This is a genomic window from Streptomyces sp. NPDC055189 (assembly GCF_053606765.1).
In genome coordinates this window covers 1-56,240 of record NZ_JBSGSG010000043.1, presented here as the reverse complement: position 1 = coordinate 56,240, position 56,240 = coordinate 1, and the positions used below count along the sequence as shown (strand labels likewise).

The 56,240-nt window shown below is 70.1% G+C and carries 53 protein-coding genes and 1 riboswitch (1 of these 54 running past the window's edge); of the genes, 20 read left to right on the top strand and 33 right to left on the bottom strand.

Annotated elements, in window-relative coordinates; all coding sequences use genetic code 11:
• The 4 genes from ACWFR3_RS27135 to ACWFR3_RS27120 form a co-directional block, all read right to left on the bottom strand.
• A protein-coding gene (locus ACWFR3_RS27135; protein ID WP_453737241.1) for a 6-phosphofructokinase crosses the window boundary here: on the bottom strand, positions 1-66 show its 5' portion. Its footprint begins 963 nt before the window's first position; only the first 66 of its 1,029 coding nucleotides appear in the window; the start codon lies at positions 64-66; its stop codon lies beyond the left edge, outside the window.
• Positions 67-212: 146 nt separating this feature from the next.
• Complete coding sequence (locus tag ACWFR3_RS27130) at positions 213-911, bottom strand: response regulator (protein ID WP_453737240.1); 699 nt, start codon at positions 909-911, stop codon at positions 213-215.
• On the bottom strand, positions 908-2,170 hold the full coding sequence (gene macS / locus ACWFR3_RS27125; RefSeq protein WP_453737239.1) for a MacS family sensor histidine kinase: 1,263 nt from the start codon (positions 2,168-2,170) through the stop codon (positions 908-910). Before macS ends, ACWFR3_RS27130 begins: the two co-directional genes overlap by 4 nt.
• Positions 2,171-2,250: 80 nt before the next feature.
• Positions 2,251-3,018 (bottom strand): lysophospholipid acyltransferase family protein, encoded by a 768-nt coding sequence (locus ACWFR3_RS27120; protein WP_453737260.1) that lies wholly within the window; start codon positions 3,016-3,018, stop codon positions 2,251-2,253.
• Positions 3,019-3,179: 161 nt separating this feature from the next.
• Here ACWFR3_RS27120 and ACWFR3_RS27115 point away from each other — a divergent pair, with 161 nt between their 5' ends.
• Complete coding sequence (locus ACWFR3_RS27115) at positions 3,180-3,959, top strand: alpha/beta hydrolase (RefSeq protein ID WP_453737238.1); 780 nt, start codon at positions 3,180-3,182, stop codon at positions 3,957-3,959.
• Positions 3,952-4,581 (top strand): hypothetical protein, encoded by a 630-nt coding sequence (locus ACWFR3_RS27110; protein WP_453737237.1) that lies wholly within the window; start codon positions 3,952-3,954, stop codon positions 4,579-4,581. Before ACWFR3_RS27115 ends, ACWFR3_RS27110 begins: the two co-directional genes overlap by 8 nt.
• Here the strand turns inward: ACWFR3_RS27110 and ACWFR3_RS27105 are convergent.
• From ACWFR3_RS27105 to ACWFR3_RS27080, 6 genes are all read right to left on the bottom strand, one after another.
• A complete protein-coding gene (locus tag ACWFR3_RS27105) occupies positions 4,578-5,342 on the bottom strand; it encodes an endonuclease/exonuclease/phosphatase family protein (protein ID WP_453737236.1) in 765 nt (254 codons plus the stop codon). The genes ACWFR3_RS27110 and ACWFR3_RS27105 overlap by 4 nt on opposite strands.
• 91 nt (positions 5,343-5,433) lie before the next feature.
• Entirely contained in the window at positions 5,434-6,375 is a 942-nt protein-coding gene (locus ACWFR3_RS27100) for an ROK family glucokinase (protein ID WP_453737235.1), read from the bottom strand.
• Between the two features lie 54 nt (positions 6,376-6,429).
• Complete coding sequence (locus tag ACWFR3_RS27095; protein WP_453737234.1) at positions 6,430-6,900, bottom strand: DUF5304 domain-containing protein; 471 nt, start codon at positions 6,898-6,900, stop codon at positions 6,430-6,432.
• Between the two features lie 75 nt (positions 6,901-6,975).
• Complete coding sequence (locus ACWFR3_RS27090; protein WP_453737233.1) at positions 6,976-8,112, bottom strand: ArsA family ATPase; 1,137 nt, start codon at positions 8,110-8,112, stop codon at positions 6,976-6,978.
• Between the two features lie 106 nt (positions 8,113-8,218).
• Positions 8,219-8,665, bottom strand: coding sequence for an SRPBCC family protein (locus ACWFR3_RS27085; protein WP_453737232.1), 447 nt, complete (start codon positions 8,663-8,665; stop codon positions 8,219-8,221).
• Positions 8,666-8,755: 90 nt separating this feature from the next.
• The gene (locus tag ACWFR3_RS27080) at positions 8,756-9,505 is read right to left on the bottom strand and encodes a metallophosphoesterase family protein (protein WP_453737259.1); all 750 of its coding nucleotides are present in this window, start codon (positions 9,503-9,505) and stop codon (positions 8,756-8,758) included.
• Between the two features lie 329 nt (positions 9,506-9,834).
• On the opposite strand from ACWFR3_RS27080, the gene ACWFR3_RS27075 reads away from it, so the two are divergent.
• Positions 9,835-11,631, top strand: coding sequence for an AMP-dependent synthetase/ligase (locus tag ACWFR3_RS27075; RefSeq protein ID WP_453737231.1), 1,797 nt, complete (start codon positions 9,835-9,837; stop codon positions 11,629-11,631).
• A 195-nt stretch (positions 11,632-11,826) separates the two neighbouring features.
• Here ACWFR3_RS27075 and ACWFR3_RS27070 read toward each other — a convergent pair whose 3' ends face one another.
• Positions 11,827-12,969, bottom strand: coding sequence for a glycosyltransferase family 4 protein (locus ACWFR3_RS27070; protein WP_453737230.1), 1,143 nt, complete (start codon positions 12,967-12,969; stop codon positions 11,827-11,829).
• 115 nt (positions 12,970-13,084) lie between these two features.
• On the opposite strand from ACWFR3_RS27070, the gene ACWFR3_RS27065 reads away from it, so the two are divergent.
• Positions 13,085-14,353, top strand: a complete 1,269-nt coding sequence (locus ACWFR3_RS27065) for a glycosyltransferase 87 family protein (RefSeq protein WP_453737229.1) — start codon at positions 13,085-13,087, stop codon at positions 14,351-14,353.
• On the opposite strand, the gene ACWFR3_RS27060 is transcribed toward ACWFR3_RS27065, so the two are convergent.
• The 5 genes from ACWFR3_RS27060 to ACWFR3_RS27040 all read right to left on the bottom strand — a co-directional run bounded on the left by ACWFR3_RS27060 (position 14,310) and on the right by ACWFR3_RS27040 (position 19,814).
• The gene (locus ACWFR3_RS27060; protein WP_453737228.1) at positions 14,310-15,506 is read right to left on the bottom strand and encodes a hypothetical protein; all 1,197 of its coding nucleotides are present in this window, start codon (positions 15,504-15,506) and stop codon (positions 14,310-14,312) included. The two genes, ACWFR3_RS27065 and ACWFR3_RS27060, sit on opposite strands and share 44 nt — an antisense overlap.
• A gap of 39 nt (positions 15,507-15,545) precedes the next feature.
• Positions 15,546-16,574 (bottom strand): NlpC/P60 family protein, encoded by a 1,029-nt coding sequence (locus tag ACWFR3_RS27055; RefSeq protein WP_453737227.1) that lies wholly within the window; start codon positions 16,572-16,574, stop codon positions 15,546-15,548.
• A gap of 256 nt (positions 16,575-16,830) precedes the next feature.
• Positions 16,831-17,862 carry a C40 family peptidase gene (locus ACWFR3_RS27050; protein ID WP_453737226.1) on the bottom strand — a complete coding sequence of 344 codons (1,032 nt, stop codon included), beginning with the start codon at positions 17,860-17,862 and terminating at the stop codon, positions 16,831-16,833.
• A gap of 328 nt (positions 17,863-18,190) precedes the next feature.
• Positions 18,191-19,540: an NYN domain-containing protein gene (locus tag ACWFR3_RS27045; protein ID WP_453737225.1), complete on the bottom strand. Its 1,350-nt coding sequence runs from the start codon at positions 19,538-19,540 to the stop codon at positions 18,191-18,193.
• A 34-nt stretch (positions 19,541-19,574) separates the two neighbouring features.
• Positions 19,575-19,814 carry a hypothetical protein gene (locus ACWFR3_RS27040; RefSeq protein ID WP_361199083.1) on the bottom strand — a complete coding sequence of 80 codons (240 nt, stop codon included), beginning with the start codon at positions 19,812-19,814 and terminating at the stop codon, positions 19,575-19,577.
• 138 nt (positions 19,815-19,952) lie between these two features.
• On the opposite strand from ACWFR3_RS27040, the gene ACWFR3_RS27035 reads away from it, so the two are divergent.
• From ACWFR3_RS27035 to ACWFR3_RS27005, 7 genes are all read left to right on the top strand, one after another.
• Entirely contained in the window at positions 19,953-20,684 is a 732-nt protein-coding gene (locus tag ACWFR3_RS27035; protein ID WP_453737224.1) for a rhomboid family intramembrane serine protease, read from the top strand.
• Positions 20,681-20,962, top strand: a complete 282-nt coding sequence (locus ACWFR3_RS27030) for an Lrp/AsnC family transcriptional regulator (protein WP_361199078.1) — start codon at positions 20,681-20,683, stop codon at positions 20,960-20,962. Before ACWFR3_RS27035 ends, ACWFR3_RS27030 begins: the two co-directional genes overlap by 4 nt.
• 95 nt (positions 20,963-21,057) lie before the next feature.
• Positions 21,058-21,363 (top strand): small secreted hydrophilic protein, encoded by a 306-nt coding sequence (locus tag ACWFR3_RS27025; RefSeq protein WP_453737223.1) that lies wholly within the window; start codon positions 21,058-21,060, stop codon positions 21,361-21,363.
• Positions 21,326-22,807, top strand: a complete 1,482-nt coding sequence (locus ACWFR3_RS27020; RefSeq protein WP_453737222.1) for an ATP-binding protein — start codon at positions 21,326-21,328, stop codon at positions 22,805-22,807. The genes ACWFR3_RS27025 and ACWFR3_RS27020 overlap by 38 nt, the downstream gene beginning before the upstream one ends.
• Positions 22,804-23,466: a response regulator transcription factor gene (locus ACWFR3_RS27015; RefSeq protein ID WP_361199069.1), complete on the top strand. Its 663-nt coding sequence runs from the start codon at positions 22,804-22,806 to the stop codon at positions 23,464-23,466. Before ACWFR3_RS27020 ends, ACWFR3_RS27015 begins: the two co-directional genes overlap by 4 nt.
• 82 nt (positions 23,467-23,548) lie before the next feature.
• Positions 23,549-24,961 (top strand): SLC13 family permease, encoded by a 1,413-nt coding sequence (locus ACWFR3_RS27010; RefSeq protein ID WP_453737221.1) that lies wholly within the window; start codon positions 23,549-23,551, stop codon positions 24,959-24,961.
• 23 nt (positions 24,962-24,984) lie between these two features.
• Complete coding sequence (locus ACWFR3_RS27005; protein WP_453737220.1) at positions 24,985-26,193, top strand: glycerate kinase family protein; 1,209 nt, start codon at positions 24,985-24,987, stop codon at positions 26,191-26,193.
• Here ACWFR3_RS27005 and ACWFR3_RS27000 read toward each other — a convergent pair.
• The 6 genes from ACWFR3_RS27000 to ctaE all read right to left on the bottom strand — a co-directional run bounded on the left by ACWFR3_RS27000 (position 26,145) and on the right by ctaE (position 33,258).
• Positions 26,145-27,518 carry an aminotransferase class V-fold PLP-dependent enzyme gene (locus ACWFR3_RS27000; protein WP_453737219.1) on the bottom strand — a complete coding sequence of 458 codons (1,374 nt, stop codon included), beginning with the start codon at positions 27,516-27,518 and terminating at the stop codon, positions 26,145-26,147. The two genes, ACWFR3_RS27005 and ACWFR3_RS27000, sit on opposite strands and share 49 nt — an antisense overlap.
• 166 nt (positions 27,519-27,684) lie before the next feature.
• A riboswitch (SAM riboswitch) is annotated at positions 27,685-27,801 on the bottom strand.
• Between the two features lie 74 nt (positions 27,802-27,875).
• A complete protein-coding gene (trpD, locus tag ACWFR3_RS26995; protein ID WP_453737218.1) occupies positions 27,876-28,940 on the bottom strand; it encodes an anthranilate phosphoribosyltransferase in 1,065 nt (354 codons plus the stop codon).
• Between the two features lie 125 nt (positions 28,941-29,065).
• A complete protein-coding gene (gene qcrB / locus ACWFR3_RS26990; RefSeq protein ID WP_453737217.1) occupies positions 29,066-30,697 on the bottom strand; it encodes a cytochrome bc1 complex cytochrome b subunit in 1,632 nt (543 codons plus the stop codon).
• Positions 30,694-31,749, bottom strand: coding sequence for a cytochrome bc1 complex Rieske iron-sulfur subunit (gene qcrA, locus ACWFR3_RS26985; RefSeq protein ID WP_453737216.1), 1,056 nt, complete (start codon positions 31,747-31,749; stop codon positions 30,694-30,696). Before qcrA ends, qcrB begins: the two co-directional genes overlap by 4 nt.
• Positions 31,746-32,555 carry a cytochrome bc1 complex diheme cytochrome c subunit gene (gene qcrC, locus ACWFR3_RS26980; RefSeq protein ID WP_453737215.1) on the bottom strand — a complete coding sequence of 270 codons (810 nt, stop codon included), beginning with the start codon at positions 32,553-32,555 and terminating at the stop codon, positions 31,746-31,748. Before qcrC ends, qcrA begins: the two co-directional genes overlap by 4 nt.
• Positions 32,556-32,637: 82 nt before the next feature.
• Positions 32,638-33,258 (bottom strand): aa3-type cytochrome oxidase subunit III, encoded by a 621-nt coding sequence (gene ctaE, locus ACWFR3_RS26975; protein ID WP_453737214.1) that lies wholly within the window; start codon positions 33,256-33,258, stop codon positions 32,638-32,640.
• A gap of 179 nt (positions 33,259-33,437) precedes the next feature.
• Between ctaE and ACWFR3_RS26970 the strand changes: the two genes are divergently transcribed.
• Complete coding sequence (locus ACWFR3_RS26970; RefSeq protein WP_453737213.1) at positions 33,438-33,839, top strand: hypothetical protein; 402 nt, start codon at positions 33,438-33,440, stop codon at positions 33,837-33,839.
• Positions 33,840-33,899: 60 nt separating this feature from the next.
• Here the strand turns inward: ACWFR3_RS26970 and ACWFR3_RS26965 are convergent, their stop codons facing one another.
• The 4 genes from ACWFR3_RS26965 to ctaC all read right to left on the bottom strand — a co-directional run bounded on the left by ACWFR3_RS26965 (position 33,900) and on the right by ctaC (position 38,392).
• On the bottom strand, positions 33,900-35,147 hold the full coding sequence (locus ACWFR3_RS26965) for an Ig-like domain-containing protein (protein WP_453737212.1): 1,248 nt from the start codon (positions 35,145-35,147) through the stop codon (positions 33,900-33,902).
• 154 nt (positions 35,148-35,301) lie between these two features.
• A complete protein-coding gene (locus ACWFR3_RS26960) occupies positions 35,302-35,700 on the bottom strand; it encodes a cytochrome c oxidase subunit 4 (protein WP_190081326.1) in 399 nt (132 codons plus the stop codon).
• On the bottom strand, positions 35,697-37,433 hold the full coding sequence (gene ctaD, locus ACWFR3_RS26955; protein WP_361199036.1) for an aa3-type cytochrome oxidase subunit I: 1,737 nt from the start codon (positions 37,431-37,433) through the stop codon (positions 35,697-35,699). Before ctaD ends, ACWFR3_RS26960 begins: the two co-directional genes overlap by 4 nt.
• Positions 37,430-38,392, bottom strand: a complete 963-nt coding sequence (ctaC, locus tag ACWFR3_RS26950; protein ID WP_453737211.1) for an aa3-type cytochrome oxidase subunit II — start codon at positions 38,390-38,392, stop codon at positions 37,430-37,432. The genes ctaD and ctaC overlap by 4 nt, the downstream gene beginning before the upstream one ends.
• Positions 38,393-38,737: 345 nt before the next feature.
• Here ctaC and ACWFR3_RS26945 point away from each other — a divergent pair, with 345 nt between their 5' ends.
• Positions 38,738-40,117, top strand: a complete 1,380-nt coding sequence (locus ACWFR3_RS26945) for an aminotransferase class V-fold PLP-dependent enzyme (RefSeq protein ID WP_453737210.1) — start codon at positions 38,738-38,740, stop codon at positions 40,115-40,117.
• 51 nt (positions 40,118-40,168) lie between these two features.
• On the opposite strand, the gene ACWFR3_RS26940 is transcribed toward ACWFR3_RS26945, so the two are convergent.
• Positions 40,169-41,143 carry a carbohydrate kinase family protein gene (locus ACWFR3_RS26940; protein ID WP_453737209.1) on the bottom strand — a complete coding sequence of 325 codons (975 nt, stop codon included), beginning with the start codon at positions 41,141-41,143 and terminating at the stop codon, positions 40,169-40,171.
• A gap of 135 nt (positions 41,144-41,278) precedes the next feature.
• On the opposite strand from ACWFR3_RS26940, the gene ACWFR3_RS26935 reads away from it, so the two are divergent.
• Both ACWFR3_RS26935 and ACWFR3_RS26930 read left to right on the top strand, forming a co-directional pair.
• A complete protein-coding gene (locus ACWFR3_RS26935; RefSeq protein ID WP_453737263.1) occupies positions 41,279-41,506 on the top strand; it encodes a hypothetical protein in 228 nt (75 codons plus the stop codon).
• Positions 41,507-41,720: 214 nt separating this feature from the next.
• Positions 41,721-43,244: a hypothetical protein gene (locus ACWFR3_RS26930; protein ID WP_453737208.1), complete on the top strand. Its 1,524-nt coding sequence runs from the start codon at positions 41,721-41,723 to the stop codon at positions 43,242-43,244.
• A 72-nt stretch (positions 43,245-43,316) separates the two neighbouring features.
• Here the strand turns inward: ACWFR3_RS26930 and ACWFR3_RS26925 are convergent, their stop codons facing one another.
• A complete protein-coding gene (locus ACWFR3_RS26925; protein WP_030933606.1) occupies positions 43,317-43,673 on the bottom strand; it encodes a HesB/IscA family protein in 357 nt (118 codons plus the stop codon).
• A gap of 265 nt (positions 43,674-43,938) precedes the next feature.
• Here ACWFR3_RS26925 and nadA point away from each other — a divergent pair, with 265 nt between their 5' ends.
• Entirely contained in the window at positions 43,939-45,144 is a 1,206-nt protein-coding gene (gene nadA, locus ACWFR3_RS26920; RefSeq protein WP_453737207.1) for a quinolinate synthase NadA, read from the top strand.
• Between the two features lie 264 nt (positions 45,145-45,408).
• Positions 45,409-46,629, top strand: coding sequence for a multidrug effflux MFS transporter (locus ACWFR3_RS26915; RefSeq protein ID WP_453737206.1), 1,221 nt, complete (start codon positions 45,409-45,411; stop codon positions 46,627-46,629).
• A 167-nt stretch (positions 46,630-46,796) separates the two neighbouring features.
• Here ACWFR3_RS26915 and ACWFR3_RS26910 read toward each other — a convergent pair whose 3' ends face one another.
• The 5 genes from ACWFR3_RS26910 to ACWFR3_RS26890 form a co-directional block, all read right to left on the bottom strand.
• Positions 46,797-49,943: an efflux RND transporter permease subunit gene (locus ACWFR3_RS26910; RefSeq protein ID WP_453737205.1), complete on the bottom strand. Its 3,147-nt coding sequence runs from the start codon at positions 49,941-49,943 to the stop codon at positions 46,797-46,799.
• A 151-nt stretch (positions 49,944-50,094) separates the two neighbouring features.
• A complete protein-coding gene (locus tag ACWFR3_RS26905; RefSeq protein WP_453737204.1) occupies positions 50,095-50,775 on the bottom strand; it encodes a response regulator in 681 nt (226 codons plus the stop codon).
• Entirely contained in the window at positions 50,772-52,010 is a 1,239-nt protein-coding gene (locus tag ACWFR3_RS26900) for a sensor histidine kinase (RefSeq protein ID WP_453737203.1), read from the bottom strand. Before ACWFR3_RS26900 ends, ACWFR3_RS26905 begins: the two co-directional genes overlap by 4 nt.
• Positions 52,011-52,198: 188 nt before the next feature.
• Positions 52,199-52,477: a PspA-associated protein PspAA gene (gene pspAA / locus ACWFR3_RS26895; protein WP_453737202.1), complete on the bottom strand. Its 279-nt coding sequence runs from the start codon at positions 52,475-52,477 to the stop codon at positions 52,199-52,201.
• Between the two features lie 28 nt (positions 52,478-52,505).
• On the bottom strand, positions 52,506-53,297 hold the full coding sequence (locus ACWFR3_RS26890) for a PspA/IM30 family protein (protein ID WP_351159509.1): 792 nt from the start codon (positions 53,295-53,297) through the stop codon (positions 52,506-52,508).
• Between the two features lie 267 nt (positions 53,298-53,564).
• On the opposite strand from ACWFR3_RS26890, the gene ACWFR3_RS26885 reads away from it, so the two are divergent.
• The 3 genes from ACWFR3_RS26885 to ACWFR3_RS26875 all read left to right on the top strand — a co-directional run bounded on the left by ACWFR3_RS26885 (position 53,565) and on the right by ACWFR3_RS26875 (position 56,198).
• Positions 53,565-54,191 carry a DUF3043 domain-containing protein gene (locus tag ACWFR3_RS26885; protein WP_453737201.1) on the top strand — a complete coding sequence of 209 codons (627 nt, stop codon included), beginning with the start codon at positions 53,565-53,567 and terminating at the stop codon, positions 54,189-54,191.
• A gap of 74 nt (positions 54,192-54,265) precedes the next feature.
• A complete protein-coding gene (locus ACWFR3_RS26880; protein WP_453737200.1) occupies positions 54,266-54,973 on the top strand; it encodes a class I SAM-dependent methyltransferase in 708 nt (235 codons plus the stop codon).
• Between the two features lie 172 nt (positions 54,974-55,145).
• Entirely contained in the window at positions 55,146-56,198 is a 1,053-nt protein-coding gene (locus tag ACWFR3_RS26875; protein WP_453737199.1) for a S1C family serine protease, read from the top strand.
• Positions 56,199-56,240: the final 42 nt, after the last annotated feature.

The window sequence follows — 56,240 nt, the reverse complement described above, 5'->3', positions numbered from 1 at the left end:
GACGCCCCGGATGACGGCGTTGAGCCCGGGGCAGTCGCCGCCTCCGGTCAGTACTCCGACCCGCATGGAAAAGTCCCTTCCGTCAGTGGCCTTGATGCGAGTCACGCTAATGGTGATCCAGGTCACTCAGGGACGGTGCGGATGGTCAATTCCTGGCCGGAACACGGGAGTTGATCACGCGAGTTCACCCGTATGAGGGGTTTCCCGAGGGGTCACGCGTCGTCGAGGCCCCGCTCGATCGCGTACCGCACGAGCTCCACGCGGTTGTGCAGCTGGAGCTTGCCCAGGGTGTTCTGCACGTGGTTCTGCACGGTGCGGTGCGAGATGACCAGGCGCTCGGCGATCTGCTTGTAGCTCAGTCCCTTGGCGACGAGGCGGAGCACCTCGGTCTCGCGGTCGGTCAGCTGCGGGGCCTTCGGCTCGTCCGGGGCGCCTGGCGCCGGATCGGACGCCAGGCGGCGGTACTCGCCGAGGACGAGGCCCGCGAGGCCCGGTGTGAAGACCGTGTCGCCGACGGCCGTGCGGCGCACCGCGTCGGTCAGCTCGGCGGTGGACGCCGACTTCAGGAGATAGCCGGTGGCGCCGGACTTGACCGCCTCCAGGACGTCGGCGTGCTCGCCGCTCGCCGAGAGGACCAGGACGCGCAGGGCGGGGTTGGCGCCGACGAGTTCCTTGCAGACCTGGACACCCGGCTTCAGGGGCAGGTTCAGATCGAGGACGAGGACGTCGGGCGCGGCGGCCTGTGCGCGGCGCACCGCCTGCTCGCCGTCGCCCGCCGTGGCGACCACGTCGAAACCGGCTTCCGCGAGGTCGCGGGCGACCGCGTCCCGCCACATCGGGTGGTCGTCGACGACCATGACCCTGACCGGGTCCTTGCCGACCTCGCCGTTGTGCTGATGCTGCTCGCTCATCGTTCCTTTCCTGCCTTCCCCCGTGTGCTGCCCGCGTCCGGCACACCCTGTGCGGCCCGCGGGACCCTGAGTTCGACTTCCGTCCCCTGGCCCGGCACCGAGATCAGCTCGGCCGTGCCTCCGATGTCCCGGAGGCGCCCCCGGATCGACAGGGCGACACCGAGCCGCCCCTCCCCCTCGGCCTCCGCGAGACGGCCCTCGGGGATGCCCGGGCCGTCGTCCCGCACCGTCACGATCACGGCGTCCGGCTCGTCCTCGACCAGGATCCAGGCACCGGCGTCCGGGCCCGCGTGCCGGTGGACGTTGTCCAGGGCGGCGCCCACCGCGGCGGCCAGTTCCCGCGCGGCCCGCGGCGGCAGGGCGACCGGAGCGCCCGGCTCCGAGACGGTCACCTTGGCGCCCGCGTAGGGGAAGAGCAGCGTCCGCAGATCGCAGGGCTCGCCGTCATCGGCGGACGCCTGGTCGTCGGGTTCCTCCACCGCGCGGACGACGGCACCGAGCGAGGCGTCCTCCGACTCGTGCGACGTACGGACCAGGCCGCCCGCCACCAGCGTGCGCAGCGCGACCTCCTGCTCCCCCGCCATCCTGCCGAGCTCCGCCGCCTCGCCGCCGAGCGCGCTGCCGCGCCGCTGCACCATCGCAAGGACCTGGAGCACGCTGTCGTGGATGTCGCGGGCCAGGCGCTCCCGTTCGCGGGTCGCGGCCTCGATCTCCAGGGCGCGGGCGAGGGTGCGCTCGGAGGCGCGGGCCACCTCGACGACGTATCCGATGGCGATGGAGGCGATGCAGACGAGCAGGACGTTGTGGAGCGTGTCCTGGGTGGGCCTGCCGCGCTGCGCGATGTTGGCGACGCCGACGAGAGCCGACGCGAAGGCCGCCCACCGCCAGCCGCCCTTGATCGCGAAGGCGAGCACCGCGCCCGCCGTCCATATGGAGGGCAGCGTCGGGCCGTCGTGCACGATCCGCTGGTGCGAGTCGGCGACCGGCGTGAGCAGGATGCCGACGAGCGCGATGGTCAGGTCGATGACCAGGAACCGCTTGGTGCAGCTCGCCGCGTTCGCGACCTTCGGCAGCGTGCCGAGGGTCCAGCCCGCGAGCACCGCGTAGAAGGCGACGGCCACCCAGGGGCGGTCGAACTTGTCGTGCGCGGCCACGAACAGGCCGATCGCGTACAGCATGGTCAGTACGCGATAGCCGGTCAGCGCACGCCACAGCGGCTGCTCGACCGACATCCTCATGACGCGCACGCGCTTGGTCATGTCCCCCACCCCTTGGGGCGCCGGCCGCTCCCGCTCGCGCCGGCCCCCCTGTGCACTCGCTCCCCTACGCACTGACGCGATTAGGCGCCCGAGCGTTCCTTCTCCGCAGCGGCGGCTTCCTTCTCTGCCGCGGCGGCCGCCTTCTCCGCCTTCTTCTCGGCTTCCTTCTCGGCCTTCGCCGCATCCGAGATCCGGCGCTTGGCCGCCGTCGCGTACTCGTCGACGTACTCCTGGCCGGACAGCTTCATGATTTCGTACATGACCTCGTCGGTCACCGCCCGCAGGACGAACCGGTCGTGGTCCATGCCGTGGTACCGGCTGAAGTCGAGCGGCTTGCCGATCTTGATTCCGGGCCGCATCAGCTTCGGGAGCACCTTGCCGGGCGGCTGGATCTTCTCGGTGTCGATCATCGCCACGGGGAGCACGGGCGCCCCGGTGGCCAGGGCCACGCGCGCGAGGCCGCCGGGCTTGCCACGGTAGAGCCTGCCGTCGGGCGACCGCGTGCCTTCCGGGTAGATGCCGAAGAGCTCACCGCGCTCCAGGACCTCGATGCCGCTCTTGATGGCCGCCTCGCCCGCGCCGCGGCCGCCGGAGCGGTCCACGGGCAGCTGGCCCACGCCCTTGAAGAAGGCCGCGGTGAGCTTGCCCTTCACGCCCGGGGACGTGAAGTACTCCGCCTTCGCGATGAAGGTGACCTTGCGGTCGAGGACCGCGGGCAGGAAAAAGGAGTCCGAGAAGGACAGATGATTGCTTGCCAGGACGGCCGGCCCCTCGGCGGGTACGTTCTCAAGGCCCTCCACCCAGGGCCTGAAGCCGAGCTTCAGCGGCCCGCCGATGGCGACCTTCATTGCGCCGTAGATCAAACCGAGTGCCTCCTGTTAAGTGTGGATCAGACCTTAACCCGCAGTAAGCCCAAAGAGCCCGACGGCCCTGGTCGGTGTCAGTCCGGTCGCGTACCGTTAAGTACTCCTCGAATCCCCCGCTGCCACACCTCACGAAGGAGACCGAAGTGCCGGTCCTCCCCGGAGCCGAGCCGTACCGCCACGAAGGCGGCGAGGTCGGCGTCCTGCTCTGCCACGGCTTCACCGGATCACCGCAGTCCCTGCGCCCCTGGGCCGAGTACCTCGCGGGCCGCGGCCTGACCGTCTCGCTCCCGCTGCTTCCAGGTCACGGCACGCGCTGGGAGGACATGCAGGTCACCGGCTGGCAGGACTGGTACGCAGAGGTGGAGCGCGAGCTGCGCGCGCTCCAGGAGCGGTGCACGGACGTCTTCGTCTTCGGTCTTTCCATGGGCGGCGCCCTCACGCTGCGTCTGGCCGCCAAGCACGGCGACGAGGTGCGGGGCATCGTCCTGGTGAACCCGGCGAACAAGGTGCACGGCCTGGCCGCGCACGCGCTGCCGCTCGCCCGGCATCTGGTGCCCTCGACGAAGGGCATCGCGAGCGACATCGCCCTGGAGGGCTCGGTCGAGATCGGTTACGACCGGGTTCCGCTGCACGCGGCACACTCGATGCGGCGGTTCTTCCAGCGGCTCGACCGTGAACTGCCGCAGGTGACCCAGCCGTTGCTGCTGCTGCACAGCCCGCAGGACCATGTGGTGCCGCCGGCGGACTCGGCCAGGATCCTCAGCCGGGTGTCGTCCACGGACGTCACGGAAACCATCCTGGAACAGAGCTACCACGTCGCGACGTTGGACCATGATGCGGACCGGATCTTCGAGGAGAGCTACGCGTTCATCGGCCGGCTCGCCCCCAGTGTCGGTAAGGAAGGGACGGCCACCGGTGGCTGAGCAGGACAGAATCGAACCCGACGGCGAGAGCCGCGAGCCCGAGAAGAGGCAGGAGCCCTCCGAGGGCCTGCCCCTGGACGAGGACGCGGCCTGGCAGGCGATCGTCGCGGGGTACGGCCAGGAGCCGGCTGACCCGCCGGGCGCCAAGCCGTTCAAGTCCATCGAGGACCTGGCACTGCTCGAACCGGAGACGAACGACACCCCGGAAAGCTCCGAGCGGACCAAGGACCCCACTGCCCCGGACAATCCCGACGACTCCGGCTCCAAGAAGACGCTCGGCGGCTCCGTCTCCTTCGCCCCCGGCGTGGGCGGCGGCCCGCGTGACTACGACGCCCCGGAGGCGTCGGACGACGACCTCGGCGAGGACGACGAGGGCCACTTCGTCCCGCCGGAGCCGCCGCCGCTGCCCGCAGCGGACGTCACCGCGAAGTTCGCCTGGCTCGCCGTCCTCGGCGGCCCCCTCCTCATGCTGCTCGCGGTGCTGCTCGGCTGGCAGATGACGTGGTGGCTCGCGACGCTCAGCATCGGCGGCTTCCTCGGCGGCTTCGCCACACTGGTGGCGCGGATGAAGGGCGACGACGAAGAGGGCGACGAGGATCCGGGCCGCGGCGCGGTCGTCTAGGCGCGCGCACTCTCCTGAGCCGCGGGAATCCTGAGGGCGGCGAGCACCGGCAGATGGTCGGTGGCCGCCCGCAGATCCGCCTCGCTCACGCCGTCCAGCTCCAACGGCACGCCGCAGCCGAGCACTTCGACCCCCGGGGTGGCGAAAATCGCGTCGATGCGCTGATGCGGGTCCCCCGGCGTCGAGGTGTTCTCGCCGCCCCAGGGCGCGGTCTCCCAGCAGTCCCGGAGCGTCGAGGCCAGCCTGCGGAACGTACGGCCCTTGGGCCGGTCGTTCAGGTCGCCGCCCGCGACCGCGTGCTCCACGCCCATCCCCGCGAGCCGGTCGAGCAGCATCCCGCCCTGTGCGTACCGCTCGTCGGTCTGCAGGCTCAGATGGCAGCTCAGGACCCCGAGCCGGGCACCCCCGAACCGCACGACTGCGGTCGCGAAGCCGCGCCGGTGAAGACCCGGCGTGAGCGGCAGGAGCACGTCCTCGGTCCGCTCGACGGTGGCCCGCAGCGAGCAGAGCAGCGCGGGCCCCGACGCGGTGGCACCCCCCGAGAGCACCACCAGATCGGCGGCGCGGGCGAGCCGCGCCAGCTTCTTGCGCCACCGGAAGAACCGGGGCGCCTCCTGGACGAGTACGAGATCGGGCGCGCAGGCGGCGATGACCCGGGCCAGCGCGTCGGTGTCGTCCCGCATGGACCGGATGTTGTAGCTGAGCACCCGGACGACGGCCGAACCGTCGTCCTCGGTCCTGGAGTTGGGAAGCGTCACCATGGAGATCAAGATACGCGCTGCGGGGTGCCGCCACGACGAGGCCCGCCGCCCCGGAAGGGACGGCGGGCCTCGTACGAAATGCGGCGTGGAGCTAGCCCTGGCGCGCCAGGTCGGCGGCGCCCACGAGCCCCGCCTTGTTGCCGAGCTGGGCTGCGAGCACCTGCGCGTGCGGGCGCCATTGCCCGCCGATGAGCCAGCGGCGGAACGACTTGCGGATCGGGTCGAGCACGAGCTCGCCCTCGTCCGAGAGGCCGCCGCCCACGATGAACGCGGAGGGGTCGAAGAGCGAGGCCAGGTCGGCCAGGCCCGCGCCGACCCAGCGGGCCAGCTCGCGGTACGAGTCGACCGCGACCGGGTCGCCCTGCCGGGCCGCCTCGCTGATGTGCTTGCCCTCGATGCCTTCCACCGTGCCGTCGCCGAGGCCGAGCAGAATGTCCGCGGCCTCCGGCGTCGCGTTGGCGCGCTGCTGTCCGTACCGCAGCAGGGCGCGCCCGGATGCGTACTGCTCCCAGCAGCCCTGGCTGCCGCAGCCGCAGAGCAGCCCGTCCGGCACGACCCGGATGTGGCCGAACTCGGCGGCCACGCCGAAGCGTCCGCGCCGCAGCTTGTTGCCGATGATGATGCCGCCGCCCAGGCCCGTGCCCAGGGTGATGACGATGACGTCCTCGTGGCCCTGGCCCGCGCCGAAGCGGTACTCGCCCCAGGCGGCGGCGTTCGCGTCGTTCTCGACGACGACCGGCATGCCGACCCGCTGCTCGACCTTGTCCTTGAGCGGCTCGTGACGCCAGTCGATGTTCGGTGCGAAGAGGACGGTGGCACGCTTGTCGTCCACGTAACCGGCGGCGCCGATGCCGACGGCCTCCACGTCGTTCCCCTTGCCGGCGCCGGAGACGGCGGCACAGATCGCGTCCACGATGCCTTCGGCGGTCGGCGGAGTGGGCACCGTGTGGGTGTCGAGAATGGTGCCCTCTTCGTCGACCACTCCGGCCGCGATCTTCGTGCCGCCGATATCGACGCCGATGGTGAGTCCCATGTGTCCCTCAGTTTCGGTCGAGCCCCGCTATGGGCAACCGTACCCGAGGGGTAGTCAGTCCAGGTCGATGTGTTCGCCGGGACCGGGGCCCTCGTCGCGCGGGTCGGGGCCCTTGGCGGCGTCGCTGCCGCGGGTCCAGCGGCCCTCCTGGCCCTCGACCGCAGAGCGGTAGGCGGCGAGCAGTTCGCTGCCTGCGGCGGCGAGATGGTCGAAGACGTCGGGGTTGCGCTCGATGACCGGCTCGACGGCGGCCTTCGCCTGCTGGACGACCTGCTTCACGGTCTGCTCGACGGCGCCCTGCGCGACCGCGCCGAGCAGCGGCGTCTGGAGCCCCGACAGCTTCTCGGACACGGCGTCGACGAGCTTGCGCAGCTCCTCGCCCGCGGAGCCGGGCGGCGGCCCGTACTGGGCACGGCGCCGGGCCTTCTCCGCCGCGAGGTCCTCGGCGCACGCCTTCTCCCACGCGTCGGCGTCGGTGTCGGCCGCTTCGGGTTCGGGCACTTCGCGCTCGGTGGCATCGCTCATGACGGAAGACTCCTGCAAAGGGCGGTCCATGGATTGATTCGTACTCTCGACGTTACCCGAACGGCGGTTGCGCGTTCACCGTGCCGGCGGCCACAGATCCGGGTCGGGCGCGAACCTCACCCGCAGCTCGCCCTCGCGCAGCCCGGCGCCCGCGACGGTGCAGCGGCGCAGGGCCGACGGCAGGGGGACGATGCGCCGGAAGGCTCCCGCGGTCACGACCAGTTCGTCGCCGCGCCGGATCAGTCCGAGCTCTTCGCGTACGACGCCGGGGAGCGGGATGTGCCAGACCAGTACGCCGTCCTCGGCGAGGGCGTCCAGGACGGGCCACCGGACGGGCTCGGGGGCAGCGGCGGGGGCGGGCACGCCGAGGGCGGCCAGGTCGTCGGCGCCGCGCGGATCGTGCCCCAGGTGCGGCAGGGGCACGAGGCTCTCGCCGTACGTCTCCTGCCACTCGGCCAGCGTCTTGCGCTGCTGGGAGATGAGCCCCGCGAACCACGTGTCGGCGGTGTCGTCGGGCAGTACGCGGTTGGCGTGCAGCGCGTCGGTGCGCAGGCCCTGCAGGGCGAGCCCTGTGGCGGCGGCGCGCACGGCGTCGGCGCCCGCGGGTCCCGGCTCGGCGACCAGGCGGACCGTCGTGTCCGGTGCCTCGATCACGGCCTGCGCGGCGGCGAGTTCGGTGTCCCAGCGGGCGGCGGTCTCGTAGAGCCAGGCGGCGGGCATCGGGACGCCCGCTATGCGGCCGAGCATGGGCCGCAGGGCGCGGGCCGCCTGCCGCTCGGGCGGAAGGAGCCTGCGGAGGTAGCGGCGCAGCTGCTCGGGCAGGGCGAGGACCGCGAGGGCGCGGGGCGCCGGGGGCAGGTCCACCACCACGGTGTCGTACGTGCCCTGTCCGGCGTCGCGCAGGGCGCGGAGCAGGGCCAGTTCGTCGCTGCCGGGCAGCGGGGTGAGCTCCTCGCCCTCCAGGCGTCCGGCGCCGAGCAGGTCGAGCGCGGAGGACGCGCGGTTCTGCAGGGCGAGGAGGTCGTCCCGGAACTCGTCGCCGGGGGTCAGCGTCCGCAGGGTGAGGTTCGCGTGTTCCGCGCCGGGGGTGTCGGCGCGGTCGGCTGAGATCAGCAGGGTCCGGTGCCCCTCGCGGGCTGCGGAAAGCGCGGTGGCCGCGGCGACAGTGGTTCGGCCTGAGCCGCCGGGGCCGGTGAGCAAAAGGGTGCGCATAAGGGTGAACGGTACGTGAGCCGGCGGGGGCGCCTTTGACCGCGGGCCCGTGAGCTGTAGACCCTTCCGCCCGCTTCGCGGCGGATGTTTCCCGCCCGCCCGTCCGTTACCCGGCCTTCGGGCCCGCTTCCACTCGCTTCTTCAAGCCCGCGAGCGCCCGGTCGATGATGACCTTCTCCGCCTTGCGCTTGATCATGCCGAGCATGGGGATCTTGACGTCGACGGTCAGCTTGTACGTGACCTCCGTGCCGGTTCCCGCGGGCCGCAGCAGGTACGAACCGTCGAGCGAGCGCAGCATCTGCGACTTGACGAGGGTCCAGCTGACCTCGTTCTCGCCGGTCCACGTGTACCCGAGGGTCTGGTCGTCCTTGATCGCGCCCGCGTCCATGACGAGGCGGACCTGCTTGGCGCGGCCCTGCTCGTCGGTGTCGAGCACCTCCGCCTCCTTCACCTCACCCGTCCAGTCCGGGTAGCGCGCGAAGTCGGCGATCACCCCCATCACCTCGGCCGGTGCCGCCTCGATCGTGATGCTCGAGCTGGTGTGTTCCGCCATCTCTGTGGCTCCTCCAGATGCGGTCCGGTACGGGGGATGGTGTCTATATGTGTGACGCGTGAAGGCTACCGCGCACCGAGTGGCCCGCTGTCACCACTCCAGGGCCCACGGCCTGCCCGAGCTCGCGAAGTGCCCCACGTTCACACACTCCGTCGCCCCGATCCGCATCCGCCGTGTCAGCGGTTGATGGACGTGGCCGAAAAGTGAGTACCTCGGGCGGGTCTTGTGAATGGCCGCGAGCAGCGCTCGGCTGCCCCGCTCGAAGCGGCGCGCGACGGTGTCGTACACCAGCTCCGGGACCTCCGGCGGGATGTGCGTGCAGAGCACGTCGACCTCGCCGACGGCCTCGATCTTGGCGGCGTACTCCTCGTCGCTGATCTCGTAGGGCGTGCGCATGGGGGTGCGCAGGCCGCCGCCGACGAACCCGAAGACCCGGCCGCCGATCTCGGCCCTGCCGCCGTCCAGGACGGTGGTGCCGGGGCCCGCGTACTCCGACCAGAGGGCCGGCATGTCGACGTTGCCGTACGTCGCGTACGTCGGTACGGGGAAGGCGGCGAACAGCTCGGCGTACTGCTTGCGCACCGCCTTCTCGATGGCGGGAGCCCGGTCTATCCCGGCCCACAGCCGGGATCCGAGCTCTCTGGCCTCGTCGAATCGGCGTGCGGTGCGCAGCTCGACGAGGCGGTCCGCGTTCTCCTCGCCGAAGAGGTCGGGGAAGATACCGCGCGAGTGGTCCGCGTAGTCGAGAAACAGGACCAGATCACCGAGACAGATGAGTGCGTCGGCCCCCTCGCCCGCGCGGGCGAGATCCTTTGCGTTGCCGTGCACGTCACTGACCACATTGACCTTGAAACCTGGCATGCCGATCACCCTAGAACGAGCGGGCAAACGTGGGTAGAGGCATGGAGAAGGGGGCGGACCTGCGGTTACTTCCGAGTCGGGAATGGCGTGGCGTACTGTGCGGTTCAGACCACAAAGACGTGTGACGCACCGAACATCTGGCCCGGACCCCCTACCGAACAAGCCATACCCATGGGTAACGTCCGGGCAGTCCAGTAGTGCTCCAGCCTTCTTTCCCCCCATTTCCACGGAGCACCTGCCCGATCTTGGACCGCACCGTCGCATCGCACAATGTCGTGGCGCCGGCGCCCTATGTAGGAGCAGCAGTCTTGCGCGAGTTCAGCCTTCCGGCCCTGTACGAGGTCCCTGCGGACGGCAATCTGACCGACATCGTCCGCAGAAATGCCGCGCAGCATCCGGATGTCGCCGTCATCGGCCGCAAGGTGAACGGCACCTGGCAGGACGTCAACGCCAAGACCTTCCTCACCGAGGTGCGCGCCGCCGCGAAGGGGCTCATCGCCTCCGGAGTGCGCCCCGGCGACCGCGTCGCCCTGATGTCCCGCACCCGTTACGAGTGGACGCTCCTCGACTTCGCGATCTGGAGCGCGGGCGCGGTCACCGTGCCGGTGTACGAGACGAGCTCGGCCGAACAGATCCAGTGGATCCTCGGCGACTCCGGCGCCGTCGGCATCATCGTCGAGCTCGACGCGCACTCCGCCGCCGTCGACTCCGTGCGCGACCGGCTTCCGGACCTGGTCAACGTCTGGCAGATCGACGCCGGCGGCGTCGCCGAGCTGAACCGCGCGGGCGCCGACGTCTCCGAGGAGACCGTCGACGAGCGCAGCGCGGTCGCGGGCGCCGACGACCCGGCCACCATCGTCTACACCTCGGGCACCACGGGCCGCCCCAAGGGCTGTGTCCTCACGCACCGCAGCTTCTTCGCGGAGTGCGGCAACGTGGTGGAGCGCCTGAAACCGCTGTTCCGCACCGGTGAGTGCTCCGTCCTCCTCTTCCTTCCGGTGGCGCACGTCTTCGGCCGTCTGGTCGAGGTCGCAGCCCTGATGGCGCCGATCAAGCTGGGCCACGCGCCGGACGTCAAGAACCTCACGGACGAGCTGGCCTCGTTCCGGCCGACCATGATCCTGGGCGTCCCGCGCGTCTTCGAGAAGGTCTACAACTCGGCGCGCGCCAAGGCGCAGGCCGACGGCAAGGGCAAGATCTTCGACAAGGCCGCGGACACGGCGATCGCGTACAGCCGCGCTCTCGACACCCCGAGCGGCCCTTCGCTCGGCCTGAAGATCAAGTACAAGACGTTCGACAAGCTGGTCTACAGCAAGCTGCGGGCCGTCCTCGGCGGACGCGGCGAGTACGCGATCTCGGGCGGCGCGCCGCTCGGCGAGCGCCTGGGCCACTTCTTCCGCGGCATCGGCTTCACGGTCCTTGAGGGCTACGGCCTGACCGAGTCGTGTGCGGCCACCGCCTTCAACCCCTGGGACCGCCAGAAGATCGGCACGGTCGGCCAGCCGCTGCCCGGCTCGGTCGTCCGGATCGCCGACGACGGCGAGGTGCTGCTGCACGGCGAGCACCTGTTCACGCAGTACTGGAACAACGAGGGCGCGACTGAAGAGGCGCTCGCCGACGGCTGGTTCCACACGGGCGACATAGGCACGCTCGACGAGGACGGCTACCTCCGGATCACCGGCCGCAAGAAGGAGATCATCGTCACGGCGGGCGGCAAGAACGTCGCTCCCGCGGTGATCGAGGACCGTATCCGCGCGCACGCGCTCGTCGCGGAGTGCATGGTCGTGGGCGATGGGCGCCCCTTCGTGGGGGCGCTTGTCACGGTGGACGACGAGTTCATCGGCCGGTGGGCCCTGGACCACGGGAAGCCTGCCGATTCCACGGCGACGTCGCTGCGGGACGACGCGGACTTCCTCGCGGAGATCCAGAGCGCGGTGGACGACGGCAACGCGGCGGTCTCCAAGGCGGAGTCCGTGCGCAAGTTCCGTGTCCTTTCTTCGCAGTTCACGGAGGAGTCCGGGCATCTGACTCCGTCGTTGAAGCTGAAGAGGAATGTTGTCGCCAAGGACTACGCGGACGAGATCGAAGCGATTTACCGCGGGTAGCGTTTGCGGGGCCGCCCACTCGCCGTGGGGGGCCTTGTCTCTATGCGGCTCTCGGTCTGTTGTGGTTGCTCGCGCAGTTCCCCGCGCCCCTAAAGGGGCGCTCAGCTGGGCCCCGTCAGGGGCGCGGGGAACTGCGCGCTCAGCCCACGACGGCAGTCAGTCGCGCACGGACCCGCGGCAGCAGCCCAGTAGGCGCTACAGAAGCTCCTTAAGACGCTCGGCCAAGAGATCCCAGCGCCACTTCTCCTCCACCCACTCCCGGCCCCGCTCCCCCATGCGCTGACGCAACTCCGCGTCGCCCAGCAAGGTGACGATCCGGTCCGCGGCGGCCTCCGGGGACCCACCCCGGACGACCCACCCCGTCTCCCCGTCAAGCACCGCGTCCGGCGCTCCGCCGGAGTCCCCGGCGACGACCGGGAGGCCGGTCGCGGAGGCCTCCAGGTAGACGATGCCGAGCCCCTCCACGTCCAACCCGCCCCGCCGGGTCCTGCACGGCATCGCGAAGACGTCCCCCGCCCCGTAATGCGCGGGAAGCTCCTCCCACGGCACCGCCCCGGTGAAGCGAACGGAGTCCGAGACCCCGGTCTCGGCGGCCAGCTTCCGCAGGTCCTTCTCGTACGGGCCGCCACCGACGACCAGCAGCACCGCTTCGGGCTCCCGGGCCAGAATCCGGGGCATGGCGAGGATCAGCGTGTCCTGCCCCTTGCGCGGCACGAGCCGCGAGACGCAGACCACGACCGGGCGGTCCGTCAGGCCGAGGCGGGCCCGCACGGCGTCCCCGCCCGATTCCGGGTGGAACGTCTTCTCGTCGACGCCCGGCGGCAGTTGGACCATCCGCCCGGCCGCCGCGGGTGTCAGCGCGGCGGCGATGCGCGAGCGCGTGTACTCGCCCAGATAGGTGATCGTGTCCGTCGACTCGCCGATGCGGCGGAGCAGTTGGCGTGAGGCCGGCAGCTGCGCCCACCCCGCCTCGTGTCCGTGTGTCGTGGCGACGAGCCGCCGCGCGCCCACCTTGCGCAGCGCGGGCGACATGAGCCCCAGCGGGGCTGCGGCCCCGAACCACACCGACTCGCAACCGTGTTCGCGCAGGAGGGAGACCGCGCGCCGCGTGACGCGCGGGGTCGGGAGCAGCATCGTCGTGGGGTCGCGTACGACCTTGAAGGGCTGCTCCGCGTCGAAGGCGGCCGTCGCTTCGGTGCCCTCGCGGCCCCGCTTCCACGTGGAGGCGTAGACGACGAGCTGTTCGGGGTCCAGGCGCAGCGCCATGTTGTGCAGGAACGCCTGGATGCCACCGGGCCTGGGCGGGAAGTCGTTCGTGACGATCAGGGTCTTGTGCATCGTCGCCCGACAGTACCGAAAGCCCGCCGGAGCGCCGAACGGCCTCGCCTCCCCGACGGCCCCGCCTCATGGCCCATTCACAGCCGCGCCCGGCATCATGGCTCCTCGAACCACAATGAAGTATCCGAAAAGGGGCGTGGTGCGCGTGGCGCGGATCCTGACCGTCTGGGTCCTGACCAGGACAGTGCTGCTGCTCTGCGTCTTCAAGGTCCTCACCGCCCCCGGCCCCGACGTGACCAGCGACGTCTCCGTCATCTACGAGGGCTGGTACGAGGTCCTGCGCACCGGCACCTTCCCCCTCGACGACGTCACCTGGCAGTACCCGCCCGCCGCGGCCCTCGCGATCCTCTCCCCCGCCCTGCTGCCCTTCGCCGGGTACACGTCGGCGTTCTTCGTGCTCGCCCTCCTCGCCGACGCGCTGGTCTGCGGGCTGCTCCTGTACGCGGGCGGGCGGCCCGGCAAGTCACTCCGGGGAGCCTGGACGTGGGTCGTGGGCGCGGCGCTGCTCGGGCCGACCGTGTACGCCCGTTACGACGTGATGGTCACGGCCGTGGCGGTCGCCGCGCTGCTCGCCGGGGCCCGGCATCCCCGCACGATGGGGGCGCTCGCGGCATTCGGCGCACTGCTCAAGGTGTGGCCCGCCCTGCTGCTCGTCGGCATGCCACGCGCGCGTGCCACCCGCAGTTCCTGGGGCGCGGCCCTCGCCACCGCCGTCGGCCTGACCCTCGCCTTCCTCGTGACGATGCCGGGCGCGCTCGCCTTCCTGACCTTCCAGCGCGACCGCGGCACCGAGGTCGAGTCGCTGGGCGCGCTGGTCTTCCATGTCGCACGGCACCTCGGCTGGCAGGGCGACGTGCAGCTCAACTACGGCTCGGTGGAGTTCCTGGGCCCGTACGTATCGCTGGTCAGCACGGTGGCGCAGGGGTTGTCCGCGGCGGCCTTCTGCTGGCTGCTGGCGTGGCGGCTGCGCGCGCGTGCGTGGTCGGCGAGCACGGTCGCGGACGCGGCCTTCGTCGCCGTCCTGCTGTTCACGGCGACGAGCCGGGTGATCAGCCCGCAGTACCTGCTGTGGCTGGTCGGGGTCGCCGCGGTGTGCCTGGCGTTCCGAGCGAGCCGCATGGTGCTGCCCGCACGCCTGGTGCTCGCGGCCACGTTCGTCACGTTCCTCGAGTTCCCCGTCTGGTTCTCGCACGTGGTGGCGAGCGATCCGCTGGGCATCGCCCTGCTCCTGGTGCGCAACGGTCTGCTCGTCGCGGCGGCGCTGCTCGCCTGCCGGAACCTGTGGCGGCAGACGGTGTCCGAACCGCGGGCCCGTGAGCGCGCGTCGGCGCCCGCAGAGGTCAGTCGAGCTCCTCGCGCAGATACGTACGCCACTGCGCCGTGAAGTCCTCCTCAGTGGTGTCCAGGACGTCCTTCAGCGCGTCCTCGACCGCACCGGGCCTCTTCTTGTGCGCGCCGACCGCTTCGTAGAAGTCCGTCAGCGCCGCCTCGCCCCACTGGTCCGCGATCATCCGGCAGGCCAGCCAGGACCCTTCGTAAGCGGCGGCCAGCTTCCCCGCGTCCCCGCTGAAGCCGAAGTCGTCGTCCTCGGGGAGCGCGGCGGGCACTTGCTCATCCTCGACGGCGCGGCGCAGCTCGGGAGCGGCCTGCTCGGCGGTGCGGCCCGTGCCGCGGTAGCCCACCCAGTCGGCGAGGCCTTCGGAGAGCCACAGCGGGGTCGCCGGCGAGGTGTGCGCGCGGGTCGCGACGTGGGTCGCCTCGTGGGTGAGCACGACCTGCTTGCCGAAGTCGCCGAGCACGCCGTACGCCTCGGGGTTGACGATGATCCGGTCGGCGGGCGCGGCCCCGGAGCCGCCCGCCTCCCCCGTGGTCACCGCCGCGATCCCCTTGTACCCGGAAGCGGGCGCCCCGAGCAGCCCGGCCATGCCCTCCAGGGACTCGGGCACCAGGACGACGACCTGCTGCGGCCACTTGTCCGTCCAGGCGTCCCGCACCAGGGGCACCGCCCGGTCGGCGAGGTCCGCGTACCCGCGCAGCGTCGTCTCCTCCCGCTCGCCGCGCCCGACGCCGAGCACGAGGCTGTGAGCGCCCCGTACGGACGTCACGGGCCCCTGGTCCCAGAGTTGCTCCGAGGCCTTCTCGGCGGGGCGCTCAGCGGCGACGTACCAGCGTCCGTCGCGCTCCCGCAGCGTGAGCGCGCGCGAGGTGGTGAGCGGCTCGCTGTCGTAGCCCTTGATCCGGTAGCGCAGGTCCGCGGTCGCGGTGGCCCGCGTGCCGGTCCGCTCGAAGGAGGTCAGGCGGTACTGCCAGGACTTCAGCGGCACGTCGCGGAGGTTGTCGTAGAAGTCGGCGGCCCCGGTGTCCGGGCCCGTCGCGCGGTACGCCTTCGCGTCCCGGTCGAGCACCGCGTCCGCACGCCGGTCGAGCAGTCTGCGCACGTCTCCGGGCGCCGCGTCGGGCGCCGAAGGACCGCCGCACCCGACGAGCAGCGCGACACAGATCCCCAGCACCCACGAACCACGCCCGCGACCAGCCACGTTTCAGATCGTACGGGCAGCAGGGCCGCGGGGTGCCGGTCAGACCCGGGTCACCGACGACACCGGCATCATGCCGACCGGGTCGTAGCGCACGGCGGCTCCGGGGTAAGGCGCGTGCACGACCTGGCCGTTGCCCATGTACATCCCGATGTGGCTCGCGTCGTCGCGGTAGGCGACGAGGTCACCCGGCTGCGCCTGCGAGAGGGGCACCTGCTGCCCCGCGTACCGCTGGGCCTGCGAGGTGCGCGGCAGCCCGACGCCCGCTTGCGCGTACGACCACTGCGTGAGCCCCGAACAGTCGAAGCCGGTCGGGCCGTTGGCACCCCACACGTAGGGCTTGCCGACCGCGGAGCGTGCCGCCGCGATGGCGGCGGCGGCACGCGACGAGGACGGGGCCGCGCTCCCGGGGTCCGGCATGTCGCCGCGCCCCGAGCGCGACGACCTGTCGTACTCCTCGCGGTCCCGCGAGGACAGCGAGTTGAGCAGCTTGCGCGCCTTGGCGAGCTTGTGCTCGACGCCGCGCTTGTGGCGGGCCACGGCGGTGCGGCTCTTCTCCAGCTCGGAGAGTTTGTGTCCGGCCTCCGTGCGCTCCTGGTCGAGGCTGCGCTGGGCCTTCTGCAGATCGGTCAGTTCACCGGCCTGCCGGACGCTGATGCGGTCGAGCGCCGTCGCCTTGTCCAGATAGCTGTCCGGGTCGGAGGAGAGCAGCAGGGCGAGGGAGGGGTCGATGCCGCCCGAGCGGTACTGCGCCCCGGCGAGCGAACCGAGCGCGCCGCGCATCGTGTTGATGCGCTCCTGGCCGCGGGCGACGCTGTCCTTGGCCCGCTCGACCTGCTCGCGCAGGGTGTCGGCGCGCTCATCGGCCTTGTTGTACGCCTCGGTGGCCTTCTCGGCCTGTTCGAAGAGGCGGTCCACCTTGGCCTTGGTGGTCGCCGGGGTGTCCTGCGGTACGGCGCCCGCCGGCGTCGCGGCGAGGGCCGCCGCGGCAGTGGCCGCAGCGGCCGAAAGGATGGTGACGCGCGTGCTCCGGTCCGGACCGGACAGCGCGAGACGACGATGGGACCCCACGGGAAGCCGCTCTCCCTCCGCATGACGGACCCCCGGGCGAAACCGGGGGAAAGTCCCCCGATCCGTCGGGGGAATGCGCGCGACAGTAGCGGTGAGATCACGTAACGGCCAAAGACCTCGCCGTGCACACAACGTGACACCCCGCCGGAGACGCAGGTCACCGACGGGGCGTGAGGTCAGCGGGAGTCACCCGAATTCGCCCGTTCGGGCGGACCGCCGGTCGTTTCAGATGCGGACGACCGGCGGACGGAGGAACTCAGATGCGGACGCCGAACTGGAAGGAGCCGATGGTGGACATCGACTCGTAGCGCACCACGGCGCCCGGCTTCGGCGCGTGAAGCACCTGGCCGTTGCCCGCGTAGAAGCCGACGTGCGCGAGGCTGTTGAAGAACACCAGGTCGCCGGGCTTCAGCTCGCCGCGGCCGATCTTCGTGCCGTCGTTCTGCTGGGTGTACGTGGTCCGGGTGATCTGGACACCGGCCTGGTTGTACGCCCACTGCGTGAGGCCCGAGCAGTCGTAGGAGTTGGGGCCGCTGCCGCCGGAGACGTAGGGCTTGCCGATCTGCGTCGCGGCGGCGCTCAGGGCGGCCTGCCCGCGATTCGAGGCCGGGGCCTCCTTGCCGAGGTCCACGCGGTCGCCGGCGCTGCGGCTCGCGCGCTGCTCCTTGGCGGCGAGGTCCGCCTTCTCCTTGGCCGTCAGGGTGTTGAGCAGCTTCTGGGCGGCGCCGAGCTTGCTCTGGACTTCCTTCTTCTTCTTGCCCAGTTCCTTGCGCGTGTCGGCGAGGTCCTTGAGCTTGTCGGAAGCCTCCTTGCGCTCCTGCGCGAGGGTCCGCTGCTTCTCCTGGACCTTCTTGAGCGCCTCGACCTGCTGACCGCTCAGCTGGTCCATGGTCGACGCCTTGTCCAGGTAGTCGTCCGGGTCGGCGGAGAGGAAGAGCTGGACGGAGGGGTCGAGGCCGCCGGAGCGGTACTGCGCGCTGGCCATCGAACCGAGGCCGTCGCGCAGGTCGTTGAGGCCCTCCTGGCCGCGGGCGACCTTGTCCTGAAGCTCGCCGATCTCCTTCTCGAGCTTCTCCTGCTTCTCCTTGGCGCCGTTGTACCGGTCGGTGGCCCGGCCCGCGTCCTCGTAGAGCTTGTCGACCTTGGACTTGACCTCGTCCTTGCTCGGCTTCTCGCTCGGCGTCGCGTTGGCCGCCTGGGAGGTGAGTGCGACGGCAGCGGCGGCGGTCGCGGTGAGCACGGTCACGCGGGCGCGGCTCGGCTGCTTGGGTCGACGGTGGGACGCCACGAAGGCGGCTCCTTCTTCCTCCAGCCGCCTACCGAGACCCGGTCGGCGGGTACCACCGCTGTCACCCCGGATGGGTGATCAACCGAGCGGAGGTTCGAGGCGAGACCTTAGTGACCCTCTTGTGATCAGTTCAAATCCTGACCGGTAAAAAGTGGGGTGCCGGGCGCATATTTTACCGATAACGCACAGGCAGTAATTACTACTTGACGCTGCGTCGCGCACCGTGAGCGTCAATTCGGGCATAGGGAACAGGAGTTACTTGCACTCCCTTAGGGGCGCGAAAGCGGCGTACGTTCACCTCGTGAAAGCGCCGCGCGAGAGCCGCGAGTCAGCCGCGCGAGAGCCGCTTCAGGAGGACCGCGGAAGCGACGGGACGCGCCCCCGCCTTCGCGATCCCGTCGGCCACTTCCCGGTCGGTCGACACGACGACCACAGGGCGTCCTGACGGCTCCGCGCGCACCAGCTGGCGGATCAGCTCGTCCGCGGTGACGCCGGGCTTGGAGAAGAGCACACGCACCCCGCGCGGCGGCGCGAGCAGCACGGGCGCGGCGAGTTCGGCCCCGTCGAAGACGCAGGTCATCTCGGCGCCGGTCTGCGCGGCGAGCTGCGAGAGCGAGCCGAGAAGGCGCAGCCGCTGCTTCTCCAGGGGCATCGTCGGATAGCCGGTCTTGGTGACGTTGTAGCCGTCCACGACCATGTGCGCCTGGGGCAGCGCGAGCAACTGGTCGAGGATCGCCGGGTCGTTCTCGGAGAGCGCGCGGGCGGCGATGTCCTTCGGCGTCATCCGGCCCGGCTCGACGGCGTCCACGGTCTCGGCGGGGCGCACGGAGACAGGCGGCAGGGCCAGTTCGCGGCGCAGCCCCTGGGCGGACTCGAGGACGGTGTCGAGCAGCAGCCGTACGCGCATGTCCTCGACGCTGCGGCCCTCGCGCGCCGCCCTGCGGCTGGCCTCCAGGGCCGCCTCGGTCTCGCCGAGCCGCGCCTTGAGCCGCCGGGTCTCGCTCTCGGCGGCGGACAGCTGGGCCTGGCCCTCGGCACGCGCGGCGTCGGACTCGGCGGCGGCCTTGCGCAGGGCCGCCTCGCCGCGCTTGACGTCGCTGAGGGCGCCGCGCAGCTTGCGATGCATCGATTCGGCTTCCTTCTTCGCCGACTCGAGCTCCGCGCGCAGCCGTTCGGTCTCGGCCTTCGTCTGGCCGCGGGCCGCGGAGAGTTCCTCGCGCAGCCGTTCGAGTTCGGCGCGCGTCTCGTCGTCCACGCGCTCGGCGTCCGCCCGCTGGGCCTCCTCGCCCGCGGCGGTCACCAGCTTCACCCAGCCGGTGGGGCGCAGCACATAGGCCGCGGCCGCCACATCCAGGGGGTCCGCGGCCGGGGGTGGTGTGCCCGCGTCCAGGGCGCCGATGAGCTCGGGCTGCGCCTCTCTGAGACGTTCGCCGATGCGCTGGCGGAAGAGCGGGTCGCCCTCCAGCGCCGTCGCCATGGCGTTGCCCGCGAACTTCGTGCGCCGGGTCGGCGTGAAGCGGGCGTACTGCCGCAGCTGTGCCGGAAGTTCGCCGACCGTCAGACCGCCGAAGCCGTCCGAGACGATCTGCACGACCCGTCGGCGCACTCCGTCGGGCAGCGGGCGGTCGAGCACCTCAGCGGTGCCGTCGTCCGGCTCCCCGCTCGCGCTCTCCACCATCCGTCACCCCACTAGCTGTGCGGGGCCCGCTCCCTCAGGAGCCGGCGCCCGGCCTGTCCACGAGTTCCACCTGGTCCACCGCGTTGCACCAACGACAGCGAACCGACTCGATGGTCTCACTGACCACCTCGCGTTCCTCGACGTTCGACTCACCGGCCAGGTCGAGGTGCACATATTCGACGACCTTCGAACTGCGGGTCACGTCGAAACGCGTGAGATTGCCGCAGAGCGTGCAGCGCCACCGGGTGGTGTCGGTCGGCAGAGGAACCGTCATCGTGGCTGTTCGCTTTCCTTCGGAATTCCATGGTGCGTGGTGCCCGTAACCCTAAGGCCTGTAAGGGTCTCCTCGCGGCGGCGTCTCACCCGGCGGGGCGGTCTGTACGGTTTGCCGCCCTTACGTCATGCTCTGTTCATGATCAGGACGTGGGGTACGACGGCGGGCCGCATGCTCAAGGGGCAGTCCGCCCCGGTGACGTACGGCCTGATCGGCGCGTGCTGTCTGGTCTTCCTGATCTCCCCGCTGTCCGGGTTCAACCCCTCGTACGGCAGGGGCGATCAGCTGATCGCCGCCCAGCAGGCCTACTTCGAGCGCTGGGGCGTGGTGCCGTCGGAGCTGTTCAGCGGGGCGCTGCGGCCCGTGCTCGCCCCGGCCACCGCCCTCTTCGTGCACGGCAGCTGGCTGCACCTCCTGGGCAACATGCTCTTCCTCTTCGTCTTCGGGGCGATGGCCGAGGAGCGGATGGGGCACGTCCAGTTCGCGCTGTTCTACCTCGGCTGCGGCTATCTCGCCCTGTTCGCCTACGCGCTCGTGCACGCGGGTTCCCACCAGACCCTGGTGGGCGCGTCGGGGGCGATCTCCGCGGTGCTCGGGGCGTTCCTGCGGCTCTTCCCCAAGGCGCGGGTCACCAGCCTCTTCCCGTTCCTCTTCTTCCTGCCGCTGCGGTTTCCCGCGTGGGTGGTGCTGCCGTTCTGGGTGGCGCTGCAGTGGCTCGCGGCGCTGCAGGGCGTGCAGGGGCCCGGTGTCGCGTATCTGGCGCATCTCGTGGGGTTCTCGCTGGGCTTCCTCTATGCGTGGGTGCGGTATGGGCGGACAGCTAGAGTGAAGAAGCCAGCACCGGCCATCGAGGGAGACAGTCAGCCGTGATCACCGCGATCGTGCTCATCAAGACCAGCGTGGACCGGATCCCGGAGATCGCCGAGTCGATCGCCGCCCTCGACTGCGTCAGCGAGGTCTTCTCCGTGACCGGCACGTACGACCTGATCGCCATGGTGCGCGTCACGCACCACGACGACCTCGCGGACGTCATCCCCGGCAAGATCAGCAAGATCCCGGGCGTGGAGGGGACGGACACGCACGTCGCGTTCCGCACGTACTCGCAGCACGACCTGGAAGCGGCGTTCGCCATCGGCCTCGACTCCTGAGCGCTCTCCGAGGGAGCGTTCCTCGCGGGCCGGATGAGGGTTTCTTCATCTGCCGCTCATGCTCCTGACCCGCTGCGCCGCGCACGCTCACTGCCATGGTCTTCTCCCACCGCATGGCGGCACTAGCCGCCGTCGTGGCGATCCCCCTCGGCATCGCCGCGACCAGCTACGCCCTGACAGACAGCCCCGAACCTCCCAAGGCCCCGCCCAAGGTGGAGCTGGAGAGCGGCTCCTCGTCATCTCCGTCATCTCCCTCATCTCCGTCGTCGTCCTCGTCGCCGTCGGCGCCTTCGTCGAAGCCGAAGCCGGCGCCGAGTGACGAGACGGTCTCCCCGCCGCCGGTGAGCGAGAATTCCTCGGGCGATGACAACGACGACGACGGCCCCGGTGACGACGGCTGAACGCCCGCTGCGCCGGATATCGGCCCGTGTCCGCATCCTGCTCTGGCTGCTCGTGGTGATGGCCGTCGCGCTCACCGCGGTCGCGGCCACCACGCGCTCCGTCCTGCTGCGCGACGTCGACCACCGCATCGACCGGCTGCTCGCCCAGGAGACCGCGGAGTTCACCAACCTCGCCCGCGAAGGGGTCGACCCGCACACCGGCCGCAAGTTCGCCGCTCCCGACCCCCTCCTGCGGCTCTTCCTGTCCCGGCAGTACGCCGACCCCGACGAGGAGCTCCTGGGCCTGGTCGGCCGCCCCGGCAAGGCGCCCGCGAAGAAGGAGCAGTCGCGCGAGCCGCGGATCGACCATCCGCTCGCCGAGGATCCCGCCGCTCTGCGCACGGTCTTCGAGTCCCCCGACGCGACCGGCACGCTGCACCGCGAGCGGGGCGAGGTCCGCTGGGCGAAGGTGGAGATCGCGGCGAGCGCGGGCCATCCGGCGGCGGCGTTCGTCGTCGCCTTCCACCCGGAGGGCGAACAGGCCAAAGCGGGCGACGTGTTCACGATGCTGCTCGCCATCTCCGGCGTGGCGCTCCTGATGACGACCGGCATCGGCTGGGCCGTCGCCGGGCGCATCCTCAAGCCCGTACGCCTGGTGCGTACGACCGCCGCGCAGCTCACCGAACAGGACCTGACCCAGCGCATCCCGGTGCAGGGAAGGGACGACATCGCCGCGCTCGCCGAGACGTTCAACGGCATGCTCGACCGCCTGGAGCGGGCGTTCGCCGCGCAGCGCGAGTTCGTCGACGACGCGGGGCACGAGCTGCGCACCCCCATCACCATCGTCCGCGGCCATCTGGAGCTGATGGGCGACGATCCGCGCGAGCGCGAGGAGACGACCCGGATCGTGATGGAGGAGCTCGACCGGATGAGCCGCATCGTCGAGGACCTCCTCCTCCTCGCCAAGGCCGAGCGCCCCGACTTCGTCACCCCGGAGCCGGTGCAGCTCGCCGAGCTGACCGCGGACGTCTTCGTCAAGGCGCGGGCGCTCGGCGACCGCGACTGGAAGCTGGCCGAAGTGGCCGAGGGCGAGACCGCCCTGGACCCCCAGCGCATCACCCAGGCGATGGTCCAGCTCGCCCAGAACGCCGTCCAGCACACCGTCCCCGGCCGGCGCATCGGCATCGGCTCGCGCACCGCGGCGGGCCGGATCGAGTTGTACGTCGCCGACAGCGGACCCGGCGTCCAGGCGCAGGACGCCGCGGTGATCTTCGAGCGGTTCCGGCGGGGCACCGCGCGCCGCGGCTCCCGGGCCACCGGCGCCGGCCTCGGCCTCGCCATCGTGCGCGCGATCGCCGAAGGACACGGAGGGCAGGTCGAGCTGCGGCCCACGGAAGGCGGCGGCGCCACCTTCGTCCTCGTACTGCGAGAAGTACTGCGAGAACAGGAACCAGGACTGCCATGAACCGGATTCTCATCGTCGAGGACGAGGAGCGCATCGCCTCCTTCGTCGAGAAGGGCCTGCGCGCCAACGGCTTCACCACCACCGCGGTCGGCGACGGCGACGCGGCCTACGACTACGCCCTGACCGGCGGCTTCGACCTGGTCGTCCTGGACATCGGGCTGCCCGGCAAGGACGGCTTCACGGTCCTGCGGCAGCTGCGCGAGGCCCGGGTGAGCACACCGGTCATCGTGCTCACGGCGCGCGACTCGGTCCGGGACACGGTGGCGGGTCTGGAGGGCGGCGCGGACGACTGGATGACCAAGCCGTTCCGCTTCGAGGAACTGCTCGCGCGGGTGCGCCTGCGGCTGCGTACGGCGGCGGGGGCGCCGGAGGTGACGGTCCTTCGCAGCGGAGAGCTGACGCTGGACCTGCGCACGCGCAGGGCGCGTTCGGGCGAGCGGACCGTGGATCTGACCGCACGTGAGTTCGTGCTGCTCGAACTCTTCCTGCGCCATCCGGGCCAGGTGCTCTCGCGGGAGCAGATCCTGTCGCACGTGTGGGGCTACGACTTCGACCCCGGTTCGAACATCGTGGACGTGTACGTACGGGCGCTGCGCAAGAAGCTGGGCGCCGAGCGGGTGGAGACGGTGCGCGGGATGGGCTACCGGCTGCCGGGATGACGACCGGTATGCCGCGCCGTGGGTGAAATTCCTTTCATCAACGGCTCATTGAGGCCTCACGGCCGGGCCCGAGGCTCGTCGTGTGACCCTGAATCTCCGCCAAGCCGTCACCCTGTGCATCGCGCTCAGCCTGTGCGCGCTGCTCCTGGTGCCCGGCAACTTCCCCGGCCTGAGCGGCGACGCACGCCTGACCCTCGGCGTGTTCGCCCTGGCGACCTGTGCGTGGATCGGTACGCCGATCGACGACACGTACATCGCGCTCGGCGCCGGGCTCGCGCTCACCGCGACCGGGGTGATCAGCAGCGACACGCTCTTCGGGACCCTCGGTGACGAGACGGTCTGGCTGCTGATCTGCGCCTTCGTGCTCGCGGCGGCGGTGGCCCGCAGCGGTCTCGCGGGCCGGGCGGCGGCCTTTCTCGTCAGCGGAGCGCGCACCGTACGGCAGTTGACGCATCTGACCACGGCCGCCCTGGTCGTGACGGCGTTCGCGGTGCCCGCCACGTCGGGCCGCGCCGCGCTCGCCCTGCCCGTCTTCCTCGCGCTCGCCAAGGTCCTCGCCGACCGCAGGCGCCTGGTGGTGATGCTCGCACTGCTGTTCCCGACGGTGATCCTGCTCTCCGCGGTCGCGACCCTGATCGGCGCGGGCGCCCACCTGATCACGGTGTCCGTGCTGTGGGAGGCCACCGGGGACCGGATCGGCTTCACGCAGTGGATGCTGCTCGGCCTGCCGCTCGCCATCGCCTCGTCCCATCTGGCGGCGGAGGCCGTCCTGCTGACGACGACACGGCGGGCCGACCGCAAGGGCCCCGTCCACATCACCGTCGAGCAGCTCCAAGAGCACAGCGAGCAGCCGGTCACCGGAGCCTGGGAGCCCGCCGAGACCCGCTGCGCCCTGCTCCTCGCCACGGTCGTCGCGCTCTGGTGCAGCGAGCCGCTGCACCAGGTGCCGCCCGCGGTGGTCGCGTTGATCGGCGCGGTCGTCGCGTCATCCCCCGCCCTGGGCACCGTACGTCTGAAGGACGCGCTCAAGACCGTGCCGTGGGCGCTGCTGCTCTTCATGGCGGCGACGATGGCGATGGGGGTCGCGCTCGCCGATTCGGGGGCGGCGAAGTGGCTGGTGGGCGGGGTCCCCCTCGATGTGCCGCCCTGGCTCTTCCTGGCCGTCGTCGTGGCGGTCAGCACGGCCGCGCACCTGGTCCTGCAGTCCCGTTCGGCCCGCTCGTCCGTCCTGGTCCCGCTGGTCGTCGCGGCAGCCGTCGGCGCGGGCGTCAACCCGGTCGCGGCGGCCCTGGCCTCCACGGCGGCCGCCGGCTTCTGTCACACCCTGCCCGCCTCCGCGAAGCCCGTCACGCTCTTCGCCGACATCCCCGGCACCCCCACCTACACCCCGCGCGACCTGCTGCGCCTCTCCGCGGTCCTGGCACCCCTGACCGCCGCCCTCGTCCTGCTCTTCGCCGTCACGCTCTGGCCGCTGCTCGGCGTGCCCGTCCGCTAGTTCCCTCTGCCGTGGAGATCTTCATGCTGACCCGTTTCGCCATCGCCCCCAGCGGCTTCAAGGAGTCCCTGTCCGCGCAGTCCGCGGCCGAGGCCATCGCCGAAGGAGTACGCCGGGTCGTCCCGCACGCCGACACCGACCTGATCCCCCTGGTGGACGGCGGCGAGGGCACCGCCCGCGCCCTGGCCACCACCGGCGGCGGCCGCCTGGTCGCGCTGCCGGCCACCGGTCCCGTCGGCCAGCGGATCGGCACGCACTTCGCGCTGCTCCCGGACGGCACTGCGATCGTCGAGATGGCCGCGGTCGCCGGGCTCTCGCTGGTCCCGCGCGACCTTCGCGACCCCGGTGCCACCACGACGTACGGCGTCGGCGAGCTGATCGGCGCCGCACTGGACGCGGGGGCCCGCCGCATCCTGGTGGGCTGCGGCGACTCCGGCACCTCGGACGGCGGCGCGGGGGCGCTCCAGGCGCTCGGCGCCCGGCTCCTGGACGCGGACGGCTGGGAACTGCCGCGCGGCGGCCGGGAGCTGACCCGCCTGAGCCGCATCGACCCCTCGGGGCTCGACCCCCGTCTGCGAGGCGCCGAGATCCGCGTCGCCTGCAACCCCTTCAACGTCCTGACCGGCGAACGCGGCGTCGCGCGCGTCTTCGGCCCGCAGAAGGGCGCGACTCCGGCGCAGGTCGAACAGCTCGCGTCGGCCCTCGACCGCTGGGCGCACATCCTGACCCGTGACCTGCACGCCGCGACGGACCTCGCCCTCGGCCCCGGAACGGGCGCCTCCGGCGGCCTGGGAGCCGGTCTCGCGGCGCTCGGCGCCCAGCTGCTCCCCCGCTTCGACGTCCTGCTCGACCACCTGGACCTGGACGCACGCCTGGCCCGCGCGGACCTCGTGGTCACCGCGGAGGGCGCCCTCGACCACCAGACGCCGCGCGGCAAGGTCCCCGCCGAAGTGGCACGGCGCGCCAAGCGGTTCGGCCGCCCCGTCCTGGTCCTCGCGGGCACGATCGGCCAGGGCGCACATCACGTACGGGCGGTGGGCGTGGACGCCTACAGCTCGATCCTGCCCGCGCCGGTCTCGCTGACCGAGGCGCTCGGGCGTGGCGGAGAGTTCCTCACCGACGCGACCGAGCGGGCCCTGCGGATGATCGTCCTGGGATCACGCCTGAAGAGGCGGCCCGGGGCTCAGGCGGCGCTGGTGTCCGGCACGCAACGCCCGTCCTCGGTGCGGTAGTTCCAGCGGGCGCCGTCCGCCACGAGCTCCTTGACGGCGCGCACGAAGCGCTCCACGTGCTCGTCCGGGGTGCCGGCGCCGAAGCTGACGCGGATCGCGTTCAGGGACTTCTCGCCGGGCGCGGCCTCGGGGGCACCGCACTCGCCCTGGGTCTGCGGGTCGCTGCCGAGCAGGGTGCGCACCAGCGGGTGGGCGCAGAACAGGCCGTCGCGTACGCCGATGCCGTACTCGGCGGAGAGCGCGGCGGCGAAGTGCGAGCTGTTCCAGCCCTCCACGACGAAGGAGATGACGCCGACGCGCGGCGCGTCGTCGCCGAAGAGCGAGAGCACCTTCACGGCAGGCACCTCGGCGAGGCCCTCGCGGACCTTCGCGATGAGCTGGTTCTCGCGGGCGACGAGCTCGTCGAAGCCCGCCTCGGTCAGCGCCTTGCAGGCGGAGGCGATCGAGTACACGCCGATGACGTTCGGCGAACCGGCCTCGTGCCGCGCGGCGGTGTCGTGCCACTCGACGTCCACGCCGCCGTCCGTGCGCCGCGCGACCTTGCGCGACGCGCCGCCGCCCGCGAGGTACGGCTCGGCCGCCTGCAGCCAGTCGGAGCGGCCCGCGAGGACGCCGGAGCCGAAGGGCGCGTACAGCTTGTGGCCGGAGAAGGCGACCCAGTCGACGTCGAGCTCGCTGATGGAGACGGGGTGGTGGGGGGCGAGCTGCGCGGCGTCCAGGACGATGCGGGCGCCGTGGGCGTGGGCGGCGGCGGACAGCTCCTTGACCGGCCACAGCTCACCGGTGACGTTCGACGCGCCGGTCACGCAGACCAGGGCGGGCCCGTAGGGGTCGCGGTCGGCGAGGGCGCGCTCCAGGGTCTCGACGGCCTGCTCGGCGGTGCGCGGGGCGTTCAGGTACGTCACGCGGGCGTCGCGCCACGGCAGCAGCGAGGCGTGGTGCTCGGTCTCGAAGACGAAGACCTGGCAGTCGGCAGGCAGGGCGGCGGCCAGGAGGTTCAGCGAGTCCGTGGTCGAGCGGGTGAAGACGACCTGGTCGCCCTCGCGGCAGCCGAGGAACTCGGCGACGGTGACGCGGCTGTTCTCGAAGAGGTCGGTGGAGAGCTGCGAGAGGTACCCGGCACCCCGGTGCACGCTGCCGTAGTAGGGCGCGTACGCGGCCACGTCGTCCCACACCCGCTGCAGCGCGGGGGCGCTCGCCGCGTAGTCGAGCGCCGCGTAGGTCACTTCGCCGCCGGTGACGAGCGGCACGGTGACGTCACGGCCGAGGACGGGCAGCGGGGCGGCACAGACGGTCTGATCGGCGACAGCGGTGGTGGCAGACATGGCGAACTCCCGTGGGAAGGCAGGCGAGTTCACTGCAGGGACGCACAGAGGGCGCTGCAGTGACGAAGAGAAAAGGGGGTGCGGAAGAGGGGCCGGAAAGCCCTATCGCATTCGCTTGCTCACGAGACTGCTCCCTTGAGGACCAGGACCCCAGGGTGTTCGCAGGGGTCCGCGCTTGCCATACGCCTTGCTGCGTACGGCCTGGTCTTCACCCGGGGCACCCCGCCACGGACGGAGGGTTGCCGGACAGCGAGCCGGGGCTTAATCGCTGTCACTCATGACCTGTGCAGCATCTTGCCACACCATCTTCCCGGTGCACACCGCAGTCCGGCATCCGGACTGCGGTGTGCGCCACACTCACCTGTTGCTGGCCGCCACCCACCGCTCCAGGGCCTTCTTCGCGGCCCCGGAGTCGATCGACTCGGCCGCCTTCGCGATACCGGCGCCGATCTGCTCCACCAGGGTGCCGTCGCCCGGCGTACGGGCCACCAGGGCCGCCGCCGTGTTCAGGAGCACGGCGTCCCGCACGGGACCGCTCTCGCCGTCCAGGAGGCGCAGGGCCACCTCGGCGTTGTACGAGGCGTCGGCGCCCCGCAGGGCCTCCACGGGGACGAGGTCGATGCCGACGTCCCGCGGGTCGAAGGCCTCCTCGCGCACGGCGCCGTCCCGTACGACCCAGACCCGCGAGGTCGCCGTGGTCGTCAGCTCGTCGAGCCCGTCGTCGCCGCGGAAGACCAGCGAGGAGTGCCCGCGCTCGGCGAAGACCCCGGCCACGATCGGCGCCATCCGCGCGTCGGCGACCCCGACCGCCTGGGCCCGCACCTTGGCCGGGTTGGTGAGCGGGCCCAGGGCGTTGAAGACGGTCCTGATGCCCAACTGGCTGCGCGCCGCGCCGGCGTACCGCAGTGCCGGGTGGAACTTCACGGCGAAGCAGAAGGTGATCCCGGCTTCCTCGACCACCTCGACGACCCGCTTCAGCGGCAGCTCCAGGTTCACCCCGAGCTTCTCCAGGACGTCGGAGGCGCCCGAGGCACTGGAGGCGGCGCGGTTGCCGTGCTTGACGACCTTCGCGCCCGCGCCTGCGGCCACGATCGCGGACATCGTGGAGATGTTGACGGTCTTGGCGCCGTCACCGCCGGTGCCGACGATGTCGACGGTCTGCCCCGGCACCTCGATCACATTGGCGTGCTCGTACATCGTGTGCACGAGGCCGGAGATCTCCTCCACGGTCTCACCCTTGGCCCGAAGCGCGACCATGAAGCCCGCGATCTGCGCGTCGGTCGCCTCGCCCCGCATGATGCGGTCCATGGCCCAGGCGGTGTCCGCGGCGCTCTGGTCGCGGCCCTCGAGCAGACCGTTCAGTACACCGGGCCAGGAACGGGCCGCCGCGGTGTTGCCTCCTGCGGGGGTCACAGCGCTCATCTGCCGCTCCTGGGTTCGTGTCAGACGTAGGACAGGAACACCTTATCCAGCCCGCAGGACGGCAAAGAGCCCCGTCCATGCACTGGATGCATGGGACGGGGCTCTCGCCGTGGCGACTCAGTCGATCAGTGGTGGCCGTGGCCGCTGGTGATCTCCTTGTACTCCTCGGTGGTGGGCTTGGGGATCTGGTTGTCCTCCCCGTAGTAGCCCTTGGAGAGCTTGGCCCTGAGCTTCTGCGAACCGGACACCTTGCGCTCGACGCCGTTCTCGTCGACCGCGGGGCCGATCTCGACCGGCGCGTACTGCTCGTGCGCGGTGAGCGTGTGCAGCTGCTCCTGGCCCAGCGGCTCGTGGACCTCGATGAACTCACCGTGCGGCAGGCGCTTGATGATGCCCGACTCGCGGCCGTGCAGGACCTTGTCCTTGTCGCGCCGCTGCAGACCCAGGCAGATCCGCTTGGTGATGATGAAGGCGAGGACCGGTGCCACGAAGAAGGCGATGCGCACGAACCAGGTGATCGCGTTGATCGACAGGTGGAAGTGCGTGGCCCAGAGGTCGTTTCCACCACCGATCAGCAGCACCATGTACCAGGTGATCCACGCGACGCCGAAGCCCGTACGGGTCGGGACGTTGCGCGGGCGGTCCAGGATGTGGTGCTCGCGCTTGTCGCCGGTGACCCAGGACTCGATGAACGGATAGACCGCGATCGCGACCAGGACCAGCGGGAAGATGATCAGCGGGATGAACACACCCAGGACGAGCGTGTGACCCCAGAGGTTGATCTCCCAGCCCGGCATGACACGGATCAGGCCTTCGGAGAAGCCCATGTACCAGTCCGGCTGGGCTCCTGTGGAGACCTGGTCCGGACGGTATGGACCGATCGCCCAGATCGGGTTGATCGTGGCGATCGCCGATACGGCCGCGATGACACCGAAGACCAGGAAGAAGAAGCCTCCGGCCTTCGCCATGTACACGGGAAGCAGCGGCATGCCGACGACGTTGTTGTTCGTCTTGCCGGGGCCCGCGAACTGGGTGTGCTTGTGGTAGAAGACCAGGATCAGGTGCGCCACCACGAGGCCGAGCATGATGCCCGGCAGCAGCAGGATGTGCACCGAGTAGAACCGGGCCACGAAGTCGCCGCCGGGGAACTCCCCGCCGAACAGGAACATCGACAGGTACGTGCCCACGATCGGCACGGACAGGATCGCGCCCTGCATGAAGCGCACACCGGTACCTGAGAGCAGGTCGTCCGGGAGCGAGTAACCGGTGAAGCCGGTGAACATGCCCAGGACGAACAGCAGGAAGCCGAAGACCCAGTTGACCTCGCGCGGCTTGCGGAAGGCACCCGTGAAGAAGACGCGCATCATGTGCACGAACATCGCCGCGAGGAAGATCAGCGCCGCCCAGTGGTGGATCTGCCGGATCAGCAGACCACCGCGCACATCGAAGCTGATGTGCATGGTCGAGTTGAACGCCTCGGACATCAGCTGGCCCTGCAGCGGGATGTAGCTGCCGTGGTACTCCACCTCGTTCATCGACGGGTGGAAGAACAGGGTCAGGTACACACCCGTGAGGATGATGATGATGAAGCTGTAGAGGCAGATCTCACCGAGCATGAAGGACCAGTGGTCCGGGAAGATCTTGCGCATGTTGGCCTTGGCCAGGGAGTAGATCCCCAGGCGGCCGTCGGCCCAGTCGGCCACCCGCTCACCGGCGGGCGCCTCCTTCTTACGGTTTTCGTTCGCCGAAGTGCTCATCCGCGCTCCCAGAATGCAGGACCGACAGGCTCGGCGAAGTCGCCGAGCGCCTCGAGGTAGCCCTCTTCGTTCACGGCGATGCGCAGCTGCGGCAGCGCGTGACCGGCCGGGCCGAAGATCACTCGGGCACCGTCGGAGAGGTCGAAGGTGGACTGGTGGCACGGGCAGAGGACGTGGTGCGTCTGCTGCTCGTACAGGGAGATCGGGCAGCCGACGTGGGTGCAGATCTTCGAGTAGGCGACGACACCGTCGTGCGACCACTCGAGTTCCTGCTTGTCCTTGATGTCGTCCGGCTGGATACGGACGATCATCAGGGCCGCCTTGGCGATCTCCTTCTGGAAGTCGTGATCGTGCTCCTCCAGGCCCTCGGGCTTGGCGAAGGTCAGCGAACCGACCGCGATGTCCGACGGACGCAGCGGCTCGTTCGTGTTCATGTTCACGAGCAGCTTGCCCTTGGACCACAGCGTGTGCCGCAGCTTGTCCTCGGGCAGCGGACCGAGGTCACGCAGCAGGACGACACCGGAGAGCGGCACCATGGCGAGCGCGCCGAACATCGTGTTGCGGATCAGCTTGCGCCGGCCGAACTGCGACTCCGCGGCACCGGCCTTGAAGTCGGCCATGACCTTGGCCTTGACCTCGGGCTCGGCCTCGATGGGGTGTCGCTCGTCGGCGACCTCCACGTCGGACATCAGGGTGCGGGCCCAGTGGACCGCGCCCGCGCCGATGCAGAAGAGCGCCACGCCCAGGGTCATGCCCAGGGAGAAGTTCAGCGCACTGATGTGGCCGATCGGGAAGATGTAGACGTGCTTGTCGACCGGGAAGGCCACGTACGAGGCGATGAAGCCGATCGTGGCCAGCATCGACAGCGTGAACAGGAAGGCGACCGCACGCTCGGACCGCTTGGCGGCCCGCTCGTCGATGTCCTGGACACGATGCTCGTGGGGCGGAAGGCCCGGGTCGGCGAACGGGTTCTCGTCCGCTACGGCCACCGAGCCGTGCTCGGTCTCCTGCACGCTGGGCAGGTTCTCTTCTGGATTCTCTTTGCTACTCATGACTTCTTGGCCTTTGCGGTCCGAGCGGCGACCCACACGGCGACCGCGATCAGCGTGCCGAGACCGAAGATCCAGCCGAACAGGCCTTCACTGACCGGACCCAGGCCACCCAGCTTGAGACCGCCAGGGCTCTCGGTCTGTTCGCCGTTGACCGCGTCGAGGTACGCGATGATGTCCTTCTTGTTCTTCTCCGGCATCACCGAGTCGGGGAAGGACGGCATGTTCTGCGGGCCGGTCTGCATGGCCTCGTAGATGTGCTTCGGGGAGACATCCTCCAACGAAGGAGCGAACTTGCCCTTCGTCAACGCGCCGCCCTCACCGGTGAAGTTGTGGCACTGCGCGCAGTTGGTGCGGAACAGCTCGCCACCCTTGGCGATGTCCGCCCCGTCCGGGCTGTACTGCTTCTCGGTGGGAACGGTCGGGCCCGCGCCCAGCGAGGCGATGTACGCCCCGAGCTGGTCGATCTGGGCCTGGTTGTAGATGGCCTTCTTCTTCGGCGCCTGGGCGCCCGGCTGCTGGAGCGGCATGCGGCCGGTGCTGACCTGGAAGTCGACGGCGGCTGCGCCGACGCCCACCAGGCTAGGACCGTCGGAGGACCCCTGACCGCCGGTGCCGTGGCAGCTGGAGCAGCCCACGGAGTACAGCTTCTTGCCCTCGTCAATGGCGAGGGACTGGGCGGTGTCGTCGGCCTGCGCCTTGTCCGCGGGTGCGAACGCGGCGTACAGCCCCCCGGTGGCCGCCAGCGCGAGGAGTAGTACGACGACCGCCGCCAGCGGGTGGCGTCGTCGTGCGGAGAGCTTTTTCACGGATTACCCCGGTGTCAGGATCTTCTGCGTCGATGCTTCTGGAATGAGTCGGAACGTCGGGCCCGGCTGGGCCCGGCCCCGTTTACTTGATCATGTAGATCGTGGCAAAGAGACCGATCCAGACAACATCGACGAAGTGCCAGTAGTAGGACACGACGATGGCTGCGGTCGCCTGCTCATGGGTGAACTTCCTGGCTGCGTAGGTCCTGCCGAGGACCAACAGGAAGGCGATGAGGCCACCTGTCACGTGCATGCCATGGAAGCCGGTGGTCAGGTAGAAGACCGAGCCGTACGGGTCGGACGAGAGCGAGAGGCCCTCGTGCTTGACCAGCTCGGTGTACTCGTACACCTGACCGCCGATAAAGACCGCACCCATGATGAAGGTGAAGATGAACCACATCCGGAGCTTCTTCACGTCACCACGCTCAGCGGCGAACACGCCTAGCTGGCAGGTGAGGGAGGAGAGCACCAGGATCGTGGTGTTCGTCGCCGAGAACGGGAAGTTCAGCGCGGACGCCATTTCCTTCCAGTGCTCAGGTCCTGTCACCGATCGCAGGGTGAAGTACATCGCGAAGAGGGCCGCGAAGAACATCAGCTCGGAACTCAGCCAAATAATGGTTCCGACGCTGGTGAGGTTCGGCCGATTGACCGGCGGGTGCGCGTGCCCGGTATCTACTGTCGTTGCTGTCGCCACGACCGACATTATGTCGGTCGCTTATCCCGCCCTCACCCCGGGGGGTGCCGTTCGGAGTGTCTGAGGGGTGTGTCCTGCCCGTATGGCCCATCGAAGGGCTGTCCGAACCGCTGTTGACGGGGTGTCCGGAGGAGTAGCATCCGCGCATCGGTCCCCGGCCGAATGCCCCTCAACGAAGCGGAGGAACAATGCAGCCGACCGCCACGGTGCTGGTCTACAGCGATAACGCGAGCACCCGCGAGCAGGTCCGGTTGGCCACCGGACGCAGGCCGGCGGCGGACGTTCCCGCGGTCGAGTTCATCGAGTGCGCGACGCTGCCCGCGGTCCTGAAGGAACTCGACCGGGGCGGAATCGACGTCTGCGTCCTGGACGGCGAGGCCACGCCCGTCGGCGGCATGGGGGTCTGCCGCCAGCTCAAGGACGAGATCTTCCAGTGCCCGCCCGTGCTCCTGCTCATGGGACGCCCGCAGGACGCCTGGCTGGCCACCTGGAGCCGCGCGGAGGCCGCGGTGACCCTTCCGGTCGATCCGGTCGAGTTCGCGGACTCCCTGGCCGCCCTGCTGCGCGACAGGCTGGCCATCCAGGCCTGACGGCACGGCAGAAGGCCCCGCGCCTCGGTGCGGGGCCTTCTGTGCTGTTCTGCGGCGCCGCTAGACCTGTGGCCGCAGTCGGGCCGCGTCGAGCGCCGTGGGGCCCTTCTTGACGCCGCCCAACAGGGCGCTGCCGTCCCGCCAGTTCTTCCAGCCGACGTTCCAGTCGCCGAAGCCGTTGCCGAACGGGTCCATGTCCGCCCCGGCGCTGTTGACGACCTTCACGATGTCGCCCTGCCGGACGGTCTCGTAGAACCAGGCGGCGTCGCCGGTGCTCATGCCGGTGCAGCCGTGGCTGGTGTTCGCGTAGCCCTGGGAGCCGACCGACCACGGCGCGGCGTGCACGTACTCGCCCGAATCGGTGACCCGCGTGGCGTAGTAGACCATCTTGTCGTAGAAGTCCGATGCGCCGATGCTGGCGCTGGTCATGCGTACGGAGTACTCCTTGCCGAGCACCACCTTGACGCCGTTGCGCGTGGAGTAGCCGGGCTTGCCCGTCGTCACCGGCATGGAGTTGATCTCCTCGCCGTTGCGGTAGACGGTCATGTAGTGCGACCCGGCGTCCGTCACGGCCTCGATGCGGTCGCCGATGGTCAGCTTCAGCGGCTTGGCGCTGCCGCCCCAGAGCCTGTCGCGGACCTTGATGCCCTCCAGGTTGCTGCGCACGTTGATCGTCGCGCCCGTGGGCCAGTACTCCTTGGGGCGGTAGTGGAGCGTCTTGCTGTCCACCCAGTGCCAGGCGCCCTGCGTGGCGGGCTGCGTGTCCACCTTCAGGGCGCGTTCCACGATCGCCCTTGCCTGCTTGTCCTTCACCTTGGCGCTGAGCTTGGCCGTGACGGGCTGGCCGACGCCGTACTTTCCCGAATCGGGGCCGAAGGTGACGCCGAGGCGCTTCTTCTTCGACGGGGCGCCCGTGTCGAACGTCATGACCTTGCGGCCCGGCGAGCCTTCCTCGTCCTCGGCGCTCACCCGCACCGTGTAGTGCGCCCCCGCGGCCAGCGGCGCCGTGCTGTGCCAGCGGGCGCCGTCGGCGGCGAGTTCGCCCGCCAGGTACCGCCCCTGCGCGTCGGTGGCCGTCACATCGGTGATGCGCCCGTCCTCGCCCCGGGCGGTGACCTCCAGAGGCTTGTCCGGATCTGCCTTCTGGGTGCCCACAGGGCCGTTGAAGGCGATCTGGCCCGCCGCGTCGTACGGCTTAGCCGAGAGCGGGTGGCCGTCGGAGCTGCCGCATGCCGTGGTTCCCACCCCGAGGGCGGACACCAGCAAGGTGCAGCTCAGTACCGTGCGGATTCGCGGTGAGTGGCTCATGAACACACGGTATGGAGGTTCATCGGCTCCGGCGCGCCGAGTGACCCGTACGAGGGTCGGCCGCGACACGCCGAGGGGCCCGGACGCTCCTCGCGGAGTGTCCGGGCCCCTCGGTGAAACAGGGATTCCCTTGGTGGGACAGGGATTCACAGACTCACTGGGTCTGGTTCTCGCCCCGGTAGTACTCGAAGACCCAGCCGAACAGGCCGATCATCAGGATGGGAGCCGAGAAGTACAGCAGCCACCAGCCGAAGACGACGCCCATGAAGGCGAGCGCGCCACCGACGGCCAGCGAGAGCGGCTGCCAGCTGTGCGGGCTGAAGAAGCCCACCTCGCCGGCCTCGTCCGCTACGTCGGCCTCCTTGTTGTCCTGTGCGGAAGCGTCGACACGCCGGGCCGTGAAGGCCAGGTAGTAGCCGATCATGATGCACAGACCGAAGGCGAGGAACAGCGCGGTCGTACCCGCCGGCTCCTTCGACCACCAGCCGTAGACGATCGCCATGGCGAGCACGAAGACGCTCAGCCAGATGAACATCTTGCCTTGGACCTTCACTTGCCGGCCTCCTTGCCGCCCGCGAGCGCCTTGTCACCGTGGCCGCTGTTCTCGAGCTGGTCGAGAGCCGCGATCTCAGGGTGATGCAGGTCGAACGCCGGGGATTCGGAACGGATCCGCGGCAGGGTGAGGAAGTTGTGCCGCGGCGGCGGGCAGGACGTCGCCCACTCGAGCGAGCGGCCGTAGCCCCACGGGTCGTCGACCTCGATCTTCTTGCCGTACTTGGCGGTCTTCCAGATGTTGTAGAAGAACGGCAGGATCGACAGACCGAGCAGGAACGAGGAGATCGTCGAGATCGTGTTCAGCGCGGTGAACCCGTCGGCCGCGAGGTAGTCCGCGTAACGACGCGGCATGCCCTCGGCGCCCAGCCAGTGCTGCACCAGGAACGTCCCGTGGAAGCCGATGAACAGCGTCCAGAAGGTGATCTTTCCGAGCCGCTCGTCCAGCATCTTGCCGGTGAACTTCGGCCACCAGAAGTGGAATCCGGAGAACATCGCGAAGACCACGGTGCCGAAGACGACGTAGTGGAAGTGCGCGACCACGAAGTACGAGTCGGAGACGTGGAAGTCCATCGGCGGCGAGGCCAGGATGACGCCGGTCAGACCACCGAAGGTGAAGGTGATCAGGAAGCCGACGGCCCAGAGCATCGGTGTCTCGAAACTCAGTGAGCCCTTCCACATCGTTCCGATCCAGTTGAAGAACTTCACGCCCGTTGGCACGGCGATCAAGAACGTCATGAAGGAGAAGAACGGCAGTAGCACGCCACCGGTGACGTACATGTGGTGCGCCCACACGGTCACGGAGAGACCCGCGATCGCGATCGTCGCGCCGATCAGACCCATGTAGCCGAACATCGGCTTGCGGGAGAAGACCGGGATGACCTCGGAAATGATTCCGAAGAATGGCAACGCGATGATGTACACCTCTGGATGGCCGAAGAACCAGAAGAGGTGTTGCCATAGCAGCGCGCCGCCATTGGACGCGTCGAATACATGGGCACCGAATTTACGGTCCGCCTCCAGGGCGAACAGCGCGGCGGCCAGGACCGGGAAGGCCAGCAGGACCAGCACTGCGGTCAGCAGGACGTTCCACACGAAGATCGGCATCCGGAACATCGTCATGCCGGGTGCGCGCATGCAGATGATCGTGGTGATGAAGTTGACCGAGCCGAGGATCGTGCCGAAGCCGGAGAAGGCCAGACCCATGATCCACATGTCGGCGCCGATGCCCGGCGAGCGGACGGCGTCCGACAGCGGGGAGTAGGCGAACCAGCCGAAGTCGGCCGCACCCTGCGGGGTGAGGAAGCCGGCCACCGCGATGAGCGAGCCGAAGAGGTACAGCCAGTACGCGAACATGTTCAGCCGCGGGAACGCCACGTCGGGCGCGCCGATCTGCAGCGGCATGATCCAGTTCGCGAATCCGGCGAACAGCGGCGTCGCGAACATCAGCAGCATGATCGTGCCGTGCATCGTGAACGCCTGGTTGAACTGCTCGTTCGACATGAGCTGCGAGCCCGGACGAGCGAGTTCGGCGCGCATGAAGAGCGCCATCACGCCGCCGATGCAGAAGAACGCGAACGACGTGACCAGGTAGAGCGTGCCGATCGTCTTGTGGTCAGTGGTGGTCAACCACTTGATGACCACAGCGCCCGGCTGTGCGCGCCGTACCGGCAGCTCGTTCGCGGACGAGTCTTCTGCTGCCGCGGCACCCTGAGGTTCGTTGAGGATGCTCACAGGTTGTTCGTCTCCCGGTTCTTCTCGTGCTTCGTCTGCTCGATGCCGGCCGGGATGTAACCGGTCTGGTTCTTCTTCGCCAGGTCCTCGAGGTGCTTCTGGTAGCGCTCGGGGGAAACGACCTTGACGTTGAAGAGCATCCGGGAGTGGTCGACACCGCAGAGCTCCGCGCACTTGCCCATGAAGGTGCCCTCCTTGTTGGGAGTCACCTCGAAGGCGTTCGTGTGGCCCGGGATGACGTCCTGCTTCATGAGGAACGGCACCACCCAGAAGGAGTGGATGACGTCACGCGAAGTCAGCACGAACCGGACCTTCTCGCCCTTGGGGAGCCAGAGGGTCGGACCGGGGTTGTTGTTCTGCGGGTTCCGCTGGCCGGGCGTACCGACGTCGTAGACACCGCCGGCGTCGGACGGGAACGCATCACGGAACTTGTCCGGGATGGCCTCCAGCTCCTTGGCCGTCTTGGCGTCGTCCTTGTCGGAACCCTTCACGTCCTCGATGTAGTTGAAGCCCCAGCTCCACTGGTAGCCGACCACGTTGACCGTGTGGGCGGGCTTTTCGTCGAGATGGAGAAGCTTCGACTCATCGCGTGCCGTGAAGTAGAAGAGCACCGAGACGATGATGAGAGGAACCACCGTGTAGAGCGCCTCGATGGGCATGTTGTAACGCGTCTGCGGAGGTACCTCGACCTTGGTGCGGCTGCGCCGGTGGAAGATGACACTCCACAGGATCAGACCCCAGACCAGCACGCCCGTGGCGAGCGCTGCCGCCCACGAGCCCTGCCAGAGGGAGAGGATCCGCGGAGCCTCCTCCGTTACGGGGGTGGGCATACCAAGGCGGGGAAAGTCCTTGTATGTGCAACCGGTGGCGGTTGCGAGGATCAGGCCCGCAGTCAGCACCTGCGGCAGCTTCCGCCGCATCGGGCGCCGCGACGAGCGGTCGGAGCCGTTGGGACTCACGTAGCGCCTTCCCGAGAGTCTCGGCCCGCGCGGTCGGGTGCGGCCTTCTCGGTCGTCGGTCGCCGCCCTGCGGCGGGCAGGGGTTTGGATGTTTATGCGGGCCAAACCTTACTGGACGCTATTTGGGGTCGCGCGGGGAGGGTGCCTAACGCGCCGCGGGTCACTCCGAAGGGTGGGACCCTCCGCCGTCCACTCCTTTCTGACGGGGGGTCGGGCGCCCACCGGCTCGGTGGAATCCCTCGGTCCGCGGCTGCGGGGGTGTCGTGGCTGATCGCGCCGTTCCCCGCGCCCCTTCGGGGCGCTCCCCCCGGGTGCGTTCTCGGGTTGACGTTCTAGCGTTGCGGCGTGTCCTACTTCGATGTTGCCTCCTCCGCTCCCCTTCACCCCGTGGCCCGGCAGGCGCTGCAGGCCTCGTTGGATGAGGGGTGGGCCGATCCGGCGCGGCTCTATCGCGAGGGGCGGCGGGCCAGGCTGCTGCTCGATGCCGCGCGGGAGGCCGCCGCGGAGGCCGTCGGGTGCCGCCCCGACGAGCTCTCCTTCACCCCATCCGGCACCCTGGCCGTGCACTCCGGGATCGCCGGCGCCCTCGCCGGGCGTCGGCGTGTCGGGCGGCATCTCGTGGTGTCCGCCGTCGAACACTCGTCGGTCCTCCATTCGGCGGCGTCCCACGAGGCCGCGGGCGGGACGGTGACCGAGGTGGGGGTGGACCGGGCCGGTGCGGTGTCCCCGGACGCCTGCACGGCCGCGCTGCGCCCCGACACGGCCCTTGCCTGCCTCCAGTCCGCCAACCACGAGGTGGGCACCGAGCAGCCGGTGGCCGACGTCGCTTCGGCGTGTCGCGCCGCGGGGGTACCGCTCCTGGTGGACGCGGCTCAGTCACTGCCGTGGGGCCGGGTGGGCGGGGAGTGGTCGCTGCTCGCCGCCAGTGCCCATAAGTGGGGCGGGCCCGCGGGCGTGGGGCTGCTGGTCGTGCGCAAGGGGGTGCGGTTCGCCGCGCAGGGGCCCGCCGACGAGCGGGAATCGGGGCGCGCTCCCGGCTTCGAGAACATCCCGGCGGTGGTCGCCGCCGCGGCCTCGCTGCGTGCCGTGCAGGCCGAGGCAGCCGAGGAGGGCGCCCGGCTGCGGGAGTTGACGGAGCGGATCCGGGCGCGGGTGCCGGGGCTCGTGCCGGACGTGGAGGTGGTGGGCGACCCGGAGCGGCGCCTGCCGCACCTGGTGACCTTCTCTTGTCTCTATGTCGACGGGGAGACAGTCCTGCACGAGCTGGACCGGGCCGGGTTCTCGGTCTCCTCCGGCTCGTCCTGCACCAGCTCGACGCTGACCCCGAGCCACGTCCTGAAGGCCATGGGCGTACTGAGCGAGGGCAACGTACGGGTGTCACTCCCACGGGGGACACAGGAAGCGGAGGTCGAGCGTTTTCTGGAGGTGCTGCCGGGCGTGGTGGCCTCGGTACGCGAACAACTGGGCGCGCCGGTGGCTCCCGTGCAGGGTGCGGAATCCGCTTCCCTCGTCGTGGACGCGCTGGGAAAGCGCTGCCCGCTCCCCGTCATCGAACTCGCGAAGGTCATCGGGGACGTCCCGGTGGGCGGCACCGTCACGGTGCTCGCCGACGACGAGGCGGCGCGGCTCGACATCCCGGCGTGGTGCGAGATGCGGGGGCAGGAGTACGTGGGCGAGGAGCCGGCGGACCACGGCGCCGCGTATGTGGTCCGCCGGAGTTCCTGACCCGGTCCCGCACTGCCCGGCCGGGCAGTGCGGGACCCTGGCCGGGCGGGACTAGGCCAGGCGGCCCTGGACCTCGGACGCCGCCACGTCGCCGTACGCCTTGGTGAAGCGGTCCATGAAGTCGCTGCGGTGCAGTTCGTACTCCTGGGTGCCGACGCTCTCGATCACCAGGGTGGCGAGCATGCAGCCGAGCTGCGCCGAACGCTCCAGGGAGACGCCCCAGGACAGGCCCGAGAGGAAGCCCGCGCGGAACGCGTCGCCGACGCCGGTGGGCTCGACCTTCGCCTTCTCCTCGGGGACGCCGACCTCGATCGGGTCCTGGCCGGTGGCCTCGATGCGCACGCCGTTCGCGCCGAGGGTGGTCACGCGGTGGCCGACCTTGGCGAGGATCTCGGCGTCGGTCCAGCCGGTCTTGGACTCGATGAGGCCCTTCTCGTACTCGTTCGAGAAGAGGTACGTGGCGCCGTCGAGGAGCGTACGGATCTCCTCGCCCTCCATGCGCGCGATCTGCTGGGAGAAGTCCGCGGCGAAGGGGATCTCGCGCGACCGGCACTCCTCGGTGTGGCGCAGCATCGCCTCGGGGTCGTCCGCGCCGATGAGGACCAGGTCGAGACCGCCCACGCGGTCGGCCACGGTCTTCAGTTCGATGAGGCGGGCCTCGCTCATCGCGCCCGTGTAGAACGAGCCGATCTGGTTGTGGTCGGCGTCCGTGGTGCACACGAAGCGGGCCGTGTGCAGCGTCTCGGAGATGCGGACCGACGAGGTGTCCACGCCGTGCCGGTCGAGCCAGGCGCGGTACTCGCCGAAGTCCGAGCCCGCGGCTCCGACCAGGATCGGTTCCGTGCCGAGCTGACCCATTCCGAAGCAGACGTTGGCGGCGACACCTCCCCTGCGTACGTCCAGGGCGTCGACCAGGAACGAGAGAGAAACCGTGTGCAGCTGATCCGCGACCAGTTGGTCGGCGAAGCGGCCGGGGAAGGTCATCAGGTGGTCGGTGGCGATGGAGCCGGTGACTGCGATACGCACGACGGCATGCTCCTGTGGAGGAGAGGCGAGGGGTTGACACTTCACGCTACCGGGTCGGTACACCCCCGCTGAAGAGGCCAAACTACCCGTTAGTAGGTCTTTTTTCGCGAGGTGTGCGATGCGTACGGTGCGGTTATGGCCGTTATCTCGAAGCATGTCGTCACCACGCGTCCCGTCGAGCTGGTCTCCGAGCCCCCGGAGAACATGGAGACCCTGCGCGGCGACTGCGCCCGCATGGCCCCGCACTGGGTGACCCCAGCCGCCGCGTCGGCCGCTCCGGTGTCGCCCGCGCTGATCCACGGGATCAGCGTCCCGCCCGCGTCCGCCCGGCTGATCGACGGCATGTCGGAGTACGGCGACTGAGACGAGGCCCTACCGCGGCTCGCCCCCGACTCGACCCCGGCTCCACCCCGGCTCCGCCCCGGCTCGACCCGGCACACGGCATCGGCGCGCGCCGATGGAACCGTGCGCTCCCCCGCCGCGTCCCACCGCTGTCCCCCGTAAAGGGGACGCGGAATACGAACGAGGCCCGCACACGGGCCTCCAGGGACAGCAGTGCAGTCGAAGGAGCGATGCGGTGAGCACCGAGCGATCCGACCATGACGCGGCCGATCAGCACCGGCGGCGTTCCCGCCTCGCCGTCGCGTCGGTGGCGGCCACGGTGCTGCTCGTCGGTGGCGGCGGCGCCTACTTCGCCGCGACCGCGTCAGGCGGCAGCGACAGCAACGGCAGTTCCCCCGCCGGCGACGGGGGAACCCCTCCGCCTCTCGCCCTCGACGGACACACGGACGGCGACCGGCAGAAGGACGGCCAGGACGGCGGCACCGAGGGCATCGCCCCCGGCGAGCCCGACCCGAACGGCTCCGCCTACCGCGCCGAGGGCAAGCTGCCCGGCGGCCCCGACTCGGCGGCCGTGTACCACGCGCGGGGCACGGTCGGCCAGGATCAAGTCACCAGGCTGGCCAAGGCCCTCGGCGTCACGGGCAAGATCGCGTCGCAGGACGGCGCCTGGAAGGTCGGCCCCACGAAGGACGGTTCCGGACCCTCGCTCCAGGTGAGCAAGCAGGCGCCGGGCACCTGGACGTTCTCGCGGTACGCCACCGGCGGCAGCGACAACTGCCAGAAGGGCAAGCCGTGTTCGGGGGGTTCAGACGGCTCGGAGACGTCCACCGCCCCGAACGGCGAGGGTGACGCGGTCGGCGAGGCCGAGGCGAAGAAGGCCGCGGCACCCGTCCTGAAGGCGGTCGGGCAGGACGACGCGAAGCTGGACGCCCGCCAACTCATGGGCGGCGTACGCGTGGTGAACGCCGACCCGGAGGTGGGCGGGCTCCCGACGTACGGCTGGTCGACCGGCATCCAGGTCGGCTCGGACGGTCAAGTGGTGGGCGGCAGCGGCCAGTTGAAGGCGCCGAAGAAGGGTGCGACGTACCCGGTGATCAGCGCCGACGAGACCCTGGCCCAGCTCAACAAGTCGGGCGGCGGCGGAAGCGTGGGCATCGGCGGCTGCGCCACCGCGATGCCCGAGGACGCCTCGGGCAAGGAAGGCAAGAAGCAGGCGCCGTGCGAGCCCTCGTCCGCGCCTCCGAAGCCGCAGCCGATCACGGTGAAGGACGCGACGTTCGGGCTCGCGGTGCAGTTCGTGGACGGGCGCCAGACGCTCGTGCCCTCCTGGCTGTTCGACGTGCGGCCGCAGGGCGCGAAGGACACCTTCACGGTGACGCATCCGGCGGTGGAGCCGAAGTTCCTCACCTCGCCGAGCACGCCGAGCACGCCGAGCACGCCGCCGTCGGACCCGACGCCCAGCGACAAGCCCACTCAGGAGCCGGGCACGGGCCAGGACCCGACCGCGCACGTCGAGTCCTACCGCGCGGACGGCAAGTCCGTGACGGTGCACTTCTGGGGCGGCGTCTGCAGCGATTACTCGGCGTCGGCCGACGAGAGCAAGGACAGCGTGCGCGTGAAGGTGACCGAGACCCGCAAGAAGGGCGAGGTCTGCGTGATGATGGCCAAGGAGTTCACCGAGACCGTGACCCTGGACAAGCCGCTGGGCGACCGCAAGGTCGTGGACGCGGAGGGCGGCGGCACGGTGCCGCGCAAGTAGCGCCCCTCACGTACGAAAACGAAGGCGGCCCCCGAAGTTCTCCGGGGGCCGCCTTCGCACGTACAGGCAGATTTAGCTGAACGAGTCGCCGCAGGCGCAGGAGCCCGTGGCGTTCGGGTTGTCGATCGTGAAGCCCTGCTTCTCGATGGTGTCGACGAAGTCGATGGAGGCGCCGCCCAGGTAGGGAGCGCTCATCCGGTCGGTGACGACCTTGACGCCGTCGAAGTCCTTGACCACGTCGCCGTCGAGCGAGCGCTCGTCGAAGAACAGCTGGTAGCGAAGGCCTGAGCAGCCGCCCGGCTGAACGGCGACGCGCAGCGCCAGGTCGTCCCGGCCCTCCTGCTCAAGAAGGCCCTTGACCTTGGCCGCGGCGGCGTCGGACAGGAGGATGCCGTCGCTCACGGTGGTGGTCTCGTCCGATACGGACATCTGCTTCTCTCCCGGGTTGTACGGAGACTGCTTGCCGACGGTTGCAACCGCCGGGGCCGCGGATTCATTCCGGTCCGAGGGCTGTGTCTTTCGGCTCGCTCTCGGCTGTCTGTCCCTTCATGCTCGCACACGCCGCCGCGGGGAGCATCGGCCTGCCGGAGGCGAACGCGTCACATCGACACTATGGCCATCGTCAAACTGACGTGAAGCGGTTATGATAGATAACGTCAATTAGACGAAAAGGCTCGTCTGCAGAGAAGAAAGGGTGCGTGTCGTGACCACCGCCCAGCCCCCCGTGGAACTCGTGGACCTCGACGTCCAGCCGACGCCGCTCGCCCTGCTGCTGCTCGGCCGCGAGGCCGACCCGAAGAGCGAGCGCGGCGTGGAGTGCCCCGGCGATCTGCCGTCGCCCTCCGACCCCGACCTGGTGGAGCGCGCCCGCGCCGCCAAGGAGAAGCTCGGCGACAAGGTCTTCGTGCTCGGCCACCACTACCAGCGCGACGAGGTCATCCAGTTCGCGGATGTCACCGGCGACTCCTTCAAGCTGGCCAAGGACGCGGCCGCCAAGCCGGAGGCCGAGTACATCGTCTTCTGCGGTGTGCACTTCATGGCCGAGTCCGCGGACATCCTGACGACGGACGACCAGAAGGTCGTCCTTCCGGACCTGGCCGCGGGCTGCTCGATGGCCGACATGGCCACCGCCGAGCAGGTCGCGGAGTGCTGGGACGTGCTGGCCGACGCCGGGATCGCCGAGCAGGTCGTGCCCGTCTCGTACATGAACTCGTCCGCCGACATCAAGGCCTTCACCGGCAAGCACGGCGGGACGATCTGTACGTCGTCGAACGCCAAGCGGGCCCTTGAGTGGGCCTTCGAGCAGGGCGAGAAGGTGCTGTTCCTCCCCGACCAGCACCTCGGGCGCAACACCGCGGTCCGCGACATGGGCCTCTCGCTCGACGACTGCGTGCTCTACAACCCGCACAAGCCGAACGGCGGCCTGACCGTCGAGCAGCTGCGGGACGCGAAGATGATCCTGTGGCGCGGGCACTGCTCGGTGCACGGACGCTTCTCGCTGGAGTCCGTCGAGGACGTGCGCGCGCGGATTCCCGGCGTCAACGTCCTGGTGCACCCCGAGTGCAAGCACGAGGTCGTGGCCGCGGCGGACTACGTGGGCTCCACGGAGCACATCATCCAGACCCTGGAGGCGGCCCCGGCCGGTTCCAAGTGGGCGATCGGGACCGAGCTGAACCTCGTTCGCCGCCTGGCGAACCGTTTCGCCGCGGACGACAAGGAGATCGTCTTCCTCGACAAGACGGTCTGCTTCTGCTCGACCATGAACCGCATCGACCTGCCGCACCTCGTCTGGGCGCTGGAGTCGCTCGCCGAGGGCAAGCTGGTCAACCAGATCGAGGTCGACCGCGAGACCGAGCAGTTCGCGAAGCTGGCGCTCGAGCGGATGCTGGCACTTCCGTAGCCCGCACCGTCTTCGGCTCGTAGGTCTCGTAGGTCTCGCAGGTAAGGGGCACCCGCCATTGCGGGTGCCCCTTACCGCGTTCTACGCTTCTCGATCGTCGGCGAAAGTCTCCGTCCGGGCGTTCTCGATCAGGGCCGTGCCCCGATCCGCCTTGAGGACGGCTTCATGCGCACCACCCGACAACCGCTCGGGCCCTTCTCGCGCTCCGTCCCCTCCCCTTGAACGGCTACTCCATGTCATCGCCGCCCCCGGGGGTCCTCCGTCATGCCCTTGCTCACCGCCGCGCTCGCGCTGCTCTCGTTCATAGGTCCGCTCTCCACCGACATGTACCTCCCGGCCTTTCCGCGGATGGCCGGTGAACTGCGCACCGACGCCTCCGGGGTGCAGCTCACGCTGACCGCGTTCCTGGTCGGGATGACGCTCGGGCATCTCGTCTTCGGGCCGCTCTCCGACCAGTACGGCAGACGGGTGCCGCTGCTCGCGGGGGCGGCCGTGTGCACCGTGGGGACCGCGCTGTGTGCCGTGGCGCCCTCGCTGGGCTGGCTGGTCGCGCTGCGGTTCGTGGCCGGGTTCAGCGGGGCGGCGGGCGTCGTGATCAGCCGGGCCGTGGTCACCGACCGGCTTCAGGGGGCCGCCGCGGCACGACTGTTCGGGGTGCTCATGACGCTGGCCGGGATCGCGCCGATCATCGCCCCGCTGGCCGGCGGCGCGGTGATCGGGGCCGCGGGATGGCGGGGCGTGTTCTGGGTGCTTGCCGGGGTCTCGCTCCTCGTGACCCTGGCGGTGTTCGTCGGCGTACCGGAGAGCCTGCCCGAGGAGCGGCGGCACGAGGGCGGGCTGCGGCAGGTGGCCGCCTCGGTCCGCGATGTCGTGGGCGATCGGGCGTACGTGGGCTACACGCTCGCCTTCACCTTCGGGTTCGGGATGCTGTTCTGCTACATCGCCGGGTCGCCGTTCCTGTTGCAGAACGTCCTCGGCATGGGCGTAGGGACTTCGTCCGTGGCCTTCTCCGGCGGGGCGGTGGTCGCGACGCTCTCCAGTGCGGTGGGGGCCCGCCTTGTGGGGCGGGTCGCTCCCGGAGCTCTGCTGCGGGGCGGGCTCCTTGCCATGCTCACCGGGACGTCCCTGCTGCTGGCCCTCGCCTTGGCGGGGCTGCTGGGGGTCGTGGTGTGTCTGGTGCTGATGGCTCTGGTGTTCGGCGGGCTCGGGCTCGTCGTGGCCAACGCGGCGGCTCTTGCCCTTGCGCGGGTTCCTTACGCCTCCGGCGTGGGGTCCGCGCTGCTCGGTACCGCCCAGAGTGCGTTGGGCGCGGTGGTCGCGCCGCTGGTGGGGCTCGGTGGGGACTCCACCGCGGTGCCGCTGTTCCTGGGGATGACGCTTTGCAGCGGGGCCGCAGTGCTGGCACTTGCAGTGGGCGTACGAGGACGGGGTGCCCCTCGTTCTGAGGAGCACCCCGTCCGGGGTGAGGCTGAACGCCTCCGTTAGTGCTTGCCCGGCGTCGGTGCGTTGTGCCCACCCTTCCCCGAGCTCTCGGCTTCGCTCGAGCAGGGGAGACCCCAATCGCCGTGCGGAACGCCTGCCCACAACGCGGGCGGCTGGGCCCCGTAAGGGGCGCGGGGAACTGCGCGGCCAGCCCCCGCCGGCCCGCAGGGTTACACCTGGGCCGGTTCCGGGTCGCCGGACTCGGAGTTGGCCTGAGGCGGGACGCCTGCCTTCTTGGCCCGCTTCGCCTCGCGCTTCGCGCGCCGACGCTCCTTGCGGAGTTCCACCATCGCGTACAGCGTCGGGACGAGGAGGAGGGTGAGGAGCGTCGACGTGATCAGGCCGCCGATGACCACCACCGCGAGCGGCTGGGCGATGAAGCCGCCCTCGCCCGTGATGCCGAGGGCCATCGGGAGCAGGGCGAAGATCGTCGCCAGAGCCGTCATCAGGATCGGGCGGAGGCGGTGGCGGCCACCCTCGATGACTGCCTCGACCACGCCGTGGCCCTGACTGCGGTACTGGTTGATCAAGTCGATCAGGACGATCGCGTTGGTCACCACGATGCCGATCAGCATCAGCATGCCGATCATCGCCGGGACGCCCATCGGGGTGTCGGTGGCGATCAGGAGACCGATGGCGCCCGTGGCCGCGAACGGGATCGAGACCAGCAGGATCAGCGGCTGGACGAGCGAGCGGAACGTCGCCACGAGCAGCATGAAGACGATCGCGATCGCCGCCAGCATCGCGAGGCCGAGCGAGGCGAACGCCTCGTCCTGGTCCTCGGAGACCCCGCCGATGGACGCGGTCGCGCCGTCCGGCAGCTTCAGCGCGTCGAGCTTCTTGGTGAGGTCGGCGCTGACGGCGCCGGTGTTCTCGCCGGTCGGCTTCGCGGTGATCGTCGCGGCGCGGGCGCCGTCGATGCGGGTCATGGAGACCGGGCCGTCGACCAGCTTGACGTCGGCGATGTCGCCGAGCTTCGCCGCGCCGAGGTTCAGCTTGCGCAGCTCGGCGATGGTCTTCGCCGGCTGCGCCGACTGCACCACGATGTCGCGCTCGGTGTCGTCCAGGATCGCCTTGCCGCTCTCGGTGCCGCGCACCGACTGGGCGACGGCCTGGCCGAGGGTGGTGTCGTTGAACCCGGCCGCCGCGGCCTTGGAGTTGGCCTTGACCGAGATGCGCGGAATGCTCTGCGACAGGTCGCTCTGCACGTCCGTGACGTCGTCGATCTTCGCGACCTCGTCACGCACCTCGTCGGACGCCTTGCGCAGCACGTCACCGTCGGCGGCCTTGACGACCACGCTCAGGTCCTGGCTGCCGAAGCCGTCACCGGCCGCGATGGACGTCTGGCCGATGCCGGAGAGCTTGCCGAGCTCCTCCTCGACCTTGTCCTGCGTCTTGTCGTACGAGGACTTGTCCTTGAGCGTCAGGGTGTAGGACGCCTGGTTGGTGTCCGTGGAGCCGCCGAAGGCCGCCATGAAGCCGGACGAGCCGACCGTGACCTGGTAGTCCTTGATCTCGTCGAGGCCGTCGAGCATCGTCTCGATCTTCTTGGCCGACGCGTCGGACGCCGCCAGGCTGGTGCCCGGCTTCAACTCCTGCTTGATGGTCAGGACTTCCTGCTCGCCCTGGTCGAAGAAGTTGGTCTTCAGGAGCGGCGCCATGCCGAACGTACCCACGAGGATGACGATCGCGATGACGAGGCTGGTGAAGCGGCGCCGGGTCGCGAAGCGCAGGACGGGGACGTAGAAGCGCTGGAGCCTGCTCTTGGCCTCCTTCTCCTCGGCCTTGCGGCGGGCCTCCTCCGGGTCGGCACCGCGCACGTCCTTGGGGGGACGCAGGAACCAGTACGAGAGGACCGGCACGACCGTCAGCGAGACGAGCAGGGACGCCAGGAGCGCCGCCGTGACCGTCAGCGAGAACGAGCCGAAGAGCTCGCCCACCATGCCGCCGACCAGGCCGATCGGCAGGAAGACCGCGACGGTCGTCAGGGTCGAGGACGTCACGGCACCCGCGACCTCCTTGACCGCCTTGATGATCGCGGCCTCGCGCTCCTCGCCGTATCCGAGGTGGCGCTTGATGTTCTCCAGGACCACGATCGAGTCGTCGACGACGCGGCCGATGGCGATGGTCAGCGCGCCGAGCGTGAGCATGTTCAGGGAGAGGTCCCGCGTCCACAGCACGATCAGGGCGAGGACGACCGAGAGCGGGATGGAGACCGCGGTGACCAGCGTCGAGCGGATCGACGCGAGGAAGACAAGGATGACCAGGACCGCGAAGACCAGGCCGAGGGCGCCCTCGGTGGTGAGGCCGTCGATGGACTTGGAGACCGCCGGGCCCTGGTCGCTTGCGACCGTCAGGTCCGAGCCCGCGCCCAGGTCCTTGCGCAGGTCGGGCAGCTTGTCCTTGACCGCGTCGGAGATCGCGACGGCGCTGCCGTCCTGGTCCATCGTGATCGCGACGGCCAGGCTGGGCTTGCCGTTGGTCCGCGTGATGGACGTGGCCTCGGACGGCTGCTGTTTGACGGTGGCGACCTCGTCGAGGCGCACCGGCTTGCCCGGCCGCTCCCCCGGCTTGGCCTCGGGGGTGACCATCAGGTTCTGGATCTGCTTCAGGGACGTGTAGCCGCCGCCGACCTGGACGGTGCGGTTCTTGCCGTCCTCGTCGAAGGAGCCCGCGGGCAGCGTGGCGCCGCCGGCCTGGAGCGCCTGGCCGAGCGCGGCCGGGGTCAGGCCCGCCTTGGCCAGCTTCCTGTCGTCGGGGGTGACGTCGACCTGGAGATCGCGCACGCCGTCGACGGTGACCTGGGCGACGCCGTCGATGTCCTCCATGGCGGGGACGACCGTACGGTCGAGCTGGTCGGAGAGCGCCTGCTGGTCCTTGTCCGAGGTGACGGAGAGGACCACGGTCGGGATGTCGTCCGTGGAGCCCGCGATGACCTGCGGGTCGACGTCGTCGGGGAGCTGGGCCCCGGCGCGGTTCACGGCCTGCTGGACATCGGCGACGAGCTGCTTGGAGCCGCTGCCGTAGTCGAACTGGGCCATGATCACGGCGTTGCCCTCGCTCGCCGTGGAGGTGATGCCGGTGATCCCGTCGACCGCGTCGAGGGACGATTCGAGCGGCTCGACGACCTGCTTTTCGACCACATCGGGGGACGCGCCCTGATACGGGGCCAGGACGGACACCATCGGGAGTTCGATGGAGGGCAGCAGCTGCTGCTTGAGCTGAGGGATCGCGATCGCGCCGAAGACGAGCGCGATGATCGATATCAGCCCGACAAGGGCCCGTTGGGCGAGGCTGAACCGGGACAGCCAGGACATGGTGGTCTCTCTCTGTGGCGTACTGCGCAGGAACGGGCACCGGCGAGCCGGTGCCCCCTACACGATCTGCCATGTCCAGGGCAGGATTCGTCACTCCGAGGACCCGTTCTTATGTGACGCATACTGCGGGCGCAGTACGTTGCGCCCGCACTCACTCCACCCTTGGACGTACCAGGCCCGATTCGTAGGCAATGACGACGAGTTGCGCCCGGTCGCGGGCACCCAGCTTCGCCATCGCACGGTTCACGTGCGTCTTCACGGTGAGCGGGCTGACCTCAAGTCGCTCGGCGATCTCGTCGTTCGAGTGCCCGCCCGCGACCTGTACGAGAACCTCGCGCTCGCGCCCGGTGAGCGCGTCGAGCCGCTCGCCGCGCACCCCGCCGTCGTCGTCCGAACCGTCGCCCTGCGCGAGGAACTTGGCGATCAGGCCCTTCGTCGCCACCGGGGAGAGCAGGGCGTCGCCGGCGGCCGCGATCCGGATCGCGCCGAGCAGTTCGTCCGGCTCCGCGCCCTTGCCGAGGAAGCCGGAGGCACCGGCGCGCAGCGACTGCACCACGTACTCGTCGACCTCGAACGTCGTCAGCATGACCACCCGTACGTGGGCCAGGGCGGGGTCGGCGCTGATCAGGCGGGTGGCGGCCAGGCCGTCCATGCCGGGCATACGGATGTCCATCAGGACGACGTCGGCGGCCTGCGCCCTGGCGAGCTCGACTGCTTCCGCGCCGTCCGAGGCCTCGGCGACGACCTCCATGTCGGGCTCGGAGTTGACGAGCACCTTGAACGCGCTGCGCAGCAAGGCCTGGTCGTCGGCGAGCAGCACCCGGATCGTCACGCGGTCCCTCCCTCTGCCGGGGTGACCGGCTTTGCCGTGACCGGCAGGATCGCATGGACGCGGAATCCGCCGCCGTAGCGGGGTCCTGCGGTGCAGCGGCCGTTCAGGGCGCTGACGCGCTCGCGCATGCCGAGGAGGCCGTGCCCGCCGCCGTCGCTCTCGCCGCTCTGCTCCTTCTTCCCGCCCCCGCCGTCGTCCAGGATCGTGATCTCGGCGTTCGGTCCTACGCGGATGACGCTGACCTCGGCCTTGGCGCCCGTCCCCGCGTGCTTCTGCACGTTCGTCAGGGCCTCCTGGATGATGCGGTAGGCGGCCAGGTCGACTCCGGCGGGCAGGTCCGTGGCGGCGTCGCCGCAGGTGACCTCCACGGGGAGGCCCGCGTGCCGGAAGGTCTCGACGAGGTCGTCGAGGCGGGCCAGGCCCGGTGCGGGCTCGGTGGGGGCCTCGGGGTCGCCGGTCTGGCGCAGCAGGCCGACGGTGGCGCGCAGTTCGTTGAGCGCGGAGCGGCTGGCGTCGCGTACGTGGGAGAGGGCTTCCTTGGCCTGGTCGGGGCGCTTGTCCATGACGTGCGCCGCGACTCCCGCCTGGACGTTGACGAGGGCGATGTGGTGGGCCACCACGTCGTGCAGGTCACGGGCGATGCGCAGCCGTTCCTCGGCGACGCGGCGCCTGGCCTCCTCTTCGCGGGTGCGTTCCGCGCGTTCGGCACGCTCCCTTATGGCGTCCACGAAGGCCCGGCGGCTGCGGACGGCGTCACCGGCGGCAGCGGCCATGCCGGTCCAGGCGAAGATGCCGAGGTTCTCCTGGGCGTACCAGGGCAGGGGTCCTGCCAGCATCGCGACGGCGGTGAGGCCGGTCATGGTGACCAGGCCGACGCGCCAGGTGGTGTGGCGGTTGGTGCGGGCTGCGACGGTGAACAGGGCGATGACCGCGCTCATCACGACGCCGCCGCGGAATTCGCCGGTGACGAGGTCCACGACGGTGAAGCCGCAGGTAGCGGCGAGGACGGCCCAGGGGGCGCGGCGGCGGAAGACCAGCGCGGTGGCGCCGAGCACCATCAGGACGAGGCTGAGTGCGCCGGGGGTGCGGGTGCCCCAGGTGGGGCCGCCGTCATGGCCGTACGGCTCGACGAAGGAGCCGACGACCATGCATACGAGGACGGCTGCCGCGAGGGCGGCGTCCACGGCCAGGGGGTGCGCCTTGGCCCAGCAGCGGCCTCGCCCGAAAGTGCTCACGCCTTGAACGGTACGGGTCCCTGCGGGCGGCTGGGACCGGTCCGATGTGCTCGCCCCCTCGGGGCAACGCCGGGGTCTTGGCTCGGCTTCGTCTTCCGGGTAGACCTGTACCGGCGCTTCGCGCCGGATCTTTCCCGCCCACCCACCCGATGCCCCGCGCACCCGATTGCCCCGCGTCTGACCCGTGTCTAGCCCGGGATCAAGCCGTCGTCGCTCAGCATTTCGCGGACCTCGTCCAGCGTCGCGTCCGGGGCCGGGAGGATCAGTTCGGAGGGTTCCAGGGCGTCGTCCGGGAGGGGCTCGCCCAGCTCCCGGACCTTGTCCAGCAAGGCGTGCAGGGTCCGGCGGAAGCCGGACTCGTCGCCGCTCTCCATCTCTTCGAGCAACTCGTCGTCCAGCTTGTTCAGTTCGGTGAAGTGGCCGTCGGCCAGCTTCACCTGCCCCTCCCCCATGATCCGTACGATCATGTCGCCCTCCTCGGACGTGAGCGGTGGACTACTGCTTGTCGAAGCGCGGAGTGTCCTGCGGCTGCTGGGCCTGCGGCTGTCCCTGACCCGGCTCGATGGCCTGCTTCGACGTCGAGCCGCCTGCCAGCTCGGCCTTCATCCGCTGCAGTTCCAGCTCTACATCAGTACCACCGGAGAGGCGATCCAGCTCGGACTGGATGTCGTCCTTGGCGAGCCCGGAGGAGTCGTCGAGGGCACCGGAAGCCAGGAGCTCGTCGATCGCGCCCGCCCGCGCCTGGAGCTGCGCGGTCTTGTCCTCGGCGCGCTGGATGGCCATGCCGACGTCGCCCATCTCCTCGGAGATGCCGGAGAAGGCCTCGCCGATCCGGGTCTGCGCCTGGGCGGCGGTGTACGTGGCCTTGATCGTCTCCTTCTTCGTACGGAAGGCGTCGACCTTGGCCTGGAGGCGCTGCGCCGCGAGAGTGAGCTTCTCTTCCTCGCCCTGGAGCGTCTGGTGCTGCGTCTCCAGGTCGGTCACCTGCTGCTGAAGCGCCGCACGGCGCGAGAGCGCCTCGCGGGCCAGGTCCTCGCGCCCGAGGGCGAGTGCCTTGCGGCCCTGGTCCTCAAGGGTGGAGGACTGCTTCTGGAGCTGGCTCAGCTGCAGTTCGAGCCGCTTGCGCGAGGTCGCCACGTCGGCGACACCGCGGCGCACCTTCTGCAACAGCTCGAGCTGCTTCTGGTACGAGTAATCGAGGGTTTCGCGCGGGTCCTCGGCCCGGTCAAGGGCCTTGTTCGCCTTCGCGCGGAAGATCATCCCCATACGCTTCATGACACCGCTCATGGGCTTCGCGCGCCCCCTTCTGACGGACTTCCAGCTCCAGGTACTGCTCAGAACCCACAGTACGGGCCCTGCATCCATTACCGCACTGTTCGCGTGCGGATGCGCTCATCCCCAAGGACGACTGTGTCCGGCCGGGCTCAGGCGTAGGGAGTAGGTGCACCCCCGGGAACCGCCCGAAAACCGCTTGTAAACCACACGGAACGTCCCCTTAGCCACACAATCAAGACGCCCGGTGTTGCCGGATCGTTCCCCGTCGGGCGGGGGTCCATGCGTTCGCACCCCGTACCCTTGGGTTTTGTGTTCCGTAGCCGATCCAAGGACGAGAAGGCCCCGGCGAGCAAGGCCCCGGTGACCGACTCCCAGCAGCCCCGTGACCCCGAGGCCCCCAAGGGCCGCCCCACGCCCAAGCGCAGTGAGGCCCAGACCCAGCGCCGCAGCGTGGCCAACACGCCCGTGACGCGCAAGGAGGCGGCGAAGCGGCAGCGCAATGAACGCCGCGTCCAGATGGACAAGCAGCGCCAGGCGCTCGCCAGCGGTGACGAGCGCTATCTGCCCGCCCGCGACAAGGGTCCCGTGCGCAAGTTCGCGCGTGACTTCGTCGACTCGCGGTTCTGCATCGCCGAGTTCTTCCTCCCGCTGGCCGTGATCATCCTCGTACTGAGCATGGTCCGGATCCCGCAGCTGCAGAACATCGCGCTGCTGCTCTGGCTCTTCGTGATCGTTCTGATCATCGTGGACTCGGTGACGACGGCGGTCCGCCTGAAGAAGCGCCTGAACGAGCGCTTCCCGAGCGAGAGCAAGAAGGGCGCCGTCGCCTACGCCCTGATGCGTACGCTCCAGATGCGCCGTCTGCGTCTGCCGAAGCCGCAGGTCAAGCGCGGAGAGCGGCCCTGAGCGGTTTCGCCGGCGGGGCCGCAGCGTGGCTTCAGAAGCTGGGCGGCCTGCGTAATGCCGTACGCCAGGAGCTGGTGACCCGGCAGCTCGACGAGCAGATAGCCGGGCGCTTCCCCGTGGGGCAGCGCCTTCGCGTGCTCGACGTGGGCATGGGCCAGGGCACGCAGGCGCTGCGGCTCGCCCGCGCCGGGCACAAGGTGACGGGCGTCGAGCAGGACTCGGCGATGGTGGCCGCGGCGCGTGACGCGCTCGGCGCCGAGCCCGAGGGGATCCGGGGCCGGGTGCGGATCGTCGAGGGCGACGGGCGCGACACCGGGGTGCATTTCCTGCCGGGCAGCTTCGACGTCGTGCTGTGCCACGGCGTGCTGATGTACGTGGAGGAGCCGGACGCGCTGCTCGCGGGGCTGGCCCGGATGCTGGCTCCCGGCGGGCTGCTCTCCCTCCTCGTACGGAACGCGGACGCGCTGGCCATGCGGCCGGGGCTCGCCGGGGACTGGGCGGGGGCGATGGGTGCCTTCGACTCCACCGTGTACCGCAATCGGCTCGGCCTCGAAGCGCGGGCCGATCGGCTCGATGCCGTTTCCGCTTCGCTCGCGGGGATCGCTGCGCCGCTGCACGCCTGGTACGGGGTGCGGGTCTTCACCGACGGCGCGGCGGATGACGCGGCCGTCCCCGGGGACGCGGAACTGGCGGCGTTGCTCGCCGCCGAGGAGCGGGCCGGGCGGACCGACCCGTATCGCCGGGTCGCGGCTCTGTTGCATGTGTGCGGCGTGCGGGACTGACTGAACCGCCGCTTCGCGGCGGATCTTTCCCGCCCACCCACCCGATTGCCCGGCATCGAGCTTCATGGGTAGGAGCGGGGATACCCCGGCAACGGTCAGGAGCGAAGCCGCCGCCCCCTGATCGGCCGTCTATTTCATGGCGGCATATCGGGGCCAAAGCGACACTCGGGGCATGAATGCCTCGCGTATCCGTGCCGTCACCGTGACCGCCTCCCTTGCCGCAGCGCTCCTCGTCGCGGGCTGTTCGAGCCCCGGCTCCGAAGGCTCCGGCAAGTCCACCACTCAGGCCGCGCCAATGGCGGACGGCGGTCTGCAGGACGACTACCAGCAGGTCATCAAGGACGTCCTGCCGTCGGTCGTCCAGATCGACGCCTCCGACAGCCTCGGCTCCGGCGTCGTCTACGACGACAAGGGCCACGTCGTCACCAACGCCCATGTCGTGGGCGAGGAGCGCACCTTCAAGGTCACGACGGCCACCGGGGAGCAGGCCCTGACCGCGAAGCTCGTCAGCTCCTATCCCGAGCAGGATCTCGCCGTCATCAAGATCGACAACCCGCCGGACGGGCTCAAGGCCGCCAAGTTCGCGGACTCCACGAAGGCCGAGGTCGGGCAGATCGTGCTCGCCATGGGGTCGCCGCTCGGACTGTCCTCCAGCGTCACGCAGGGCATCATCTCCGCCACCGGCCGGACCGTCAGCGAGCCCCGCTCGGGCGGGGCCACCGGCGCCACCATCGCGAACATGGTGCAGACGTCCGCCGCGATCAACCCGGGCAACAGCGGCGGCGCCCTCGTCACCCTCGACAGCGAAGTCATCGGGATTCCGACGCTCGCCGCGTCCGACCCGCAGATGGGCGACAGCGCGGCGCCCGGCATCGGGTTCGCCATCCCGTCCTCGATGGTGCAGACCGTCGCCGACCAGATCATCAAGGACGGCAAGGTCACCGACTCGGGCCGGGCCGCACTCGGCATCACGGGACGCACGGTCCTCGGTGACGACTACAAGCCCGCGGGCGTCGCCGTCGTCGAGGCGCAGAAGGACGGCGCCGCGGCGAAGGCGGGCATCGAGGCCGGCGACATCATCACCAAGCTGGGCGACACCGGGATCAGCACGATCACCTCGCTCTCCGAGGCCCTCGCCGGGGAGAAGCCGGGCGACAAGGCGCAGGTGACGTACACGAGGGACGGCGCCGACAAGACCGCTGATCTCACGCTGGGCGAGATGTGATGTAGCGACGAGAACGACGGGAAAGGCGTGAGGGGCGGCCGC

Bases quoted from the DNA above. Each gene is read 5' to 3' on its own strand.
- ACWFR3_RS27130 (WP_453737240.1), bottom strand. From the start codon at position 911: ATGAGCGAGCAGCATCAGCACAACGGCGAGGTCGGCAAGGACCCGGTC.
- macS (WP_453737239.1), bottom strand. From the start codon at position 2,170: ATGACCAAGCGCGTGCGCGTCATGAGGATGTCGGTCGAGCAGCCGCTG.
- ACWFR3_RS27120 (WP_453737260.1), bottom strand. From the start codon at position 3,018: ATGAAGGTCGCCATCGGCGGGCCGCTGAAGCTCGGCTTCAGGCCCTGG.
- ACWFR3_RS27105 (WP_453737236.1), bottom strand. From the start codon at position 5,342: ATGGTGACGCTTCCCAACTCCAGGACCGAGGACGACGGTTCGGCCGTC.
- ACWFR3_RS27100 (WP_453737235.1), bottom strand. From the start codon at position 6,375: ATGGGACTCACCATCGGCGTCGATATCGGCGGCACGAAGATCGCGGCC.
- ACWFR3_RS27095 (WP_453737234.1), bottom strand. From the start codon at position 6,900: ATGAGCGATGCCACCGAGCGCGAAGTGCCCGAACCCGAAGCGGCCGAC.
- ACWFR3_RS27090 (WP_453737233.1), bottom strand. From the start codon at position 8,112: ATGCGCACCCTTTTGCTCACCGGCCCCGGCGGCTCAGGCCGAACCACT.
- ACWFR3_RS27085 (WP_453737232.1), bottom strand. From the start codon at position 8,665: ATGGCGGAACACACCAGCTCGAGCATCACGATCGAGGCGGCACCGGCC.
- ACWFR3_RS27070 (WP_453737230.1), bottom strand. From the start codon at position 12,969: ATGCACAAGACCCTGATCGTCACGAACGACTTCCCGCCCAGGCCCGGT.
- ACWFR3_RS27065 (WP_453737229.1), top strand. From the start codon at position 13,085: ATGAAGTATCCGAAAAGGGGCGTGGTGCGCGTGGCGCGGATCCTGACC.
- ACWFR3_RS27045 (WP_453737225.1), bottom strand. From the start codon at position 19,540: ATGGTGGAGAGCGCGAGCGGGGAGCCGGACGACGGCACCGCTGAGGTG.
- ACWFR3_RS27040 (WP_361199083.1), bottom strand. From the start codon at position 19,814: ATGACGGTTCCTCTGCCGACCGACACCACCCGGTGGCGCTGCACGCTC.
- ACWFR3_RS27035 (WP_453737224.1), top strand. From the start codon at position 19,953: ATGATCAGGACGTGGGGTACGACGGCGGGCCGCATGCTCAAGGGGCAG.
- ACWFR3_RS27025 (WP_453737223.1), top strand. From the start codon at position 21,058: ATGGTCTTCTCCCACCGCATGGCGGCACTAGCCGCCGTCGTGGCGATC.
- ACWFR3_RS27020 (WP_453737222.1), top strand. From the start codon at position 21,326: ATGACAACGACGACGACGGCCCCGGTGACGACGGCTGAACGCCCGCTG.
- ACWFR3_RS27015 (WP_361199069.1), top strand. From the start codon at position 22,804: ATGAACCGGATTCTCATCGTCGAGGACGAGGAGCGCATCGCCTCCTTC.
- ACWFR3_RS27005 (WP_453737220.1), top strand. From the start codon at position 24,985: ATGCTGACCCGTTTCGCCATCGCCCCCAGCGGCTTCAAGGAGTCCCTG.
- ACWFR3_RS27000 (WP_453737219.1), bottom strand. From the start codon at position 27,518: ATGTCTGCCACCACCGCTGTCGCCGATCAGACCGTCTGTGCCGCCCCG.
- trpD (WP_453737218.1), bottom strand. From the start codon at position 28,940: ATGAGCGCTGTGACCCCCGCAGGAGGCAACACCGCGGCGGCCCGTTCC.
- qcrB (WP_453737217.1), bottom strand. From the start codon at position 30,697: ATGAGCACTTCGGCGAACGAAAACCGTAAGAAGGAGGCGCCCGCCGGT.
- qcrA (WP_453737216.1), bottom strand. From the start codon at position 31,749: ATGAGTAGCAAAGAGAATCCAGAAGAGAACCTGCCCAGCGTGCAGGAG.
- ctaE (WP_453737214.1), bottom strand. From the start codon at position 33,258: ATGTCGGTCGTGGCGACAGCAACGACAGTAGATACCGGGCACGCGCAC.
- ACWFR3_RS26970 (WP_453737213.1), top strand. From the start codon at position 33,438: ATGCAGCCGACCGCCACGGTGCTGGTCTACAGCGATAACGCGAGCACC.
- ACWFR3_RS26965 (WP_453737212.1), bottom strand. From the start codon at position 35,147: ATGAGCCACTCACCGCGAATCCGCACGGTACTGAGCTGCACCTTGCTG.
- ACWFR3_RS26935 (WP_453737263.1), top strand. From the start codon at position 41,279: ATGGCCGTTATCTCGAAGCATGTCGTCACCACGCGTCCCGTCGAGCTG.
- ACWFR3_RS26925 (WP_030933606.1), bottom strand. From the start codon at position 43,673: ATGTCCGTATCGGACGAGACCACCACCGTGAGCGACGGCATCCTCCTG.
- ACWFR3_RS26915 (WP_453737206.1), top strand. From the start codon at position 45,409: ATGCCCTTGCTCACCGCCGCGCTCGCGCTGCTCTCGTTCATAGGTCCG.
- ACWFR3_RS26910 (WP_453737205.1), bottom strand. From the start codon at position 49,943: ATGTCCTGGCTGTCCCGGTTCAGCCTCGCCCAACGGGCCCTTGTCGGG.
- pspAA (WP_453737202.1), bottom strand. From the start codon at position 52,477: ATGATCGTACGGATCATGGGGGAGGGGCAGGTGAAGCTGGCCGACGGC.
- ACWFR3_RS26890 (WP_351159509.1), bottom strand. From the start codon at position 53,297: ATGAGCGGTGTCATGAAGCGTATGGGGATGATCTTCCGCGCGAAGGCG.
- ACWFR3_RS26885 (WP_453737201.1), top strand. From the start codon at position 53,565: ATGCGTTCGCACCCCGTACCCTTGGGTTTTGTGTTCCGTAGCCGATCC.
- ACWFR3_RS26875 (WP_453737199.1), top strand. From the start codon at position 55,146: ATGAATGCCTCGCGTATCCGTGCCGTCACCGTGACCGCCTCCCTTGCC.